The organism is Streptomyces sp. NPDC039609 (assembly GCF_055596705.1).
On sequence record NZ_JBVIUJ010000004.1, the window covers coordinates 344,095 to 401,765 of the forward strand.

At 71.7% G+C, this 57,671-nt stretch carries 44 protein-coding genes and 2 pseudogenes (1 of these 46 running past the window's edge); 23 read left to right on the forward strand and 23 right to left on the reverse strand.

Annotation, left to right across the window (positions count from 1 at the left end):
• Nucleotides 1-270: the end of an SMI1/KNR4 family protein gene (locus tag ACZ561_RS13775; RefSeq protein ID WP_470993716.1), read on the forward strand. Its footprint begins 306 nt before the window's first position; 270 of the gene's 576 nt are visible here — the last part of the coding sequence; the start codon falls outside the window, past its left edge; the stop codon is at nucleotides 268-270.
• Nucleotides 271-383: 113 nt separating this feature from the next.
• Here ACZ561_RS13775 and ACZ561_RS13780 read toward each other — a convergent pair whose 3' ends face one another.
• From ACZ561_RS13780 to ACZ561_RS13795, 4 genes are all read right to left on the reverse strand, one after another.
• Complete coding sequence (locus ACZ561_RS13780) at nucleotides 384-2,801, reverse strand: ATP-binding SpoIIE family protein phosphatase (protein WP_470993719.1); 2,418 nt, start codon at nucleotides 2,799-2,801, stop codon at nucleotides 384-386.
• Nucleotides 2,798-4,912 carry a SpoIIE family protein phosphatase gene (locus ACZ561_RS13785; RefSeq protein WP_470993722.1) on the reverse strand — a complete coding sequence of 705 codons (2,115 nt, stop codon included), beginning with the start codon at nucleotides 4,910-4,912 and terminating at the stop codon, nucleotides 2,798-2,800. Before ACZ561_RS13785 ends, ACZ561_RS13780 begins: the two co-directional genes overlap by 4 nt.
• Before the next feature lie 197 nt (nucleotides 4,913-5,109).
• Entirely contained in the window at nucleotides 5,110-6,018 is a 909-nt protein-coding gene (locus ACZ561_RS13790; RefSeq protein ID WP_470993724.1) for an oxidoreductase, read from the reverse strand.
• A gap of 237 nt (nucleotides 6,019-6,255) precedes the next feature.
• Entirely contained in the window at nucleotides 6,256-7,746 is a 1,491-nt protein-coding gene (locus ACZ561_RS13795; protein ID WP_470993727.1) for an MFS transporter, read from the reverse strand.
• A 156-nt stretch (nucleotides 7,747-7,902) separates the two neighbouring features.
• Between ACZ561_RS13795 and ACZ561_RS13800 the strand changes: the two genes are divergently transcribed.
• The 4 genes from ACZ561_RS13800 to ACZ561_RS13815 all read left to right on the forward strand — a co-directional run bounded on the left by ACZ561_RS13800 (nucleotide 7,903) and on the right by ACZ561_RS13815 (nucleotide 11,669).
• A complete protein-coding gene (locus tag ACZ561_RS13800) occupies nucleotides 7,903-8,343 on the forward strand; it encodes a MarR family winged helix-turn-helix transcriptional regulator (protein WP_470993729.1) in 441 nt (146 codons plus the stop codon).
• Between the two features lie 151 nt (nucleotides 8,344-8,494).
• On the forward strand, nucleotides 8,495-9,577 hold the full coding sequence (locus ACZ561_RS13805; RefSeq protein ID WP_470993733.1) for a substrate-binding domain-containing protein: 1,083 nt from the start codon (nucleotides 8,495-8,497) through the stop codon (nucleotides 9,575-9,577).
• Nucleotides 9,578-9,615: 38 nt separating this feature from the next.
• Entirely contained in the window at nucleotides 9,616-10,395 is a 780-nt protein-coding gene (locus ACZ561_RS13810; protein ID WP_470993736.1) for an ATP-binding cassette domain-containing protein, read from the forward strand.
• Nucleotides 10,392-11,669 (forward strand): sugar ABC transporter permease, encoded by a 1,278-nt coding sequence (locus tag ACZ561_RS13815; protein ID WP_470993739.1) that lies wholly within the window; start codon nucleotides 10,392-10,394, stop codon nucleotides 11,667-11,669. Before ACZ561_RS13810 ends, ACZ561_RS13815 begins: the two co-directional genes overlap by 4 nt.
• Nucleotides 11,670-11,911: 242 nt before the next feature.
• On the opposite strand, the gene ACZ561_RS13820 is transcribed toward ACZ561_RS13815, so the two are convergent.
• From ACZ561_RS13820 to ACZ561_RS13840, 5 genes are all read right to left on the reverse strand, one after another.
• Complete coding sequence (locus tag ACZ561_RS13820) at nucleotides 11,912-12,190, reverse strand: hypothetical protein (protein ID WP_470993741.1); 279 nt, start codon at nucleotides 12,188-12,190, stop codon at nucleotides 11,912-11,914.
• On the reverse strand, nucleotides 12,187-12,315 hold the full coding sequence (locus ACZ561_RS13825; protein WP_470993745.1) for a hypothetical protein: 129 nt from the start codon (nucleotides 12,313-12,315) through the stop codon (nucleotides 12,187-12,189). Before ACZ561_RS13825 ends, ACZ561_RS13820 begins: the two co-directional genes overlap by 4 nt.
• Complete coding sequence (locus tag ACZ561_RS13830) at nucleotides 12,312-15,920, reverse strand: WGR and DUF4132 domain-containing protein (protein ID WP_470993748.1); 3,609 nt, start codon at nucleotides 15,918-15,920, stop codon at nucleotides 12,312-12,314. Before ACZ561_RS13830 ends, ACZ561_RS13825 begins: the two co-directional genes overlap by 4 nt.
• A 77-nt stretch (nucleotides 15,921-15,997) precedes the next feature.
• Nucleotides 15,998-16,924, reverse strand: coding sequence for a ketopantoate reductase family protein (locus ACZ561_RS13835; RefSeq protein ID WP_470993751.1), 927 nt, complete (start codon nucleotides 16,922-16,924; stop codon nucleotides 15,998-16,000).
• Nucleotides 16,921-17,472, reverse strand: a complete 552-nt coding sequence (locus ACZ561_RS13840) for a winged helix-turn-helix transcriptional regulator (protein WP_470993755.1) — start codon at nucleotides 17,470-17,472, stop codon at nucleotides 16,921-16,923. The genes ACZ561_RS13835 and ACZ561_RS13840 overlap by 4 nt, the downstream gene beginning before the upstream one ends.
• Before the next feature lie 67 nt (nucleotides 17,473-17,539).
• Here ACZ561_RS13840 and ACZ561_RS13845 point away from each other — a divergent pair, with 67 nt between their 5' ends.
• The 4 genes from ACZ561_RS13845 (at nucleotide 17,540) to ACZ561_RS13860 (ending at nucleotide 21,969) form a co-directional block, all read left to right on the forward strand.
• Entirely contained in the window at nucleotides 17,540-18,787 is a 1,248-nt protein-coding gene (locus ACZ561_RS13845; protein WP_470993758.1) for an ROK family protein, read from the forward strand.
• A gap of 138 nt (nucleotides 18,788-18,925) precedes the next feature.
• A complete protein-coding gene (locus tag ACZ561_RS13850; RefSeq protein WP_470993761.1) occupies nucleotides 18,926-20,392 on the forward strand; it encodes an ABC transporter permease in 1,467 nt (488 codons plus the stop codon).
• Nucleotides 20,393-20,434: 42 nt separating this feature from the next.
• Nucleotides 20,435-21,133 carry an ABC transporter ATP-binding protein gene (locus ACZ561_RS13855; RefSeq protein ID WP_470993764.1) on the forward strand — a complete coding sequence of 233 codons (699 nt, stop codon included), beginning with the start codon at nucleotides 20,435-20,437 and terminating at the stop codon, nucleotides 21,131-21,133.
• Between the two features lie 113 nt (nucleotides 21,134-21,246).
• Nucleotides 21,247-21,969: a CDP-alcohol phosphatidyltransferase family protein gene (locus ACZ561_RS13860; protein WP_470993767.1), complete on the forward strand. Its 723-nt coding sequence runs from the start codon at nucleotides 21,247-21,249 to the stop codon at nucleotides 21,967-21,969.
• On the opposite strand, the gene ACZ561_RS13865 is transcribed toward ACZ561_RS13860, so the two are convergent.
• On the reverse strand, nucleotides 21,950-22,432 hold the full coding sequence (locus ACZ561_RS13865) for an FAD synthase family protein (protein ID WP_383555765.1): 483 nt from the start codon (nucleotides 22,430-22,432) through the stop codon (nucleotides 21,950-21,952). The two genes, ACZ561_RS13860 and ACZ561_RS13865, sit on opposite strands and share 20 nt — an antisense overlap.
• A 195-nt stretch (nucleotides 22,433-22,627) precedes the next feature.
• Here ACZ561_RS13865 and ACZ561_RS13870 point away from each other — a divergent pair, with 195 nt between their 5' ends.
• The 3 genes from ACZ561_RS13870 to ACZ561_RS13880 are packed head-to-tail and all read left to right on the forward strand — an operon-like array spanning nucleotide 22,628 to nucleotide 26,798.
• The gene (locus ACZ561_RS13870) at nucleotides 22,628-23,833 is read left to right on the forward strand and encodes a glycosyltransferase family 4 protein (RefSeq protein WP_470994441.1); all 1,206 of its coding nucleotides are present in this window, start codon (nucleotides 22,628-22,630) and stop codon (nucleotides 23,831-23,833) included.
• A complete protein-coding gene (locus ACZ561_RS13875; protein WP_470993769.1) occupies nucleotides 23,830-25,560 on the forward strand; it encodes a lipopolysaccharide biosynthesis protein in 1,731 nt (576 codons plus the stop codon). Before ACZ561_RS13870 ends, ACZ561_RS13875 begins: the two co-directional genes overlap by 4 nt.
• Nucleotides 25,557-26,798: an MATE family efflux transporter gene (locus tag ACZ561_RS13880; RefSeq protein ID WP_470993772.1), complete on the forward strand. Its 1,242-nt coding sequence runs from the start codon at nucleotides 25,557-25,559 to the stop codon at nucleotides 26,796-26,798. The genes ACZ561_RS13875 and ACZ561_RS13880 overlap by 4 nt, the downstream gene beginning before the upstream one ends.
• On the opposite strand, the gene ACZ561_RS13885 is transcribed toward ACZ561_RS13880, so the two are convergent.
• A complete protein-coding gene (locus ACZ561_RS13885) occupies nucleotides 26,771-28,276 on the reverse strand; it encodes a hypothetical protein (protein WP_470993775.1) in 1,506 nt (501 codons plus the stop codon). The genes ACZ561_RS13880 and ACZ561_RS13885 overlap by 28 nt on opposite strands.
• Nucleotides 28,277-28,436: 160 nt before the next feature.
• Between ACZ561_RS13885 and ACZ561_RS13890 the strand changes: the two genes are divergently transcribed.
• Both ACZ561_RS13890 and ACZ561_RS13895 read left to right on the forward strand, forming a co-directional pair.
• On the forward strand, nucleotides 28,437-28,973 hold the full coding sequence (locus ACZ561_RS13890; RefSeq protein WP_329113513.1) for a WcaF family extracellular polysaccharide biosynthesis acetyltransferase: 537 nt from the start codon (nucleotides 28,437-28,439) through the stop codon (nucleotides 28,971-28,973).
• A gap of 5 nt (nucleotides 28,974-28,978) precedes the next feature.
• Complete coding sequence (locus tag ACZ561_RS13895) at nucleotides 28,979-30,112, forward strand: glycosyltransferase (RefSeq protein ID WP_470994442.1); 1,134 nt, start codon at nucleotides 28,979-28,981, stop codon at nucleotides 30,110-30,112.
• Here ACZ561_RS13895 and ACZ561_RS13900 read toward each other — a convergent pair.
• From ACZ561_RS13900 to gmd, 3 genes are all read right to left on the reverse strand, one after another.
• Entirely contained in the window at nucleotides 30,091-30,771 is a 681-nt protein-coding gene (locus ACZ561_RS13900) for an RAD23 family protein (protein WP_470993778.1), read from the reverse strand. The two genes, ACZ561_RS13895 and ACZ561_RS13900, sit on opposite strands and share 22 nt — an antisense overlap.
• 81 nt (nucleotides 30,772-30,852) lie before the next feature.
• Nucleotides 30,853-33,573 (reverse strand): CBM96 family carbohydrate-binding protein, encoded by a 2,721-nt coding sequence (locus ACZ561_RS13905; RefSeq protein WP_470993781.1) that lies wholly within the window; start codon nucleotides 33,571-33,573, stop codon nucleotides 30,853-30,855.
• A gap of 198 nt (nucleotides 33,574-33,771) precedes the next feature.
• Nucleotides 33,772-34,785: a GDP-mannose 4,6-dehydratase gene (gene gmd / locus ACZ561_RS13910; protein WP_470993783.1), complete on the reverse strand. Its 1,014-nt coding sequence runs from the start codon at nucleotides 34,783-34,785 to the stop codon at nucleotides 33,772-33,774.
• A gap of 125 nt (nucleotides 34,786-34,910) precedes the next feature.
• Between gmd and ACZ561_RS13915 the strand changes: the two genes are divergently transcribed.
• The gene (locus ACZ561_RS13915; RefSeq protein ID WP_470993786.1) at nucleotides 34,911-35,876 is read left to right on the forward strand and encodes a GDP-L-fucose synthase family protein; all 966 of its coding nucleotides are present in this window, start codon (nucleotides 34,911-34,913) and stop codon (nucleotides 35,874-35,876) included.
• An 18-nt stretch (nucleotides 35,877-35,894) separates the two neighbouring features.
• Here the strand turns inward: ACZ561_RS13915 and ACZ561_RS13920 are convergent, their stop codons facing one another.
• On the reverse strand, nucleotides 35,895-37,373 hold the full coding sequence (locus ACZ561_RS13920; protein ID WP_470993789.1) for a sugar transferase: 1,479 nt from the start codon (nucleotides 37,371-37,373) through the stop codon (nucleotides 35,895-35,897).
• 616 nt (nucleotides 37,374-37,989) lie between these two features.
• Here ACZ561_RS13920 and ACZ561_RS13925 point away from each other — a divergent pair.
• Both ACZ561_RS13925 and ACZ561_RS13930 read left to right on the forward strand, forming a co-directional pair.
• A complete protein-coding gene (locus tag ACZ561_RS13925) occupies nucleotides 37,990-39,519 on the forward strand; it encodes a glycoside hydrolase family 71 protein (protein WP_470993792.1) in 1,530 nt (509 codons plus the stop codon).
• A 54-nt stretch (nucleotides 39,520-39,573) separates the two neighbouring features.
• The gene (locus ACZ561_RS13930; protein WP_470993795.1) at nucleotides 39,574-40,044 is read left to right on the forward strand and encodes a hypothetical protein; all 471 of its coding nucleotides are present in this window, start codon (nucleotides 39,574-39,576) and stop codon (nucleotides 40,042-40,044) included.
• A gap of 5 nt (nucleotides 40,045-40,049) precedes the next feature.
• Here ACZ561_RS13930 and ACZ561_RS13935 read toward each other — a convergent pair whose 3' ends face one another.
• The gene (locus tag ACZ561_RS13935) at nucleotides 40,050-40,472 is read right to left on the reverse strand and encodes a DUF350 domain-containing protein (RefSeq protein WP_470993798.1); all 423 of its coding nucleotides are present in this window, start codon (nucleotides 40,470-40,472) and stop codon (nucleotides 40,050-40,052) included.
• A gap of 187 nt (nucleotides 40,473-40,659) precedes the next feature.
• Between ACZ561_RS13935 and ACZ561_RS13940 the strand changes: the two genes are divergently transcribed.
• Nucleotides 40,660-41,187, forward strand: coding sequence for a DoxX family membrane protein (locus tag ACZ561_RS13940; protein ID WP_470993800.1), 528 nt, complete (start codon nucleotides 40,660-40,662; stop codon nucleotides 41,185-41,187).
• Nucleotides 41,188-41,213: 26 nt separating this feature from the next.
• Here ACZ561_RS13940 and ACZ561_RS13945 read toward each other — a convergent pair whose 3' ends face one another.
• Nucleotides 41,214-42,368 carry an N-acetylmuramoyl-L-alanine amidase gene (locus ACZ561_RS13945; RefSeq protein ID WP_470993802.1) on the reverse strand — a complete coding sequence of 385 codons (1,155 nt, stop codon included), beginning with the start codon at nucleotides 42,366-42,368 and terminating at the stop codon, nucleotides 41,214-41,216.
• A gap of 547 nt (nucleotides 42,369-42,915) precedes the next feature.
• On the opposite strand from ACZ561_RS13945, the gene ACZ561_RS13950 reads away from it, so the two are divergent.
• A complete protein-coding gene (locus tag ACZ561_RS13950; RefSeq protein ID WP_470993805.1) occupies nucleotides 42,916-47,184 on the forward strand; it encodes a molybdopterin-dependent oxidoreductase in 4,269 nt (1,422 codons plus the stop codon).
• Between the two features lie 24 nt (nucleotides 47,185-47,208).
• Here the strand turns inward: ACZ561_RS13950 and ACZ561_RS13955 are convergent, their stop codons facing one another.
• From ACZ561_RS13955 to ACZ561_RS13965, 3 genes are all read right to left on the reverse strand, one after another.
• A complete protein-coding gene (locus tag ACZ561_RS13955) occupies nucleotides 47,209-49,170 on the reverse strand; it encodes an ABC transporter permease (RefSeq protein ID WP_470993808.1) in 1,962 nt (653 codons plus the stop codon).
• Nucleotides 49,171-49,266: 96 nt separating this feature from the next.
• Nucleotides 49,267-50,058 (reverse strand): molybdate ABC transporter substrate-binding protein, encoded by a 792-nt coding sequence (gene modA, locus ACZ561_RS13960; RefSeq protein WP_470993810.1) that lies wholly within the window; start codon nucleotides 50,056-50,058, stop codon nucleotides 49,267-49,269.
• 97 nt (nucleotides 50,059-50,155) lie between these two features.
• Nucleotides 50,156-50,551 (reverse strand): TOBE domain-containing protein, encoded by a 396-nt coding sequence (locus tag ACZ561_RS13965; RefSeq protein ID WP_376434190.1) that lies wholly within the window; start codon nucleotides 50,549-50,551, stop codon nucleotides 50,156-50,158.
• Between the two features lie 180 nt (nucleotides 50,552-50,731).
• Between ACZ561_RS13965 and ACZ561_RS13970 the strand changes: the two genes are divergently transcribed.
• Nucleotides 50,732-51,151 carry a TOBE domain-containing protein gene (locus ACZ561_RS13970; protein WP_470993815.1) on the forward strand — a complete coding sequence of 140 codons (420 nt, stop codon included), beginning with the start codon at nucleotides 50,732-50,734 and terminating at the stop codon, nucleotides 51,149-51,151.
• A 47-nt stretch (nucleotides 51,152-51,198) separates the two neighbouring features.
• On the opposite strand, the pseudogene ACZ561_RS13975 reads toward ACZ561_RS13970, so the two are convergent.
• Both ACZ561_RS13975 and ACZ561_RS13980 read right to left on the reverse strand, forming a co-directional pair.
• Nucleotides 51,199-51,576 (reverse strand): annotated as a pseudogene (locus ACZ561_RS13975) (molybdopterin-dependent oxidoreductase); the annotation flags it as partial.
• A pseudogene (locus tag ACZ561_RS13980) lies at nucleotides 51,559-52,313 on the reverse strand (FAD binding domain-containing protein); the annotation flags it as partial. The pseudogenes ACZ561_RS13975 and ACZ561_RS13980, both read right to left, overlap by 18 nt.
• Nucleotides 52,314-52,543: 230 nt before the next feature.
• Here ACZ561_RS13980 and ACZ561_RS13985 point away from each other — a divergent pair.
• The gene (locus ACZ561_RS13985; protein ID WP_470993818.1) at nucleotides 52,544-54,073 is read left to right on the forward strand and encodes a PucR family transcriptional regulator; all 1,530 of its coding nucleotides are present in this window, start codon (nucleotides 52,544-52,546) and stop codon (nucleotides 54,071-54,073) included.
• A 42-nt stretch (nucleotides 54,074-54,115) separates the two neighbouring features.
• On the opposite strand, the gene ACZ561_RS13990 is transcribed toward ACZ561_RS13985, so the two are convergent.
• Entirely contained in the window at nucleotides 54,116-55,324 is a 1,209-nt protein-coding gene (locus ACZ561_RS13990) for an NAD(P)/FAD-dependent oxidoreductase (protein WP_470993820.1), read from the reverse strand.
• Nucleotides 55,325-55,686: 362 nt separating this feature from the next.
• Between ACZ561_RS13990 and gdhA the strand changes: the two genes are divergently transcribed.
• Together gdhA and ACZ561_RS14000 are read left to right on the forward strand one after the other, a co-directional pair.
• Nucleotides 55,687-57,033, forward strand: coding sequence for an NADP-specific glutamate dehydrogenase (gdhA, locus tag ACZ561_RS13995; RefSeq protein ID WP_470993823.1), 1,347 nt, complete (start codon nucleotides 55,687-55,689; stop codon nucleotides 57,031-57,033).
• A gap of 142 nt (nucleotides 57,034-57,175) precedes the next feature.
• Entirely contained in the window at nucleotides 57,176-57,451 is a 276-nt protein-coding gene (locus tag ACZ561_RS14000; protein ID WP_470994464.1) for a hypothetical protein, read from the forward strand.
• Nucleotides 57,452-57,671 lie beyond the last annotated feature (220 nt).

Genomic DNA, 57,671 nt, shown 5'->3' on the forward strand with positions numbered 1-57,671 from the left:
TTCGCGTACATCGAGGGAACCGGCGCCTACCTCTACTGGCTCACCGACGAGGACGGGCGGCCCGAGGACTGGACCGTCCTGGCGAACGCCGGCCGCGGACCGGAATGGGAGCACCACCCGGTGCGGAGCGCCCGGTTCATCCTGTCCGTCATCACCGGCGAGCTCCGCTCCGAGATCCTGGACAACCTTCCCGTCGAGGACCACACCTTCGACTCCAACGACGACATCCTGGAAGCCGGCCCCGGCCCGACCGCCTTCCCTGCGCCCTAGCGGCGGCTGAACGCCACCCGGAACAGCCGCGTGACGTGCCGGTGGCCGAACCGGGCACCGGCCGGCCGCTGCTCGAACCCGAACAGCGAGCGCCGCGCCCGACGGGCGCAGGCTCAGTCGGTGGCCGGGAACTCCTGTTCCGCCCAGATGGTCTTGCCGCGACGGCTGTAGCGGCTGCCCCAGCGGGTGGTGAGTTGGGCCACCAGGTAGAGGCCGCGGCCGCCCTCGTCGGTCAGCCGGGCCCGGCGCATCCGTGGGTGGGTGGCGCTGGGGTCGGAGACCTCGCAGATCAGTCGGCCCGCGCGGATCAGCCGTACGTCGATCGGGCCCCCGGCGTACCGGATGGCGTTGGTGACCAGTTCGCTCAGCACCAACTCCGTGGTGAAGACGAGCTCTTCGAGTCCCCATTCGCGCAGCCGCGTCGTCGCGGCCTCCCGCACCGTGCCGACCGCCGCCGGATCCGCTTCGATCTGCCACGACGTCGCGTCCTCTGGCGGCACGGCTCGTGTGCGGGCGAGCAGCAGGGTGACGTCGTCCCCGAGTCCGTCGGCGGGGCGGCCCGCGACGATCGCGCGGCCGAGCTCGCGCAGGGGACCCGCGAGGGCGCCCGGTCGGGTCAGATGGCCGGCGAGTTCGTTCATGCCCGCGTCCATGTCGCCGTCCCGCCCCTCGATCAGGCCGTCGCTGTACAGGGCGAGGACGCTTCCGGGGGCCACGTCGACCTCCGTCGACTCGAACGGGAGGCCGCCGACGCCCAGCGGGGGGCCAGGATCGACCGGGAGGTACGACACATGGCCCTCCGGGTCCGCAACGGCAGGCGGTGGATGGCCGGCGGACGCCACCGTGCACCGCAGCGAGACCGGGTCGTAGATCGCGTACACGCAGGTCGCGCCGGTGGGGGAGGAGGGATTGCCGATGTGCCAGCCGTCGTCGAGGTCGTCGTCGGCGTCCCCGCCGTCCGTCCTGTTCTCGCCCTCCTCGTCGAGGTCCGTCTCATCGGGCTCGGCGAGGAGTTGGGCGACCAGGTCGTCGAGATGGGTGAGCAGCTCGTCGGGTTCGAGGTCGAGATCCGCGAGGGTACGGACGGCCGTGCGCAGCCTGCCCATGGTGGCCGTGGCCGCGAGGCCGTGGCCGACGACGTCCCCGACGACCAGGGCGACGCGGGCGGAGGAGAGCGGGATCACGTCGAACCAGTCTCCGCCGACACCCCTCGTCGTGTCCGCGGGGAGGTACGCGCCCGATGTCGTCGCCGCGGTCGTTTCCATCTGGGTGGGCGGCAACATGCTGCGCTGGAGGCCGACGGCCGCGCGGCGCTCGCGGGTGAAGCGGCGGGCGTTGTCGAGAGCGAGGGCCGCACGGTCGGCGACCTCGCGCAGCAGGTCCCGGTCGGCCTTTTCGTACGTGCCACGATCGGCGTTCCGGCCTACGGACACCCGGCCGAGCACCACCCCCCGGGCGCGCAGCGAGGCCGCCATGGTCATCGGGTAGCCACCGACACCGGGGTCGTCGCCGTCGTCGACGGTGACGAGGCCGACGTCCGAGGCGGCCGGGCCGTCCCCGGCCGCGGACAGCCCCGCCACGGCGGTGACGCGGAGCAGCAGCCGTCCCTCCCGGTCCGGCACCGGCTCCTCGCCCAGGGAAGCCGCCTCCGCGATCTCCACGACGGCGAGGTCACCCAGGCCGGGCACCAGCGCGGCGGCCAGCTCTCGGCCCGTGTCCCTGACCGACAGCGAACCGCCGACGCCGGCCGTGGCACGGTGCAACAGCGCCAGGCGCTCGCTCGAACGGTGCATCTCGGTCACATCGGTGAAGAGGGCCGTGACCCCCAGGGCCCGCCCGTCGGGTGCCTGCAGGCGGAACGCCGAGATCGCGATGACCACCCCTCCGCCTGGATCCTGGATGGTCCGCAGGAACTCCTCGGCACGGATCAGCGGCCGACCCGTGGCCAGGACCTGGCGAAGCTTCTCCTCGACCACCTTCGCGTCTCCGGGCCAGAGGAAGTCGCCCAGGCGTCGGCCGCGCAGATCGGACGGCACACCGGTGTAGGGCAGGAGGTGGGTGTTGGTCCGCAGCAGCCGTAGTTCCGCGTCGAAGACGGCGAGCCCCACCCGGTCCTGGAGGAACAGCTCCCTGATGAACGCCTGGTCCTGATGCCAACTGACGGCCTCCTCCGCCGGGGCGACCAGGACGAGGCATCCCGCTCCCACGCCCGCCGTACCGTCGAGAGGGCCCACGTCCGCGAGGTCGAACGCCTGGAAGACGACCGGCGCGTGTTCGCCCTCGCCCGTGCGCAGCACCGTCTCGCCTCCCCGGACCCCCCGCGCGTAGGCCGCCACGATCGCCGGCCAGGCCGCGGGGTCCGCGAGGAGGGCCCGCGCCGAAAGGCCGACGACGTCGGCGGCGGACCGGCCGAGCAGTGCCCCGGCCTGCGGCGTCCAGCCGCTGATCCGCCCCCGGCCGTCGAGCAGGGCGCCGGCCGTGCCCTCGGGGAACGGCAGATAGCTGTCACGCGAGAAGGGCGTGTCGTTCACGGTGCCTCCTCCTCTCGGCCGTCCTCGGTGCCGGACAGGGGCTGGGCCCGGGCGATCAGAAGAGCGACGTCGTCGTGGTCGTCGGGGCCTCGCAGCGCGCCCAGAAGCAGGTCACAGGTCTCCTCCAAGGGCAGGGAGGACTGGCCGAGCAGGTCGGTGAGGGCAGCGAGCCGGACATCGATGTCCTGGTCACGGGTCTCCACAAGACCGTCGGTGTACAACACCAGTTCGTCACCCGCGACGAACGCGATCTCCACGGTCTCGAAGGGGACGCCGCCGACGCCAAGCGGCGCACCCGTGGGAAGGTCGAGAAGGCGGGGTGCCCGACCCAGGGGGACGTGCACGGGCGGAGGATGGCCCGCGTTGGAGATGCTGCAACTCCCCTGACGGGGGTCGTACACCGCGTACACGCAGGTGGCCATCGCGTCGTCCAGATCGGCGATGATGCGGTCCAGATGGGTCAGGATCACGGCAGGTGACAGACCGAGCCCGGCGAGCGTGCGGGCCGCTGTACGAACCTGCCCCATGGTCGCCGCCGCGGTGATGCCGCTCCCCATCACGTCGCCCACGACCAGGGCAGTCCTGCCGTCCGTCAGCGGGATCGCGTCGAACCAGTCCCCGCCGACCTCGACCGCCGCGGAGGCGGGCTGATAGCGATAGGCCACGTCGAGCCCGTTCAACCGTGCCGGACCGTGCGGCAGCAGATGGCTCTGAAGGGCGAGGGCGGCCTGGCTCTGCTGCCGGTACCAGCGGGCGTTGTCGATGGCCACCGCCGCACGAGCCGCCAGCTCCCCGGCGAGCAGGACGTCGTCCCGGTCGAACGGCTGCGAGTTGCGCATGCGCTTGAGGTCGAGCACGCCGAGGACGACACCGCGGGCGCGCAGCGGGACGGCGAGATAGGAGTGGATGCCGGCCTGTCGCAGGAGCTCCGCGGCGGAGCCGGCGCGGGCGATGCGGGGCAGGTCGCCGTCCGTGACGTGCTGGACGAGAACGGGTCGGCCGGTACGGGCGCACTGCGTGACCAGCCGCTCGGCGCCGTAGCGGGCCGGTTTGCCGACCGGGTCGGCGGCTTCCTCCGCCGGGGTGGGATACGCGGCCTTCACGGCGAGGGCGCGGAACACGGCCGGCCCCGAGGCCCGCGTCCCTCCGGGGTGCGGACCGGTCAGGATGTCCTCCAGGACGTCGACCGCCGCGATGTCGGCGAACTCCGGCACCACCAGATCCGCGAGCTCATGAGCGGTCAGGTCCAGGTCGAGCGTGGTGCCGACGCGCTCGGAGGCGTCCGCGATCACCGCCAGGCGACGCCTGGCCCGTGCGGCCGCCCTCGCGGCATGGTGCTGGTCGGTGATGTCCACGACCGAGGCGGCGACCCCGACCACGCGCTGCCCCGACGTCTCGAGCCGGTACAGCGACATCGACCAGACCTGCTCCTTCCCGTCGGAGCGGACGGAACCCCGTACGTTCCTTGAGAGGACGGGAACCCCGGTCTCCAGCACCTCGCGGAGCGCCGGCTCCAGTTCGTCGGCGTCCGGCGACGTCACGGCTTCGCGGAACGTCCGGCCCAGATAGCTGGCGGCGGTGCGTCCGTCGATACGCTCCAGTGCCGGATTGACCAGGACGAACCTGAGGTCGGAGTCCAGCACGGCGAGGCCGATCGGGGAGTGGGCGACCAGCCGGGAGGACAGGGCGAGGTCCTGCTCCACGCGCCTCGCGGTGGCCGCGTCCGTGGCGAGACCGAGTGCGTAGAGCCCCCCTTCGTCGTCCTGGAGCCGGGTGTTGCGGAACTCGACCTGGATCGTGCGGCCGTCCCTGTGGCGTGCCGAGATGACTCCGGCCCAGGGCCCGCCACCCGACATGACCCGCGCGAACAAGGACAGCACCTCGTCCCGCTGATGCTCCGAGATGAGCAGCGGGGCAGCCGGCCGGCCCAGCGCCTCGGCCGCCGGGTATCCGAAGATCGCTTCCGCCTGTGGGCTCCAGAGGACGATCCGCCCGGTCGCGTCCACGACGACGGCGGCCACCCCGAGTACGTCGAGGAGCCCGCCGGGCTCCACGGCGAGCTCACCGCTCGCCGGGTCCGGGCCGGCAGGGGGAAACGCCGCCGCGCTCATCCAGACCGCATCCCTCCTCCACCCCGCAGCCACTGCTGCACCTCTACGGAGCGGACGCACGGGTCCCCTCCATCATCCCGCCGCAGGAACGGACCGCCAGTCGTCAGCCGCCGACGTGCACCCGTCGGGTGACGCGGTAGGCGCCCTCGGTGACGCGTACGGGTACGGCTCCGGGGCGGCGCGGTGGGTCCGCCGGGTCACGCACCCCGCCGATGGAGTGCGTTCAGGACGTCCAGCTCGTCGTCGGTCAGCCGCAGCGCGCCGGCGGCCACGTTCGCGGCCAGGTGTTCCGGGCTGCCGGTTCCGGGGATGGCAAGGAGGTGCGGCCCCTGGTGGAGTGTCCAGGCCAGCCGCACCTGTACGGCGCTCGCCCCGTGCGCCCGTGCGACGGTGAGCAGCTCGGCGTGGTCGGAGCCGCCGCCGCCCGCTTCACGTCGGGTCCCGGCGATCGAGTAGAACGGCACGAACGCGACGCCCTGCTCGCCGCAGTCGCGCACGAACGCGTCGTACTCGGGCCGGACGCCGATGCCGTACTGGTTCTGGACGCAGACCACCGGCGCGATGGCCCGGGCCTCGGCGAGGTGCTCGGGGGTGACGTTGGAGATGCCCAGGTGGCGGATGAGGCCGGCGTCGCGCAGCTCGGCCAGGGCGCCGAAGCGCTCGGCGATCGAATCGGTTCCGACGATGCGCAGGTTCACCACGTCCAGGTGGTCCCGCCCGAGCTGGCGCAGGTTCTCCTCGACCTGGCCGCGCAACTGTTCGGGGGTGGCATGGTCCAGCCACTCGCCCGAGGGGCCTCGGCCCGGTCCGACCTTGGTGGCGATCACGAGGTCGTCCGGATAGGGCGCGAGCGCCCGGTTGATCAGCTCGTTGGCGGAGCGCAGCGAGGAGAAGTAGAAGGCGGCGGTGTCGATGTGGTTCACCCCGAGCTCGACGGCGCGGCGCAGCACGCCGATCGCCCGGTTCCGGTCGCTCGGTGCCGCGCCCGGCGCGAACGCCGCACCGTCCTGTGTCAGGCGCATCGCGCCGAACCCGATCCGGTTGATCTCCAGATCGCCGAGTTTCCAGGTGCCCGCCGCCGCGGCGTCGATCGTCTTTGGGGTCATGCGCGGAATGATCCGCCCGACGCGGGCGGCCGGCCATTGATTAAGGCATACCTGAATCGATGCGCCGTGCCCGTGCCGTGCCCGTGCCGTGCCGTGCCGTGCCCGTGCCGTGCCGTGCCGTGCCAGTGCGGTGCGGTGTCGGTGGAACGGTCGGGTGTCGGGTGTCGGGTCCCGCGCCGGGGACGCGGCGGCGGCCTTGCCCGGAGGGGCACGGCCGCCGCTCGAGTGGCCCGTCGGTCAGGCCGTGGCCGCCGCGGCCGTCTTCTCGGCGGCGGGCAGGCCCACCGCGGCGGTGCGGGGCTCCTGCCGGGCGCGCAGTCCCACCCGGCCGATGACCGCGACGAGGGCGAAGGCCGCCGCCCCGATCCAGAAGGTGAGGGTGAAGCCGGACTCGGCGGGCAGGGCCGGAGCGCCTGCCGGGAGGTGCTCGAGGGTCTGCGAGGCCAGGATCGTGGTGACCACGGCACTGCCGATCGCGCTGCCGGTGGAGCGGGAGATGGAGTTGATGCCGTTGGCGATGCCGCTCTGGTGGGGCGGGACGCTCGCCATGATGACGGCGGGCATCGCCGCGTAGCCGAAGCTGACGGCCGCACCGACCACGATGCCCGCGCCGATCACCGAGAAGGTGTGGGCGTGGTCGAGGGCGAGCCAGCCGAATCCCACGGCGCCGAGGCCGGCGGCCAGGATCAGCGCAGTGCGCGGGCCGCGGTGGCGGACCAGTCGGCCGCCTATCGGCGAGGCGAGCAGGGAGACGATCGCGCCGGGCAGCAGGAACTGTACGGAGGCGCGCAGGATGGACGCGCCGAAGCCGTAACCGGTCAGCGCCTCGGGCATCTGGACCAGGTAGGAGACGCCCAGGAAGTTGGCGAACATGCCGAATCCGACGAGGACCCCGGCCAGATTGGCCATGAGCACCGGGCGGTGGACGAACATCCGCATGTCGACCAGGGGTTCGCGGACCTTGAGCTCGGTGAGGACCCAGACGGCGGTCATGACGGCGGCGCCGGCGAAGCTGCCGAGCGTGCGACCGGAGGTCCAGCCCCACTCCTGGCCCTGGGAGATGGGTAGCAGAAGCAGCAGCAGGGTGAGGCCGAGGGTCAGCGCGCCGAGGAAGTCGGTGCGCCCGCCCGTCCTGTGTCGGGTCGCGGGGACGAGGAGGACCACGGCGAGCAGGGCGAGGGCGGCGAAGCCGGTCGCCATCCAGAAGGCGCTGCGGTAGTCGGCGTCGGAGCCGGAGGTCAGCAGGCCGGTGGCGACGAGCGCGAGGCCGCTGCCGAAGGCAAGGGTGCCGCTGACGAGCGCCATCGCGCCGGGCAGCTTCTGCGGGCGGACCTCTTCACGCAGGACGGAGAGCGCGAGCGGGAAGATCGCGGTGGCGGCACCCTGAAGCACACGGCCCAGGACGAGCAGCGGGAGCGAGGTCGCCAGGGCGGCGATGACGGAGCCGACCACCATGACGCCGAGGACGGCCACCAGCGTGGGCTTCTTGCCGTGCTGGTCGCCGAAGCGGCCGAGCAGCGGGGTGAAGACGGCGGCGGAGAGCAGTGTGGCGGTGGTCACCCAGCTCACATTGGCGGTCGAGGTGCCCAGATCATCGCGGATGAGACCGAGGATCGGGACCGGCAGGGTCTGCATCATCGACACGACCATGGCCGCGAGGCTCAGCGCGAAGATGACGACCGTCTCGCGCCTGGGCCCTGTGGTGGGCGGGGGAGTGGTGGGGCTCATGTCGGGGAGGACCTTCTCAGTGCTTCGGAGTGCTCGGGGTGCTTCAAGGCGTGGATGATTGATGTCATCAAGTAACTCCGTCGACGGTAGACGCAGATAGTTCAGGTGGTCAAGTAAACAATTGATAATGTCAAGGATCTTGAGTACGCTCGAAGGGTGAGCACGACGACCCCTGAGACCCCCACCAAGCTGCAGCTCCTTGAGCTCCTGGCCGCCATCGGTTCGGCCCAGTGGCGTGACTTCGCCGCCGCCGCGGCCCACCATGGCCTGACCTCGATGCAGGGTAAGGTCCTCGCCCAGCTCGACACCCCGAAGCCGATGCGCGCGCTCGCGACCCTGCTGGTGTGCGACGCGTCGAACGTCACCGGGATCGTGGACCGCCTGGAAGCCCGCGGCCTGGTGCGCCGCGAGCCCGACGCCACCGACCGTCGCGTCAAGAACGTCGTGGTGACGGACGAGGGCAGGGAGGTCATCCTGCGCGTCCGCGAGGAGATGCAGGCGACCCATGGCGCGCTCGACACCCTCGGTGCGGAGGACAGCGCGACCCTGTACGCCCTGCTGGAGCGCCTGCGCCCGGGCATGGAGAAGCGCGCCTGAGGTGAAGTGGCGGTTCTGAAGGCAGTGCGTGGGGTGACATCACCCGCTTGCCGGTGCCTGGGTTGCGGCTAATGTCGTATTAAGGCCATATCTGCACCCCCGTTTCCGTGCCTTTCGGGCGAAGGGAAGGGGGCGTACGGAAGGAGCCCCCATGTCCCGCACATTGCGCGGCGCGATAGCCCTGGTCGGGGCCGCCGCTCTCTCCCTCGGCGCTGTGGCGACCAGCGGCGCCGCCCAGCCGGGTGAGGCGAAACAGGACGTCAAGATCGGTCTGCTGCTGCCCGAGAGCAAGACCACGCGGTACGAGAAGTTCGACCGGCCGTACATCGAGCAGAAGATCAAGGAACTGGCGCCCGACGCGCAGATCGACTATTACAACGCCGCCGAGAGCGCCACCACCCAGCAACAGCAGGTCAACACCGCCCTCGCCAAGGGCAACAAGGTGCTGATCCTGGACGCGGTCGACGCCAAGTCCATCCAGTCCTCGGTGCAGAAGGCCCAAGACGCCGGTGTGAAGGTCGTGGCCTACGACCGCCTCGCGCAGGGACCCGTCGACGCCTATGTCTCGTACGACAACCGCAAGGTCGGCGAGCTGCAGGGTCAGGCACTGCTCGACGCACTCGGCGACAAGGCCGACACCGGCCAGATCGTGATGCACAACGGCTCGCCGACCGACCCGAACGCGGCCGAGTTCAAGGCCGGTGCGCACTCGGTCCTCGACGGCAAGGTGAAGATCGGCAAGGAGTACGACACTCCCAACTGGGACCCGAACAACGCCAACCAGCAGATGTCCGGCGCCATCAGCGCCCTGGGCAAGGAGAACATCGTCGGCGTCTACTCGGCCAACGACGGTCTGGCCGCCGGCATCGCCACCGCCCTCAAGGCAGCCGGTATCAACGTGCCGTTGACCGGTCAGGACGCCCAGCTCGACGCGATCCAGCGGATCCTGCTCGGCACCCAGACCATCACGATCATGAAGCCGTACAAGCCGGAGGCCGACATCGCCGCCACCATGGCCGTCGATCTCGCCGAGGGCAAGGAGCTTCCCGCGTCCCTGACGCCCACGACCGTCACCAGCGGCAGTGGCGAGAAGGTCCCGGCCAATCTGCTGACCCCGATCGTGGTCGACAAGAACAACATCGGCGACACGGTCGTCAAGGACGGTCTGTACACGGTCGCCGAGATCTGCACTCCCACCTACGCCGCAGCCTGCAAGGAGGCCGGACTCCAGTAGCCGTAGCCCACCGGGGGTGTGCGGAGGAGGCGGTTGGTTTGCCGGAAGGACCTGTGCTCACGCTGCGGGGGATATCCAAGCGGTTCGGCGCCGTCCAGGCGCTGTCGGGCTTCGACCTGGAGGTCCACGCCGGCGAGGTCGTCGCGCTCGTCGGTGACAACGGCGCCGGGAAGTCCACCGCGGTCAAGGCGATCGCCGGGGTGAACCCGCCCGACGAGGGCGTCATCGAATGGCAGGGCCGGAAAGTCACCATCAACCGGCCCCACGACGCCCAGAACCTCGGCATCGCCACCGTCTACCAGGACCTCGCGCTCTGCGACAACCTGGACGTCGTCGGCAATCTCTTCCTCGGCCGCGAGCTGAAACGCTTCGGCGTGCTCGACGAGGTCGGGATGGAACGGCGTTCGCGCGAGCTGCTCAGCACGCTGTCGATCCGTATCCCCAGCGTCCGTATCCCCGTCGCCTCCCTCTCCGGCGGCCAGCGGCAGACCGTCGCGATCGCCCGATCCCTGATCGGCGAACCGCAGGTCGTCATCCTGGACGAGCCCACCGCCGCCCTCGGTGTCGAGCAGACCGCCCAGGTCCTCGACCTGGTCGAACGACTCCGCGACCACGGTCTCGGAACCATCCTGATCAGCCACAACATGGTGGATGTGATGGCGGTCGCCGACCGGATCGCCGTCCTTCGCCTCGGCAGGAACAACGGGTTCTTCGACAGGCGATCCACCACCACCGAGGAGATCATCTCCGCCATCACGGGCGCCTCCGACAGCGCCGTCACCCGCCGACAGGCCCGTAAGCGGGAGGAGGAGCGATGAACCGGGACCGACGCCCCGACGACACCTCCGCCCAGGAACCGGCGCCCGAGGCGATGCCCGCCGTCGACAGCCGGCTGCTCGTACGCGAGGAAGGGCTCCGCGGGTATCTCGGGGAGTTCAAACGCAAGCTGCGCAGCGGCGAGTTGGGGTCCCTGCCCGTCGTCGTCGCCGTCGTCATCATCTGGACGGTGTTCGGCAGCCTCGACAGCGCCTTCCTCTCGGCCCAGAACCTCTCCGACCTCAGCCAGCAGATCGTCGGCACCGGCATGATCGCCGTCGGCATCGTGTTCGTCCTGCTCCTGGGCGAGATCGACCTCTCCGTCGGCTCCGTCAGCGGCCTGTGCGCGGCCATCTTCGCCGTGCTCAACGTCCTGAACGGCATGAACGAGTGGTTGGCACTCCTCGTCGCCATCGCGGGCGGAGCGGCCGTCGGGCTCATACAAGGCTTCTTCTTCGCCAAGGTCGGCGTGCCCGCGTTCGTCGTCACCCTCGCGGGCAACCTCGCCTGGAACGGCCTGATGCTCCAGGTGCTCGGCACCAGCGGCACGGTCAACATCCCCAGCGACAGCATCGTCTCCGAGCTCTACTCGACCATTTTCCACAGCCCCGCCGCCGCCTATGTGACCGCGGCGGTCGGCGTCGGACTCTTCCTCGCGGCCTCGCTCCTCGACGCCAGGCGCCGCCGGGCCGCCCGAGTACCGTTCCGCCCGATCGCGGAGATCGTGCTGCGTACGGTCGTCATCGCCGCGATCGCGTTCGTCGCGGCCTACATCCTCAACCAGTACCAGGGCCTGCCGCTCGCGCTCCTGATCTTCCTGATCCTGCTGGTGGTCGTGGACTTCGTGCTGCGCCGCACGTCGTACGGGCGGCAGATCTTCGCTGTCGGCGGCAACATCGAGGGCGCGCGTCGCGCCGGTATCAGCGTGCCGTTCATCCGTATGTCCGTCTTCTCGATCGCGGGCACCATGGCCGCAGTCGGCGGCCTCTTCCTGGCCGGACAGATCCAGTCCGCGAGCCAGACCTCCGGTGGCGGCAACCTGCTGATGAACGTCATCGCTGCGGCCGTCATCGGCGGCACGAGTCTGTTCGGCGGGCGCGGCTCGGTCTGGTCCGCCCTGCTCGGCGCCCTGGTGATCGGATCCATCCAGTCCGGGATGAACATCATGGGCGTCAGCAACGCCGTCCAGTTCATGATCACCGGATCGGTGCTGCTCGCCGCCGTGGTCGTCGACTCCCTGTCCCGCAGGAGCCAGAAGGCCGCGGGCCGCGCCTGAGCCTTCCCGGCCCCCGTGTCCCCCGTCCGTCACAGGGCGCGGGAACGCAGCTCCGACGCCGTCACGAGATGGACCTGCGCCTCCACCCAGGCCCCGACGGCCGCCGCGGGACCCTCCCGGCGCGGCGTGGCCGGGGCGGCGCAGCGTGGCCGGGGCGGCGCGGACCAGTTCCGCGGCCGTGGTCGGACCGACGCGTGACAGCAGGGTCGCTGCATCCTCGGCACCTGCCCGTGCGCCCTCGGTCAGATGCCGCAGGCCTCGGGTGGCCGCGGCAGCCAGGCAGGACAGCGCGGACTCCAGGGCTTCGGCGATCGCGTCATCCGGGCGCCACGCCACAGTCGGTGCCAGGCGCCCGCCGGCGGCGGAGCCAGATCGAGGGGGCCCTTGGACACCAGCAGGCCACGGTTGGTGGCCAGAGTCACCAGCGCGCGCTCGACCAGGGCGGTGTCGCCGACGAACTTCCGGCTGACGCCCTGCTCGTCGTCACCGACGATGAACCGTCGCGCGGCCCGCAGGATCAACTGCCGGCCCGGGGGCCGGTGATCGGAGAGGCCGCCCGGAGGGCAGCGAGCTCCTCGGTGCAGCGGACCTCGGCCGGCGGCCGCTGCAGCCGCTCCTCGGGCGACTGTGCGATGCGGGCGCTCACGAGGTCAGCTCCGTCAGGTCGGTCAGCAGCTCGGACACGGTCACCGGGTCGAGGTCCGCGAACTTCAGCGGGTACGTCCGGCTGCCCCGGTGGTCACCAGGCTGCTTGTCCAGCCAGATGGTCTCCAGCGTCTGGTCCGGGAACATGTCGATCACGCCCACAGCGATGCCCTCCTTCAGGGCGATCACCAGATGGCACTCGGGCCCGATCCGTCGGGAGAACCACCGCTCCACGCCCGCGTCCTGCGGCACGCCGCGCTCCCAGCCGCGCTTCTGCAACCCGAGCAGCTTGCCCACCGGCACGGTGATGCCCTCGAAGCGCGTCAGTCGCGCGCCGCCGGCCTCCTCCTCCGTCACCGCGAGGACCGGTCGCCCGAGCTGCGGGAACGGCTGCACGATCTCGTAGTCGGCGAACAGCTCCGACCACGTCTCGACCAGGGTGTCACCCAGGTGCAGCGGGTGGGCGAGCGTGACGGTCGCGTCGTCGACGACGGACACCGTCTCGTCCTCGGCATCCGAGTACGTACGGTCCTCGGCCACCCGGAACGCGGTGACCGTCCCCGCATCCTCGGCGAGCCACACCAGCCGCCGCACCAGGTGCCACACCAGCGGATGGTCCACGAACAGCTGCCGGAACTCCGCCCCCGTCCAGGAGCGCCGGGTCACCATCGCCTCCTCCAGGCGCCGCACCTGGTCCGAGGCGATCGTCCGGGCGTCCTTCTTCAGAGCGGCGAACCGCTTGCGCTCGGCGGGGGCGAGCTCGGCGTCGTCCCGTACGCCCGGCTTCGGCAGGTCCTTGAGGCGCCGGCCGCTCTCGTCCCGTACGAAGGGCCTGAGCTGCTCGTCGAAGCCGACCGTGAAGCGACGGGTGCCGTAGTCGACGACCGTGCTCCCATCGGTGTCCAGGCCGAGGTCCGGCACCAGCCGGTCCCCCAGCTGCTCACCGGTCAGGCCCAGCTCCGCCGCCACGGCGGAGATCTTCTCCTGCGCGCGGAGCTTCAGCGCCTTGAACTTCACCCGCTGGGCGATGCCGTGCAGATGCAACAGGGCCACGTCGGTACCGACGGCCGCCAGCACGTCGAGCCCGTCGACCGCCCGGTGGTGCGCACCCTCGCCCGGCCAGGCACGGATGATCGGGGTGAGCGCGCGGACCGTGTCGTCGTCCCCGAACCAACCGAGGGCGTGCAGAGCCCAGGCGTCCTTCGGAGGCATCCCGGCGAGTCGCCACTCCTCGAACACCGCCCAGGCGAACGACGAAAGGGAGTCCTTCGTGCAGAGCTCCCGTACGACGGCGACCCCCTGATACAGCGCGCCCGGCTTGGAGAGCGCCAGCATGGTGAGGACATGACCGACGGCCGTCGGCGGCAGGGCGCCGCCCGCGGACGTCACGAGCTGCGGAAGGGTGAGCGGATCGGCCCAGCCGCCCAGCTCCGGCATCCGGGCGGGCAGCCCGGTCACCAGCGGATCGGATGCCAGCAGGACCTCGATCGCCTCGGACGCCGCCTGGCCGTACTCCGCCGCGGCCTTCCGTACGACATCGGCACCGTGCGCCGACGCGATCAGTTCCAGCGCCCGCTCGGCGGCGGTCCGCGCCGCACCGGGCTTGCCGAGCGCGTCCGGGACGAGCAGCCGCGCGGCGTCGATGCCGTGCCTGACGAACCAGGCCGTGGCCGTCTTCCCGGCCGTCTTGAGCCGCACCAGCCAGTCGGCCATCAGCCGGGCGACGGCGGGATCGACGAAGGGCATGAGGATCGGCGCCAGCGCCGTCGGCTGGCTCGCGGCGCTCCGCAGGACCGCGGGGAGCGCGGCGAGTTCGTGCCGGGCCACCAGCGGCTTGAACGTGTTCTCGCCGTCGTAGATGCCACCGCCCTGCCAGTCGGCCAGCAGCGGCCGGATCAGCTCGACGGGGCCGTGGGTGAACACCGCGATGTCGTGCCAGGAGTTCTGGCGCCCCTGGCGCATCTGCTCGACCAGCTCCTCCAGCGGCCGGTACGGCTCCCAGCCGGTGACCCAGGACTCGGCGACCGACCAGAGCCGCTGCTCTCCCGGCTGCCACGCGATGCTGGACCCGGCCGGAGCGACGAGCCCGGTCACCACCCGCGGCCTGACGACCTCGCGGGGCCGGGTCCACGGAGGCGAGGCAAGCAGCTCCGGCAGGGAGTCGAGGGCGACCTCCTCGGCGAGGCCTTCCTGCCGCGCGAGCGGCCCCACGATCTCGGCGACCTCCTCGGGAAGGTCCGGCAGGACGGCAAGGGCCGTATCCCGGTGCGCCGCGACATGCGCCTTGAGCAGTCGTCGGGCCGTGGTGGCGCTCTCGTCCGCCCCCCGCGCGGCCTCCGCCAGCAGACGCAGCGCGCGCACCGGGAAGCGACGTGCGGCGGTGATCAGGGCGCCACGCACATGCTTGTCGTCGAGACGGACCACCAGATGACGGAACGCCACGTCGGAGGGGAGTTCGGCGAGCGCGGCGGCCATGGCCTTGGTGGTGTCCGTGTCGGTGTACTCCCGGTTCAGCTCACGCGCGAGCAGCGGTGCCATGGCCGCGCCCACGCCCTCGGCGACGGTCGCGACGACGGCCGGGCTCCAGCCGCGCCGGCCGAGCTCGTAGCCGTCGCCGAGCAGGGCGACCTGCTCGGCGGTGCCGAGCGCGCACAGCAACATCGTGCGGACGCCGAGTTCCCCGTGCGCCGGCTCCGTGAGCCGTGCGCAGCACTCGTCCACCCACTCCTTCTCCGAGGGAACGAGGTACGACACCTGGACCGCGCTGCGGACGCTGTGGCGGCGCTTGGCCAGGGCCTCGACCACCGCCCGGTAGGTGGCGTCGTCGGCCACCGCGAGCAGAGCCCTGACCCGGTCGAGGGTCGCGCCCGCGGGACCCCATCCCCAGCTGCTGGTGCCCTCGGGGTTCGCCCTGATCCCGACGACGACACTGCGGTGGTTTCGTAGCTCCCGCTCGGTCCGTGTCTCCTGCAGCTCCACGGCCGCGCAGGCGGCGAACGGCAGCCCGAACTCCGCCGCCCAGGCGTCCGCGACCAGCACGTAGCCCTCACGCTCGGCGTTGAGCATCCGGGCGAGCGCGGCGGCGCCGATCACGTTCGGCTTCCCCTCCTGGTGCGCGCGGGCCGCCTCGACGATCCGGTCATCGCTCCGCGCGGAGCCGAGCGCCTCTTCGATCACCTGGGCTTCCCCCGCGAGCAACGCCCGGAGCCGCGCCGGCGCTCCGGCGTCCACCGCGGGCACCGTGGGGCGGTGGCCTCCCCGCCGCGGATGCAGATTCCGCTTCCAGGCGGCGGGCAGGACGAAGGTGTCCTCGTCGGGCCGCACGGCGGGCGCGGGTTCGGAAGTCCCTGGTGCCTCCGGAGCGGAGTCCCCCGGCGCGGGCGGGGCGGTGACCGCCGCCCCGCCGAGCTCCGCGTAGCCCTTCCGCTCCTTCTCCGCGACGGCCTTGACCAGATACGACTGCGCGGCCTCCGCGGAGTCGAACTCCTTGACCCGTGTCTGGCCGTCGGTGCCGGCCCGTCCGAAACGGACCGTCACCGACGCTCCGGACGCCTCGGCTTCCCAGAACTTGGCCGAACCGTCACCGACGTGCTCCCAGCGCCGCACGGGCCCTCCCCTTTTCCCCGGTCGATCAGGTGTCCGCACACTAACGCGGGCCTCCGACAACGGGATCGGAGAGGGGATCAGAGGGCGGCCGCGACCCGTTCCTGGTGGACGCGCAGGTGCAGCGTCGCCAGGTCGAGGAGGGGAGTGGGAACCGACAGGGCCCTGGCCCTGGCCACCAGATCCCCGAAGAGGTGCTCGACCTCCGTCGGGCGCCCGGCCACCAGATCGCGGTAGAGGGACGGCACCATCGAGGACCCGGGCGCGGTCACGAAGCCCAGCGTCGCGGCCCGTTCGGACTCCGGTACGGAATGGCCCGCCGCGGCCGAGACGGCGGCCGCCTCCGCCAGGACCGCCGGGCCCAGTTCGGCGCCGCCCGGGACGGCGTTGACCTCACCGACGGTTCCGCGCATCAGACTCGTCACCGCGCCGAAGGTGGTGATGAAGACCCACTTGTGCCACATGGAGGCCATCACGTCCTCGGGCACCAGGGCGTCGATGCCCGCCTCGCTCAGCACCGCCCGGATCTTCTCCACGCGCGGGGAGGGGGACCCGTCCTGCTCACCGATCGTCAGATGGGCGATCGGCGCGAGGCGGACGATGTCGCCTTCGTCGCCGAGGGTGGTGACCACCTTGGCGACACCGCCGAGGACCGGTGCGGTGCCGAAGCGTGCGTTGAGGGTCTCGATGTGGGCGAGCCCGTTGAGCAGCGGCACGATCGCCGTCTCGGGGCCCACGGCCGGGGCGATGTCCTCGATCGCCTGCTCCAGGGCGGTGGACTTCACCGAGAGGAGGACGAGGTCGTACGGGGTGGTCAGCTCGTCGGCCGTGAGGAGCCGGGGCTCCACGGACCATTCGTCCTCCCGGCCGATGATGCGCAGCCCGCGCTCGCGGAGCACGGCGGCGCGGCGCGGACGGACCAGGAAGGTGACGTCCTGTCCGGAGCGGGCCAGCAGGGCTCCGAAGTAGCCTCCGGTGGCTCCGGCGCCGACGACCAGGATCTTCATGAGTGCGAACCTCTCTTGGGGCGTTGGGTGAGCAGCGGGCTGAGCAGACGGTGCGGGCGGGCGAGGGCCGCCGTCACCGGGTCGTCGTCCTCGGACGCGGGCGCGAGCCCGGGGCCGGGGGTCACAAGGGTGTCGCGGGCCTCGACCGGCGCTCCGCAGCCCGTACAGCGGCCGTCCGCCGCGAGGGGGGCGTCGTCGTCGGCGTGGCGGAAGACGCGGCGTGGGCCGCCGTCCGATGCGTAGAACTCGTCGCCCCAGGAGGTGAGCGCGCGCACGGCGGGCCAGAGCGCCACGCCCTTGGGCGTCAGGCCGTAGACCTCGCGGCGCCCGGTGTCCGGCAGGCGCTCGAGGACGCCGGCTTCGGTGAGGGTGGTGAGCCGGTCGGTGAGGACGCCGCGGGGGAGGCGCAGATGGGCGGCGAACTCCCCGAAGCGGCGGACCCCGTAGAAGGCGTCGCGCAGGACCAGCAGGGTCCAGCGCTCTCCGATGATCTCCATCGAACGGGCGAGGGCGCAGGTCTGACCGCTGTAGTCGCGCGGAAGTGGCATGACCCGGACAGTAGCGTAAAGAGTTCGGTGGTTGAACTGTTTTCGTCGGGGTTAGGCTCGGCCCACGATGAAGAAGACTCCGGGGACCGGGGACACGCACCCGGCCGAACCCAAGGCCGACAAGGCGAGCGTGCGACGGCACAACCTCAGCCTCGTCCTGCGGACCGTGCACGAGGCGGGCGAGACGACCCGCGCGGCGGTCGCCGCGCGCGTGGGGCTGACCCGCGCCGCCGTCTCCTCCCTGGTCGAGCACCTCCTCGACCAGGGGTTCCTGATGGAGTCGGGCAAGACGTTCAGCGGGCAGGCAGGGAGGCCGGGCACCGTACTGAAGGCGGCCGACACGGGCCCGGCCGGGCTCGGCGTCGAGATCAACGTCGACTACGTGTCCGTGTGCGTCGTCGACCTGGCGGGCGCCGACCGGCTCCGGATCACCGAGCCCCTCGACAACCGCGCGGCCGGCGCGACCGAGGTCCTGGGGCGTGCAGCCCGGATCACGGCGCGGGTCCTCGCACAGGCGGCGGAACGCGAACTCCACCCGACGGGCGTACGGCTGGCCCTGCCCGGCCTCGTCTCGTCCGGGACCGTCCACCAGGCCCCGAACCTCGGCTGGAACCGCGTCGACGCCGACCGGATCTTCGCCGCCGCCCTGACCGCCCTGCGCCCCGGCCGCCCGGAACTGCGGGTCGCCTCGGACAACGAGGCGAACGTCGCGGCGCTCGCGGAGCTGTGGTTCGGCGCGCTGGGCGACGTACGGAGCTTCGTCCACCTCACCGGCGAGATCGGCGTCGGCGGTGCGATCGTCGTCAACGGAGAGCTGCTGCGCGGCGCGCACGGCTTCGCCGGCGAGATCGGCCACATGGCCGTCGACGCGGAGGGCCCGCTGTGCCGCTGCGGCTCGCGCGGCTGCCTGGAGCAGTACGCCGGCCAGTCGGCGCTCCTGCGGGCCTCGGGGCTCGCGGACGAGGGGGAGACCGGCGCCTCGGGTGTCGAGGAGTTGGCGCGTCGCGCGGAGGCGGGCGAGCCGCGCGCGGTGGCCGCCGTCGAGGAGGCCGGCCGGACGCTCGGACTCGCGCTCTCCGGCGCGGTGAACCTGCTCGACCCCGAAGTCGTCGTCCTCGGCGGGATCTACCCCCGCCTGATGCCCCGACTCGGGCCCGCCGTCGACGCCGAACTCGCCCGCCGCGTCGTCTCCGGCCTCTGGACCCCCACCGCCGGCCGCCTCCGTCCGGCCTCCGCCTCGACGGACGCGGCGCGCGGCGCGGCCGCCGTGGTCATCCGCGAAGTCCTGGCGGACCCCTTGGCGTACGGCCGCTGACCGGCCCCGCGGACGAACGGCGCCCCGGGCGCGCGTCCGATGGTCGCCCGGGGGCGCCCTGAGCGGCGCCCCCGACTCTCATCCCGCTCTCACGCAGGCCTTATCCGGCCATCACCACGCGCACCTAGCTTCGCGCCCATGTTCTTCACCTACCTCCGGCGCGAGCTGCGCCGTCGCAGAAAGGCGGCGCTCGTCGTCGCCTCCGGGCTCGCGCTCGGGATCGCGCTCGTCATCGTCGTCAACTCCGTGGCCTCCGGGATGAAGCAGGCACAGACCCAGGTTCTCGAGTCCCTCTACGGCCTCGGCACCGACCTGACCGTCACCAAGGCCCGTGAGCAGCCCACGGAGGGCGGGCAGGCGCAGCGGCCGCGGTTCGAGTTCGACGCCGGGGAGGACGGCGAGGAGCAGAGCAGCGACCGGCTGATGGTCCAGGGGTTCCAGACCCTGCCCGCCTCCACCGTCGCCACCGTCGCGAAGCAGAACGGCGTCGCCGACGCCGTCGGCGGACTCAGCCTCACCAACCTGAAGATCGACGGTCAGTTCAGGCGCGGCGAGGTCAGGCAGGACACCCGCCAGGCCCGGCCCGGCGGTACGGGCGGCGGCAGCGGTGGCGGAGGCACCGTCGAGGGCGGTGGCGCCGCCTTCGACGTCAACTCCTTCACCCTCTACGGCACCGACGTCACCGCCCCCGACCTCGGCCCGCTCACGACCTCCACCATCTCCAAGGGCCGTACCTTCAAGGCCTCCGAGACCGATGCCAAGGTCGTCGTCGTCGACAGCGCCTACGCCAAGCAGGAGGGCCTCGACGTCGGCAAGACCCTCACGGTCAAGGCGGTGAAGTTCGAGATCGTCGGCATCGCCACCGCCGACAGCGGACAGTCCGCCGCCCAGGTCTATCTGCCGCTGAAGCAGGCGCAGACCCTGTCGGACTCCAAGGACAAGATCACCACCGTCTATGTGAAGGCGACCGACTCGACGAAGATCGACGCCGTCAAGTCCGCCATCCAGAAGAACGTCACCGGCACCACCGTCACCACCTCCGCCGATCTCGCCGAGACCGTCTCCGGATCCCTCGACACCGCCGCCAACCTCGCCACCAACGTGGGCAAGTGGCTCTCGTACGCCGTTCTCGTCGCCGCCGTCCTCGTGGCCGGTCTGCTCACCTCCTCCGCCGTCAGCCGCCGGGTGCGCGAGTTCGGAACGCTCAAGGCGCTCGGCTGGAAGAGCGGCCGGGTCACCCGTCAGGTCATGGGCGAGGCGCTCGTCAACGGCCTCATCGGCGGCGCGCTCGGCATCGCCGTGGGCCTCGGCGGTGCCTACCTCGTGACCGCCATCAGCCCCACCCTCACCGCCGAACTCGGCGCCGGCGCACTGAACAGCGGCGGCCCCGGCGGCGGCCGCATGATGGGCGGCCCCGGCATGACCGCGGCCCGCGAAGGCGCCGCCGGCAACACCCTCGACATCGCCCTCACCGCCCCCGTGAGTGTCACCACCGTCGGTCTCGCCGTGGTCCTCGCCCTCGGCGGCGGGCTCATCGCCGGTGGCTTCGGCGCCTGGCGCGCCTCGCGACTGCGCCCGGCGGACGCCCTGCGCCGCGTCGAGTAGCCGGAAGCCCGAACCCCCTTCACGTATCGCAGGAGTTGCACCATGTACGAACTCGCAGGCGTCACCAAGCAGTACCGCAGAGGCCAGGAGAGGGTCGACGCGCTCGCCGGGATCGACCTCACCATCAGCGAGGGCGACCGGCTCGTCATCCAGGGCCCCACCGGCGGCGGCAAGTCCACGCTGCTCCAGATGCTGGGCGGCCTGGACCGCCCCACGGCGGGCAGCGTGATGCTCGACGGAGTCGACCTGGCGAAGCTGCCCGAGAGCCGACTGACCCGCGTACGCAGTCAGAACATCGGCTTCGTCTTCCAGTCCTTCAACCTCATCCCCACGCTCACCGCGCAGGAGAACGTGGAGACCGCGCTCGTCCCGATGGGCCTCAAGGCGTCCCAGCGGCGCGGGATGGCCGCCGAGGCCCTGGAGTCCGTCGGTCTCGGCGAACGTCTCGGCCACCTTCCGTCCGAGCTCTCCGGAGGCCAGCAGCAGCGTGTCGCGATCGCCCGGGCCCTGGTGAAGCGGCCCAAGGTGCTCCTCGCCGACGAGCCGACCGGCAACCTCGACGAGTCGATGCGCGACGAGATCGTGGAGCTGCTCGAAGGCCTCTGGAAGGAGCACGGACTGACCTTCGTCATGGTCACCCACGACAGCGCCATCGCCCGCCGCGCCCCGCGCCTGGCGACCATCCGCAAGGGCCGGATCACCCTCAGGGAGAACCGCCACGCGGAGGCCGTGGAGGCGTGACGGTTCGAGCCACCCGACCCCTCGCCCCCTCCCGGGTCCTGCGATGATGTGCGCCATCATCACGTACGGATGTACGGGTATCGACCGTACGCAACAACGACCCGGGGGGGTTCGTGGGAACGATCGGGACCGCGCTGACCGAACTGAGATCCGCGCAGAAGTCCGCGAAGGGGGTCTCGCTCTACTCGCGGTTCGTCAACCGACCCGTGGGGCGCTACCTCGCGGCCGGCTCGTACGCCGCCGGACTGACACCCAATCAAGTCACCTTGATCAGCGCGGGATTCAGCTTCGCGGCCGTCGCGGGGGTCGCCCTCTCCACGCCGTCCTGGACGCTCGGCCTGCTGATCTGGCTCGGTCTCGCCGTCGGCTTCGCCTTCGACTCCGCCGACGGACAGCTCGCCCGCCTGCGGGGCGGCGGCAGCCCGGCGGGGGAGTGGCTCGACCACGTGGTGGACTGCGCGAAGATCACCGCCCTGCACCTCGCCGTGCTGATCGCCTTCTACCGGCACCCCGAGCACTTCGGCACGACCGCCGACGGCTGGCTCCTCGTCCCGCTCGGATTCCAGCTCGCCGCGGTCGTCACCTTCTTCGGCGGACTCCTGACCGAGAAGCTCAAGCCGCGACCGGCCCCCGGCACACCAGCGCCCCAGCCCTCCACGCTGCGGGCCGTGGCGCTGCTCCCCGTCGACCACGGGGTCTTCTGCCTGGTCTTCCTGCTGCTCGGCGGCGGGTCCGCGTTCCGCTGGACCTACACCGCGCTCGGCATCGCGAGCGCGGTGTTCCTCCTCGCCTTCCTCGCCAAGTGGTTCCGCGAGCTCAGCGCAGCCCCTCGCTGACCCCGCCCACTCCCGTGCCCGGCTCGGCCTCCTGCGTCAGGAGGTCGAGCGCACGGCGGAGCTGGGTACTGGAGGTGTGCATCGTGTACGGGAAGTAGACGATCTCCACCCCGACGCCGGCGAAGTCCCGTTCCAGCCGGTCTCCCTTGGGCGTTCCGCGCCAGTCGTCGCCCTTGAACAGCACGTCGAACCGGACCTGTTTCCACGTCTCCAGCTTGTCCGGCACGGTCTCCACGAAGGCGGCGTCGACATACTTCACGTTGCGCACGATCTCGAGACGCTCGACCAGCGGGATCATCGGGCGCCGTCCCTTGGCGAGCTCGGCCATCTCGTCCGAGACCACGCCGGCCACCAGATAGTCGCACTGACTACGGGCGTGCCGAAGGATGTTGAGATGGCCTATGTGAAAGAGGTCGTAGGCGCCCGGCGCGTAGCCGACCCGGTACGGCCGTCCATCGGTCATGTATGAAACCCCCCAGGTGCGTTCGCGCTCCCCAGCGCGAAGGAGTTCCGACGATAGCGTGCACGTTCCGTTGAGAGTGGGTGAACGACTAGGGTGAGGGCCGGTTCACGTACGGGGGAGAGGGACGTTCGCGTGGGGGAAGTGGCAGCGGGGAACAACGGCGGGGGTACGCCGGTCATACGTCGGCGCCTGCTGATGGTGTCCACCAACTACGCGCCGGAACACGCCGGAATAGGTCCCTACGCCACTCAGATAGCCGAGCACTGGGCGGCGCGCGGCCACGAGACCCACGTCCTCGCCGGGATGCCGCACTACCCCGCCTGGTCGCTCGACCCGGCCTACGCGGGCGCCTGGCGGCGCACCGAACAGCGCGCCGGAGTCGTCGTGCACCGCAGACGCCATACCGTCCCGCCTCGCCAGACCGCACTGAAGCGGGCCGCGTTCGAGGCGACCGTGCTGGCCCACGGACTGCTCGCACCGCCCTCGATGGCCCGGCCGGACGCCGTTCTCGCCCAGATGCCCAGCCTCGCCGGCGGCATCATCGGCGCCCGCCTCGCGGCCCGTTGGCGGATTCCGTACGTGCCCGTCGTCCAGGACCTGATGGGCGCCGCCGCCGCGCAGAGCGGCATCCGCGGCGGCGACCGGGCCGCCGCGCTGGCCGCCCGGGCCGAGACGTACGCCCTGCGCAGAGCCGCGCTCGTGGGCGTCATCCACGAGACCTTCGTGGACAAGGTCGCCGCCATGGGAGTCGACCGCGGACGCATCCGGCTCGTCCCCAACTGGTCGCACGTGCCGAGCCCTTCGGCGCCCCGCGCCGAGACCCGACGGCGGCTCGGCTGGGCCGAGGGCGAGACCGTCGTCCTGCACTCCGGGAACATGGGCCTCAAGCAGGGACTCGAGGTGCTCGTCGAGGCGGCCAGGCGCGACCCGAAGATCCGGATCGTGCTCCTCGGCGACGGGAACCAGCGTGCCCACCTGGCGGAGTTGGGCGCCGGCATACCCAACCTGGACTTCATGGCACCCGTCGGCGACGACGAGTTCCCCGACACCCTCGCCGCGGCGGACGTCCTCGCCGTCACCCAGCGGGCCTCCGTCCTCGACATGAGCGTCCCGTCCAAGCTGACCTCGTACTTCGCGGCCGGACGCCCCGTCGTGGCCTCCGTGGCCGCCGAGGGCGGCACCGCACTCGAAGTACTGCGTTCCGGCGCCGGCGTACTCGTACCGCCCGAGGACCCCGACGCGCTCCTCGCCGAGATCCGTAGACTCGGCGACGATCCGTCGGCCGCGGACGCGCTCGGCGCCCAGGGGCCTCGCCACGTCGAGGCCCATCTGACCCGGGCGGCCGGACTGGCCCGGATCGACGCACTGATCGACGAGGCTCTGGGGGGTCCGAGCACGTGAGCCACACGCACGTCACCGCGGTCGAGGACGATGAACCGGAACTGCTGCGCGACCAGTTCCGCCAACTCCTGCGCTACCGCGCCATCATCGGGGCGGGCATCGGGATCGGCCTCCTCGGCGGTGTCTGGTTCGGCCTCTCCAACGCCGACACCTACGTCGCCACCAGCCAGGTCGTCCTCCGCGCACCGGTCAACGACCCGTTCAACCCCAGCGTCTCGCAGGACAAGACACTCAACATGGGGTCCGAGCGGCAGACCGCGCTCAGCAGCAGCGTCGCCGAGCAGGCCGCCAAGAAGCTCGGCTGGACCGGCACCCTCGGGAAGCTCCAGAAGGACCTCCAGGTCACCAACCCGCCGCAGAGCCAGGTCCTCCAGTTCACCTACACCGCCGACTCGCCCCAGGCCGCAGCCGACCGGGCCAACGCGGTCACCCAGGCCTATCTCGAGCTGCGCAAGAAGCAGTGGACGGACCTGCGGGCCACCATGCTGGCGGGCCAGCAGAAGCAGCTCGACGAGGTCGCCAAGAAGCACGACCAGAAGACCAAGGAAGTCGACCGGATGTCCGACGGGGCGGCCCGGGACAACGAGTACGCGGTCAAGACCAACCTGCTCAACCGGATCAACGAGCTCGACGCGCGGATCAGCCAGCTCAAGTCCCTCGACATGTCGGCCGGCACCGTGATCCGTACCGCCACCGCCCCCGGCTTCTCCGACGGGCCCGGGCTCACCATGAGCCTCGGCCTCGGCGCCCTCGTCGGCGTGGCGCTCGGCCTGCTCGCCGCCTGGGTCCGGCTCGTCTTCGACCCCGCGCCCCGGTCCCCCGGCGACGTCGCCCGCGCCGTCCGCGCCCCCGTCCTCGGGACCCTGCCGCGCGGGGCCACCGACGTCCTGCTCGCCGACGACCACACGGACGCCCGAGTCGCCGAGGAGTACCGCTCCGTCGCCTTCCGGCTCGCCTACGACCAGCGCTTCGCCGACCGCCGACGGCTCCTCGTCGTCGCCCCACGCGGCTCCAACGACGCCGCCGTGGCGGTCGCCTCGCACCTCGCCGCCTCCTTCGCGGAGACCGGCAAGGACGTCCTCCTCATCGAGGCCGACCTGCGCACCCCCACGCTCGCCGGACGCCTGCGCGCCCACGCGGCGGCCGCGCCCCGGTGGAGCCATGCGGCGGAGAGCGACGAGAACGGCTGGCCCGGACGGCGCCAACTCTCCGTCGACGCGGGCGAGTCCGGCTCGTTCGGCCTGGTGCCGGGCGAGCGGGTACGGAACGTGGCCCGGGCGCTCACCGCCCCCACGGTCACCCGGCTGATCGCCGAGGCCGACTCGCCGAACTCGACCGTCGTCGTCCTCGCCCCGCCCGTCCTCAACTACGCGGACGCGCTCGCCCTCGTCGACCGTGTCGACGGCGTCCTCATCGTCTGTGACCCGCGCGGCGTCCACCGCACGGACCTCCAGCGCATCCGCGAACTCATCGCGGGCGCCGGCGGTACGGTCCTCGGCGCCGTGGTGCACGCCCCGAGCGGGCGACGCCGCGCCGCCAAGCAGGCGGGCGACCGGCGAGGCGGAGGCGGGCGGAACCGGCGGCCGGCGCCCGCGCCCACGGCCGGCGAGGAGTTCACCGCCGAGCCCGAGCAGGTGATCCCGGGCGACGGCTCCGACACCGTCACCCTGCGCTCGCTGCGCGCCGAGGACCTCCGGACCGGTGACATCCGCGCGGGCGACCGTTGAGACGAGCCGTCACCGTCGCCGCCTCGGTCCTGGACCAGGCGGCGTCCAGCCTCACCAACATCGCCGTCCTGGTGATCGCGGCGCGGGCGTCCACCGCGGACGGCTTCGCCGCCTTCTCGATGGTCTACATCGTCTTCACCGTGCTCCTCGGCCTGGGCGCGGCGTACGTCGGACAGAGCGTCGTCCTGGAGAAGGGCGAGGAGCACCAGGTCGGTGCCGCCGCCCGGTCCGCCGTCACGTTCACGGCCGCCGCCTCCGCGACCGCCGCGCTCCCGCTGCTCGCCGCCGGTGCCGTCGTCGGCGGCACCACCGGCACCGCGCTGCTCGCCCTGGGCGCCGTCCTGCCGGTCGTCCTCGTCCAGGACGGGCTGCGGTACGCCTTCTCCGCGCTGCGGCAGCCGCACCGTGCCCTCGCCGCCGACACCCTCCGGCTCGCCTGCGCCGTACCCGCGTTGCTGCTTCAGCCGCACGGATCCTCACCGGCCCGCCTCGTCCTCGTCTGGGGCCTGTCGGCGCTGCCCGCCACCCTTCTCGGACTCGCCCTGCTCCGGCCCTTCGTACGGAACCGGCCCGGCGATCCGCGCCGCTATCTGCGCAAGGACCACCTCGGCCGGCGCTTCGTCGTCGAGTTCGCCGTCGGCAACGGCTCCAGCCAGATCGCCGTCCTCGGCCTCGGACTCCTCGCGAGCCCCCTCGCCGTCGGCGCGCTGCGCGGTGCCTCGACCCTCTTCGGGCCGCTCAACACGCTCTTCACCTCGGTCAACGCCTTCGGCCCGCCGCTGCTCGGCAGGGCGGGCTCCCGCCGCGCCACCGTGCGCGCCGCCGTCGGACTCGCCGCCGTCCTCGCGCTCGTCGCGCTCGGCTGGGCGGCCGCCCTGTACGCGCTCCCGGAGCGCATGGGACGGATGCTCCTGGGCGACACCTGGCAGTCCGCGGCGGAGCTCCTGCCCGCCACCGGCAGCCAGTACGCCGTGATGGCGGCGGGCACCTGCGCCCTGGTGACCCTGCGGGTCCTCAGCCCGCGCGCCACGCTCTCCGTCCAGGTCGTCTTCTCGCTGCTCTCGGTCGCCCTGATGCTCGGCGGATACGTCCTCGGCGGTGCGATCGGCGCGGCCTGGGGCCTGGCCGTCGGCTCCGCGCTGAAGGCCCTCGCCGCCTGGACCCGGGTGGCGCGCACCCGCCCCGAACCCGTCCCGGAACAGCGGGACGGTCAGCGCAGCGCGGCGCCCTTGTCCTGACGCCAGGTGGTCACCAGGGCGATGCAGATCAGCGCGATCGCCACCCGGCCCGAGGCCTGGAGCAGCGGGCCGCGCAGCAGGATGAAGGAGTACCCCGCCACGAGCGGCACCACCAGGGAGATCAGACTGCCCGGAGGCGCCCTGCGGGTGCCTCTCCGGGCGAACCGCCCGTCCACGCGCGCGGCGGCGTACCCCATCCCCATCATCCCGGCGCCCATGCCCACGGCCCCGAAGTCGATCCAGAGCTCGGCCCAGACGGGGGAGGAGAGATTGGTGTTCACCGTCCCCATCCACTGGCCGACCATCACGCCCGTGTCGCGCGGCTTGCCCGGCCACACCGAACGGGGCACCGCGAAGAGCACTGACCCGGCCAGCTGACGGCCATAGCGGTGCCGGCTGCCCGAGTTCACCAGCGTGATGGTGTTGGCGAACATCCCGACCTGGTCGTAGTCCTTGAGCGCCAGCGGCTCCAGGACCGACGTCGTCTCCACGGGGCGGTAGTTCTTCTCGTCGTACCGGAAGCGGTCCGAGAACGGGAAGACGATCAGCGCCATCACCACCCCGAGGCTCAACGCCGACCGGTACATCGCCGCGCTCACCGGGAAGACGGTGAACAGCAGCGAGAACATCACCGTGAGGAACCAGTACCGGGGGTTCGAGATCGGGTTGTTCACCACGCAGTTGAGCACCACCAGGGCCAGGAAGACGGCGATCACCATGGGGCGGCGCCTGGCCCGACGCGAGGTGACCAGCCAACGGCAGTACACGAGGAGCGCGAAGAGCGCGGGGACCGTGCCGAAGCCGCGCAGGAACGCCTGCCCGGCCTGCGAGTCGGCCTGCGAGACGCCCGCCTCCTCGATCCCGGCGATGATCTCCTGGCGGCTGGAGAAGAACACCGCGGGCCCGCCGAGCTTGACGACGAACAGCCCGCTGCACAGGAACGCGAGCAGCACCAGCAGGTACAGCCTCCGCCGGTGCACCAGCGCCGGACGCTCCTCGCCGCGACCCGAACCCCCGGGCCGGCCGCGGGCCAGCAGCGACCCCAGGTCGAACGCGGCGCAGCCGACCAGGACCAGGGCCACCGCCGTCGTCAGATCGGAGCGCGGGCCCACCACCGGCGTCGGCACCCGGCCGAGCACGGCCTGCGCGAGCGGGGCCACGCCCATCGCCATGTAGACGAAGAGCCAGAACGAGCCCTGGAGCAGCTTGCGGCGACGAGTGAGGATCATCGCCGAGAGCCGGGCCCCGGCGTACATGGTCAGCGCGATCTGCAGGTAGTACGCGGCGTCGTGCACCCCCGCGCCCGGCTGGATCGCCACCAGCAGCGGCAGGAACACCGTGAAGCCCAGCACCAGCGGGATCGACAGGGCCCGCGAGAGCAGCGTGCGCGGGGAGACCGGAGGGGCGAGGAGCAGGGGCGCGGGCGCCGTCGGCCCAGGGCGCGGCTCCGCCGCCGTATCACGTACATCGGTGCTCATGCCGCCCCCTGGAATCCCCGGACTTCCGGCCCCCCGGCACATCAATGCGCCACCCCGGAACGTCACTTCGCGGCAGTCTACCGACGCCCCCCTGTCACCTCGTGTCAACCGTTAGTCTGAACGCCTCGGCGCCTGGGGAGGCGCTGTTGGGGGTGGACTCATGCGGAATCTCCCGGCCTTCACGCTGGCCGGATACGACAAGGGCCGCGGCAAGCTCGTGCAGGCCCTCTGGTTCGCGGTGATGAACACGGTCTTCATGGCCTGGTTCTGCCCGGCCAGGCTGCGGGTCGCATTGCTGCGGGCCTTCGGCGCGACCATAGGCGACGGTGTGCTCATACGGCACCGGGTCAGGATCCTGTGGCCGTGGAAGCTGACCGTCGGCGACCACACATGGATCGGCGAGGGCGCCTGGCTGCTGAACCTGGAGCCCGTCACGCTCGGCGCGCACGTCTGTGTCTCCCAGGAGGCGCTGCTGTGCACCGGAAGCCATGACCACCGGGCCGCCGACTTCCGCTACCGCAACGCCCCGATCACCGTCGAGGACGGCGCCTGGGTCGCGACCCGAGCCACCGTCCTCGCCGGGGTCACCGTCGGCCGCCACGCGGTCGTCGCGGCCGGTACGACCCTGCACAAGGACCTGCCCGAGCTCACGCTGCACACGGCCGACGGCCGCCGTCCGGTCCCGGTGCCCGCGTGAGCGGCCTGCGCGTCCTGCACGCGGTCACCCTGCACAGTCCCACCCACGCCTTCGGCGGCCCGGTCAGAGTGGCGGTCAACCTCTGCCGCGGACTGACCGAACGCGGCCATCAGGCACGCCTGGTGGCCCTCGGCGACGGCTTCGGCGAGCGGCTTCCGACCGAAGTCGACGGAGTGCCCGCCCTGCTCTACCGGGCCCGATCGATCCTCCCGCTGGGCTTCAGCGGCATCACCTCGCCCGCGCTGCTCGCCGGGGCGGGGAAGTTGGTCAGGGACGCCGACGTGGTCCATGTCCACCTCGCCCGCGACCTGGTGACCCTGCCCGTGGCGCTGGCCGCGCTGAGGGCCGGCCGGCCGCTCGTGCTCCAGACGCACGGCATGGTCGATCCGAGCGAGAAGATCCTGGCCAGGATCCTGGACGCGGTGGCGGTCCGGCGCGTGCTGCGCGGCGCCTCCGCCGTCCTCCATCTGACGGGCCGTGAGCGCAGGGATCTCGACGCCGTCGTCGGAGGTCCGCTCGACCGGGCGGTGCGACTGGTCAACGGCGTACCCGCCCAGGAGCCGCGCCCGGCACCCGCCGGCCCGCCCCGCATCCTGTACGCGGCCCGGTTGCAGTCCCGCAAGCGCCCCACGGACTTCGTCGCGGCGGTCCCGGAGATCCTGCGCCACCATCCCGACGCCACGTTCGTCCTCGCGGGGCCCGACGAGGGGGAGCGGGCGGCCGTCGACGCGCTCGTCGCCGAGCTGGGAGTCGGCGACCGGGTGGACCGGCCGGGACCGCTGTCGGCCGAGCGGATGCTGGAGGAGCTGCGCAGGGCGCACGTCTACGTCCTGCCCTCGGTCGACGAGCCGTTCCCGATGTCCGTCCTGGAGGCGCTGTCGGTCGGTACACCGGCCGTCGTCACGGACTCCAACGGCCTCGCCCGCGACATCGAGGAGGCCGGGGCGGGACGCGTGGTCACGGACCCCGCGGGCATCGCCCCGGCCGTCACCGCGCTGCTGGACCGCCACGCGAACGACAGCGCCTCCGTGGCGGCCCGGAAGCTGGCCACGGAGGCGTTCTCGATGGAGGCCGTCCTCGACACCCTGCTCGGGGTGTACGAGTCCGTCCGTGTGGATCAGGCCGGCAGCCAGGCGTAGCAGGAAGAGGAGACGAACTCCGCCGTCCCCGCGGGGACGGCGGCCTTCACCGGGCCCTTCGCGCCGAGCGCCGGACCCGAGGCGAGCACCTTCCCGTCCTTGCCCAGGGCCCGCCAAGTGCACGACGGGTCGGTGGTCAGCGCACGGTAGGTGCCGGCCTTCGGCTGCGTCGCCGTGCCGTCGGGGAACCCGGTCCTCGCCGTCGCGAGCAGCGGCTTCTGCGCCGGGCACAGATGGTTCACGGCGGCCTCGGCGTCCGGGATGTCCCCGGCGACCAGGGCGCCCACCGCCGCGTCCTTGTCGCGCTTGGCGGTGCGCTCCAGACGCTGACAGGACTCCTGGCCGGTCTGGAGCACGGCGGCCGGATCCGTGTTCTTGGGCACCCGCCCGCTCAGGTACTCCTTCTGTTCCGTGGTGAACGAGCCCGTGACGGGCTTGAGTTCGGCATCCGGAACGACCGGCCCCTTGGTCGGGGACGGGGTGGGGCCGGTGGGCTCCACCTCGGCCTGCCGGTCGGGCACGGTCGCCGAGCGTGTGGGCGTGGCGGCCTTCGCCGCGCCGTCGGAGCCGTCACCGCCCGAGGAGCAGGCGGTGAGGGCGAGCAGTGCGGTCAGCAGGGCCGCCGCAGCTGCCGGGCCCCGGTGAAGAGGACGACGCATGGGGGAACTCCCGTGGTACGTCGGATGCGGGGCCCGGTGGACCGGGCCCCGCATCCTGGGATGGACGGTTCAGCGCACCGGCTACGGGGCGCCGAAGGTCAGCACCAGCTGCGGAGTGCCCTCCGCGGCCGCCGCCTCGGACGACCAGAGCCACAGCGGGTCGGTCCCGGTGCTGGTCAGCGCGACGCTGTACGAGCCGCCGAGCGCCGCCGAGATCGCCGGGGTGTCCAGCGCCGCCGAGTAGACGGCCGAGCCGTCCGTGGCACCGCTGAGCGTCCCGATCGGAGTGCCGGCGAGCGCCGGGCGGTTGGTGTACGTCAGGGCGGCCTCGGTCCAGGCACCCGTGACCGGCACGACGGACTGGCTGTCCGCCGAACCCGCGCCCGCCATCGTGGTGGTCTTCACCGCGAGCCGGGCGCTCTTGAGGACGGTGCCCGCCGGAGCGGCCGGCAGCGTGAACCGCAGGTACGACTCGTACGCCGCCGTACCGCGCACGGCCATGGAGCTGGACGTGCCGTAATTGGTGCCGGGGGCCCCGGCGTTGGCGTACGTGTCCTCCGACGCGGTGACCGAGGTGACCGTGTCGGCCGGGGCGGAGGCCAGGCTGTGGTGCTTGGCGACCTGCGCCGCGGTGAGCGCCGTCGGGTAGACCGCCGCCTCGTCGAGCTGGCCGGCGAAGAAGGTGCTCGTCGGACGCAGCGGCCAGCCGGAGAGGTTGTCCGCGCCGACGTGCCAGTAGCCCGGGTACTGCTGGTTGGTGGTGACGTTGTTGGACGCCAGCAGCTTGCCGTCGACGTACAGCTTCATGCCGTCCGGCCCCTGCGTGCCCACCGCGTGGTGCCAGGCACCGTTGTTGTACGAGCCCAGTGTCGTCAGCGTCCGTGCCGTCCCGGTGTAGACGCCGAACACCACGTTGCCGGTGTTCGTCATGTAGAGGTGCTTGTCGTAGCTACCGCTGTTCCGCGTCGTGTTGTTGCCGAAGCCGATCAGCTTGCCACCACGGTTCGTGGTCGTCTTGAACCACGTCTCGACGGTGAACGAGCCGGTCACCTCCTGACGCCGGTCGCTGTGGATCTGCTCGTCCGTGCCGTTGAGCGCGACCGCGGTGGACGCGCCGCTGACCGCGGCCGGGGTCTGGCGCAGGACGGGCGCGTTGACGTACAGGCCGCTGTTGTTCCCGTTGGAGGAGTCGGCGGCGTACGGCGTGGTGGACTCGTCGAAGCGCCAGTAGAGACCGGCGCCGTCGGCGATCACCTGGGAGGCGTACGGCTCCGGTGAGGTCGGGACCGTCACCGTCGATGTCGCGGACAGGGCGCTGGTGTTGCCGTCCGCGTCATCGGCCGTCACCCGGTAGGTGTAGGTCTGGCCCGGGGTCACGGTGGTGTCCTTGAACGAGACCTGGGGGCGGGACCAGTGCAGCGAGTCGCCCTGGACGGTCGCGATCGGGGTCGCGGCGCCGTTGCGGTAGACCTTGTACGTCAGCGTCGAGTCGTCCAGGTCGAGGCTGGAGCGCCAGCGGATCTGGACCGCGTTCGGGGTCACCGCGGCGGCGCTCACCACCGGGACGGTCGGCGCGCCGGTGTCGGGGCCGGAGGCGAAGCGGGTGAGACCCTGCGCCGGGGCACCGTTGGTGGTGGTGAACTCTCCGCCCACCCAGAGGTACTTGGTCGTCCCGGTGCCCGAGATGGTGAAGGCGCGCGGTCCGATGCCCTCGCCGAGGCCGTCGTTGGTGTCCGGGAACCAGCCGAGCTTGCCCGTCGACGTCGTCGGCTGGGCGAGCAGGTGGTAGCGGCGCCCGTCCGGGAACTCGCCGACGCTGGAGCAGTCGTGGGCGTGCGAGGCGCTGTAGAGCACACCCTGGTAGGAGCGGACCGCCTGGGTGGCGCCGAGGCAGGTGTCGCGCCACCGCTGCTCGAAGTCGGAGAGGTTCAGGGCGATGCGGCCGTCGAAGACGCCGCCGCCCGTGCCCTCGTTGCCGGTGTAGAAGCCCGTCGCGTCCGTCTCGATGTCCTTGACGACGGAGTTCTGTGGGATCCAGCCGTTGGGGTACGCCTTGGTCACCACGCCGGTCGTGGAGTTGACCACGGCGAGCGCGTGCGAGTTGGCCCCGTTGACGGTGAAGAAGTCGCCGCCGAGCAGGACGTGCTGTCCGTCCGGGGTGACCTCGATGGCCCGGCCCGGCTCGTCGGCGTTCGCGGTGAACGGCAGCAGGGCGCCGGCGGTGGTGACGGCGGCGAACCGCTGCCGGGTCTGCCCCTCCACGGTGCCGAAGTCGCCGGCCGCGTAGACGGTGGTGTCGGTGACGGCGAGGGCCCGCACGGTGGCGGGGAAGCTCGGGGTGAAGGCCGCCTTCGGTGTGCAGGTGGCGATGTCGATCGCGGCGAGGCTGGAGACCGGGGTGCCGTTGACGGCACCGAAGTAACCACCCGCGTACAGCGTCTGCTTGTCCGGCGAGACCACCAGGGTCCGCACGGTCGCGGTGCCGCTGCCGACGGTGAATGAGAGAGTGCAGTCGGTGGGCGCGCCCGTCGCCGCGTCCAGCGCCGCGAAGTTGACGGCCCCCTTCGGAGTGCCGGTGCCGCCTTCGGGCGGGCGCACCTGGGAGAAGGTGCCGCCCACGAAGACGGTGTCGTTCGCCTCGGCGAGTGCCCAGACGATGCCGTTGGTCTGCCAGGTCGGCAGATCGTCCGCGGTGAAGGCCACCGGCGGCGTCAGGGCCGCGGCCGTCGGGGCCAGAGAGCCTCCGGCTCCGGCCGCGACGGTCAGGACGAGGGCAGCGGTGAGCCCCCAGGATCTACGCATGTTCCCCCCAGGCGTGATAGCCCAGTCATTGTGGCGAGAAGTGGTGCAACTGCCATCTGATGAATGCGAACTGTACGACGAAGTGGCAAGCGGATGAGTCAATTTGGCCAATCCGCTACCTTGCGTACCTCCGCACATCGCGTGAAACGGCCGCCCCGGCTGTCGCTCCGGAGCGGCCGTGTCAAAGAAAGGTGCAGGTCAGCGGTCGATGCGAACCGTCGCGCCGGCCAACTGGTCCTCGACGAGACGGACATCGGCATCGACCATGATCCGGGCCAACTCGTCCACCTGAACCGAGGGCTTCCAGCCAAGCAGCTCCTGCGCCTTGCTCGCGTCGCCGATCAGGGCGTCCACCTCGCTGGGGCGCTCGTACTTGGGGTCGTAGCGGACGTGCTCCGCCCAGTCGAGCCCCGCATGGGAGAAGGACGTCTCCACGAACTGCCGTACGGTCGCCGGGACTCCGGTCGCCACCACGTAGTCGGTCGGCTCGTCGCGCTGAAGCATCCGCCACATCGCGTCGACGTACTCGGGGGCGTACCCCCAGTCGCGTACGGCATCGAGGTTGCCCAGATAGAGCCGGTCCTGCAACCCGGCCTTGATGCGGGCCACGGCGCGCGTCACCTTGCGCGTCACGAAGGTCTCGCCCCGCCGCGGCGACTCGTGGTTGAACAGGATCCCGTTCACCGCGAACATGTCGTAGGCCTCACGGTAGTTGACCGTGGTCCAGTACGCGAACACCTTGGCGGCACCGTACGGGCTGCGCGGGTGGAACGGCGTCTGCTCGTTCTGCGGCGGCGGTGTGGCGCCGAACATCTCGGAGGAGGACGCCTGGTAGATCCGGGTGTCGACCCCGCTCGCCCGGATGGCCTCCAGGAGCCGCAGGGCGCCCAGGCCCGTCACGTCGCCCGTGTACAGCGGTGCGTCGAAGGAGACCCGCACATGGGACTGCGCGCCGAGGTTGTAGACCTCGTCGGGGCGGATGTCACGGAGCAGGTTCACCAGCGCCACCCCGTCCGAGAGGTCGGCGTGGTGCAGCACGAACGAGCGGTTCGCCTGCTGCGGGTCCTGGTACACGTGGTCGATGCGCTCGGTGTTGAAGCTGGACGAGCGACGGACGAGGCCGTGCACCGTGTAGCCCTTGGACAGCAGCAGTTCGGCCAGGTACGAGCCGTCCTGCCCGGTGACTCCGGTGATGAGTGCGGTCTTGCTCATGCGTGGTGCCCCTCCCGAACGGACCGGCCCCCAGCCGGTCCGTAACTTGCGGATATGATGTGATCCGAGGCTTGAATCCGGATCTGCTGTACTGCGGTCCCTGTCGGCCTGGCATGATCCGGGCCATGACTGAATCGACGACCGCCCCGACGGAAGCCCCGTCGTATCTGCCCGAGCGGGCCCGGATATTCGTCGCGGGCCACCGCGGCCTCGTCGGCTCCGCGATCGCCCGCAGGCTGACCGCGGACGGGCACGAAGTGATCACCCGGACCCGCGCCGAGCTGGATCTGCGCGACGCGGCCCGGACCGCGGCCTTCCTCGCCGAGACCCGCCCCGACGCCGTCGTGCTCGCCGCCGCGAAGGTGGGCGGCATCATGGCGAACAGCACCTACCCCGTGCAGTTCCTGGAGGAGAACCTCCAGATCCAGCTCGCGGTCGTCGCAGGCGCGCACGCCGCCGGGGTCGAGCGGCTGCTCTTCCTCGGCTCGTCCTGCATCTACCCGAGGCTCGCGCCCCAGCCGATCCCCGAGGACGCGCTCCTCACCGGCCCGCTCGAGCCCACCAACGAGGCCTACGCACTGGCCAAGATCGCCGGCATCGTGCAGGTCCAGTCGTACCGGAAGCAGTACGGAGCCGCCTACGTCTCCGCGATGCCCACGAACCTCTACGGGCCCGGCGACAACTTCGACCTGGAGACCTCGCACGTCCTGCCGGCGCTGATCCGCCGCTTCCACGAGGCCCGTGAGGAGGGCCGCGAGGAGATCGTGCTCTGGGGCTCCGGGACCCCGCGCCGGGAGTTCCTGCACGTCGACGACCTGGCGGCCGCCTGCGCCGTGGTGCTGCGCAGCTACGACGGCGACGAGCCGGTCAACATCGGCTGCGGCGAGGACCTCACCATCCGCGAACTCGCCGAGACCGTCGCCGAGGTGACGGGGTACGAGGGCCGTATCGCCTGGGACACGAGCAAGCCCGACGGCACACCGCGCAAGCTCCTCGACGTGTCCCGGCTGACCGGACTCGGCTGGAAGCCGGCCGTCGCACTGCCCGACGGCATCGCCGCCACGTACACCTGGTGGCGGGAACAGAACTGACGTCATGCGGCCGGCCCGTCAGTACGCTCCGCGACCGTCGACGACGGCGCGGAACGTACGGGCCATGACATCGACATCGCTGGTGAACGACCAGTTGTCCACGTAGTGGAGATCCAGCTCCACCGTCTCGTCCCACGACAGGTCCGAACGGCCGCTGATCTGCCACAGTCCGGTCATCCCGGGCCGCACCGCGAGCCGGCGCACCTCCACGTCCCCGTACCGCGCCACCTCGTCCGGCAGCGGCGGACGAGGTCCGACCAGGGACATCGAACCGAGGAACACATTGATCAGCTGGGGCAGTTCGTCGAGCGAGGTGCGACGCAGCAGTCTGCCCACCCGGGTCACCCGGGGGTCGCGCCGCATCTTGAACATCAGTCCGTCGTGCTCGTTGGCCTGCGACAGCTCCGCCTTGCGGGCATCGGCGTCGAGATACATGGTGCGGAACTTCCACATCACGAACGGCGTCCGTCCCTGACCGACCCGCACCTGCTTGTAGAACACCGGCCCGGGCGAGGTGAGCCGCACCGCGGCGCCGATCGCGAGGAAGAACGGCGACAGGGCGAGCAGCCCGAGGGCCGCTCCGGCGCGGTCCATGACGGACTTCAGAACCTGCTGCACACCGCTGCGCACCGGCGGCGCGACCCGGAGCAGCGCCATTCCGGCCGCCGACGTGGTCTCCAGCCGCTTCACGGCGAACTCCACCAGGCCGGGTGCCAGGGCGAGTTCGGTACCGGCGTCGTGCAGCCCCCAGGAGAGCCGCCGCAGCCGTTCGCCCGCCATCAGGGGGCCGGCCGCGACGAGGACGACATCGGCCTCCAGCTCGCGGGCGGCGGCCAGGACATGAGTGGTGTCCCCGTCCGCGGCCTCCGGCATCGGGACGCCGAGCCGGGTCGCCACGGGGGCGCCCGTGCGGACCGGGCCGTCCCCGATCGCCACGACGCCGACCACCACGTACGGGTGCTCGGTGCGTCCGGCGAGGTGCTCCGCGACATCACCGGCCGCCGTGGGTTCGCCCAGGACGAGCACCCGGGTGACCACCTGCGCCTCGCGGCGGGCGGCGACCAGGTGATGCCAGGTCAGTTTCGAGCAGGTCAGGGTGAGTACGGGTGCGGGGATCAGCGCCGCGAGACAGAGCAGCGCCGGATGGTGCAGATCGGCGGCCGCGCGCAGCACCGCGAGCACCCCGAGGAGGATCAACCAGTCGTGCAGTACGGGCAGACTGCCCCGCGACTCGCCGAGTTCCCGCCGCGCGTACCGCCTTCGGAGCGCACGGACCGCGACCCAGCACAGGGCGGCGACCAGGGCACTGAGGTAGGCGTACGGCTGGCGCTCGACGCCCATGATCAACGCCGTGGGCAGCCCCACGCCGAGGATGTCGACCGTCAGCGCGACGGCCGGGTACCAGCGCGCCTTGGCGCGCGGGTGCGGAGGTGTCGCCACGGAACCGGCCTCGGTCCCGGCGGAGTTGTCGGTCTCAGTTGTGCGGGCATGCCACATGTACCCCCCAGGCACGTTTAGACGTGCGTCACCCCGCCCTTCGACCCCCTGATCGATGAACAAGTGTCGCAACGCCCGGAACAGTACGACAAAGACGCGCACGTCCGCTGCTGTTCACACGAACGACCTCAGAAGGTGACGGCTCATTCATCCCGTGACATCGGGGCCGGTGTGGACACGGCCGCTCGCATGATACGGCTGTGCGACGGGAGTTGACGCACGTGAGGCCATGCGGCGCACGGGCGGGAACGCGTCGGAGGTCGCGGAAGGGGCACGAGGCAACGGCGGGGGAGGAGGCCCCGGTTGTGTCCGAAACCACACCGCCGGGAAGCCCCCCGGGAGGGCGCGAAATGCGTCCGGTGTCGATTGCCGGTCCGTCGATCATCCCTCTCGAACACGAGCAATCCGACGCGGTGCGGCGCGAGATGCGGAACGAGTCGATGACGCCCCGAGTCGCCGGTCACTCCGGCCGACCACGCCGGAAGCGGTACGCGACGGACTCGCGCGGCCCGTTCGGCACGCACCCGACGGTGGTTGTTCCGCCGCCCGCGATCGGTTGTACTACAGCCAGCCCGCAGGCCCGCGGCAGCAGCTCCGACCGACCCTAAGGACGCCCATGGCGGACAAGCCCTCAGTCCGGACCCATCGGGCGCCGGGCCGCCGACGGCTGCTCCCGGGACTCGCCCTGGGCGTTCTGCTCCTCGGCGTCTGGGCCGGCATCGGAACGGCCGGAGTGCTCCGCGACGACGCCCCCGCCGAGCCGGCCTCGGCGCCCCCGGCGGCGTACAGCACCGCCCTCCCCTTCGACCTGCCGCCGCCCCGCGAACTGCGCCGCTCGGGCAAGCTCGTCTTCGCCCACTACTTCACCCCGTACCCGCTCTCCTTGGACAACGAGCCCGCGGACCGCGACTACTACAGCCGCAACTACCTGACCCCGGGCGGCGAGAAGGGCAAGCACCGGGCGTACGGAGGGCTGCTGCGCGACCGCCCGCTGCCCACCGCACCCGAGAGCGGGAACTGGGAACTGGCCCATCTGCGCCAGGAGATCCGTACCGCACGCGATGCCGGGCTCGACGGCTTCACCCTCGACCTGCTCTCCGAGAGCGGACGCAACCGAGACCGCGCCGAGCTGCTCTTGCGGGCCGCCCGCGAGGAGGACCCCGGCTTCCGGATCCAGCTCATGCCCGACATGACCTCGCTGAGCACCACCCCCGCCTCCCTCGCCGACACGCTCGCCCGGCTGGCCCGCCACCCCTCGGCGCACCGCCTGCCCGACGGCCGGCTCGTCGTCTCCCCCTTCAAGGCCGAGGAGAAGGACCCCGGTTGGTGGCGGTCGATGATGCGGGAGCTGGAGTCCCGGCACGGCATCCGCACCGCACTCGTCCCGCTCTTCCTGGACTTCACCCCGGAACACGAGCGGTACGCGGCCATCAGCCACGGCTTCTCCGAGTGGGGCGCCCGCAGCGCCAACCGGCAGGGCGGAGCGGGCGCCGCCGCCGACCGTGCGCGCCGGCTGGGCAAGATCTGGATGCAGCCGGTCTCCGTGCAGGACGCCCGCCCCAACCAGGGCGTGTACGACGAGGCGGGCAACACCGAGACGCTGCGCGCGAGTTGGGGAGCCGCCATCGACTCCGGCGCCGACTGGGTGCAGCTCACGACCTGGAACGACTACTCCGAGGGCACCCACTTCGCGCCCTCACTGCACAACGGCTACGCCTACCTGGACCTCACGTCCTACTACCTGACCCGCTTCAAGACCGGCGCCTGGCCGGAGATCGTCCGCGACACCCTCTATCTGACCTCTCGCGTCCAGTTCGTCGACGCCGCCCCCTCCACCGCACGCCAGCCCCGGCTGATAGAGCCCCGCAGGGGCACGGCAACGCCTCGGGACACCGTGGAGGTCCTCTCCTTCCTCACGGCATCCGCCCAGGTGCGCACGACGACCGGCACCACCGGCAGCACCTACCGGGCGCCCTCCGGCGTCCACGCCCGTCTCCTGCCCCTGCGCACCGGCCACAGCTCGGCGACCGCCGTGCGCGCAGGAAAGACCACGACGACGGTCACGACCCGCTACCCGGTACGCCGCCCGATCGACAAGCAGGACCTCCAGTACTACGCGGTCACGAGCGGCCGCAGCCAGCGTTGACACCTGGACGGCGGCACCCGCGTGGTTGTCGGTGGCGGGTCCTACCGTGGGGGCATGACGACGAACCGGGGGACGTTCGAGGCGGCCACGGGGGACGGGCCGCCCCTGGACGAGGGAGAAAGGGAGCAGCGGTCACGGGAGGTGCGGGCCGCTTTCGACGGGCTGCTTCAGATCAGGCGGCTGACCGACCGGCAGGGCGGTGACCCGCTGGGTGTGCCCGCGGAGTGGGAGCTGAGGCAGCCGGTCCGGGCCGTGGCCCTCGCCCTGGAGGTGGCGAGGACGGCGGCCTCGGCGGTGGACGACACGGGCGCCCGGGTGGCGACCGGTTACCGGGTCACGGCCGGTGAACGGCCCGGAACCGCCGTCGTCGAATGGGTGGGCCCGCCCGGCGGCGGGGCCGCGCAGGAGGAGGAGGCCGCGCTCACCGCCTGCGTGCCCGTCCTGGAGCGGCTCGGCTGGGAGGCGCTGCTGTACCGGGGGCCACGCCGCAGGCGGTTCCTGGAGGTCGAGCCGATGGGGCGTTGAAGGGCTCAGGCGATGGACGCGGACACGATCGCGGAGACGGCGATGTTGCAGGAGGCCGTCACCCAGACCGCCGGATGCGGCTGGGGGTCGACGAGGGTGGCGCCCAGCTTCCCCGGCGTGACCAGATCCACGACCAGGAAGGCCACGGCCATCATCACCAGGCCCAGCAGACCGAACGCGGCCGTGGACGCGAGGCCCTTGCCGAAGTCGTCGTACGTCGTCCAGATCGAGGTGAAGACGATCCCGCCTATGCCGAGCAGGGCGGAGCTGAGCAGCATCGCGGCGTTGCGGTTCCGCTCCTCCCAGATCTGCCGGCCGAGCTTCCCCGGCGTCAGCAGGTCCACCAGGACGATGCCGAGGATCAGCAGCACCACGCCGAGTGCGCCGTAGGCGGTGGCCCGGCCGAGGCCGTTGACGATGTCGCTCATGGGTTGCCGGCTCCGAGAAGGAAGGATCGTGAATGATCGCGGTCAAGGACCGGCAAAATGTAGCGCATACGCCGAGGCCCCCAGCCGGGCGGGACATGACCCGAGTGGAGCAACAACACAGAGGGCCCGGCGCGTGTGGCGGCGAGAGTGGAAGGTGACCGACCTTCGGCTGCCCCGGGAGACTCCGATGACCACCCTGAACCGACGCGACCTCGGGCTTCTCGTACTGCGGGTGGGGACCGGCGCCGTCCTCGCCGCGCACGGAACCCAGAAGCTCTTCGGCTGGTTCGGCGGCGGTGGCATCGAGGGCACCGCACAGGGGATGGCGGCCATGGGCTTCTCGCCGCCCCGTGAGAGCGCGATCGCCGCGGGCCTCGGCGAGGCAGGCGGCGGTGCGCTGCTCGCCCTGGGCCTGGCCACCCCGGCAGCCGGCGCCGCCGCGGCCGGAGCCATGGCGGGCGCGGTCGCCGTGCATCTGCCCGCCGGCTTCTTCGCCCAGTCCGGCGGCTTCGAGTACCCGGCCTTCCTCGGTTACACCGCGGCCGGCATCGGCATCGCGGGCGCCGGGCGCTACTCTCTCGACCACGCCACCGGTCACGTCCTCGACCGGCCCTGGGTGGTCGCCACCGCCTTCCTCGCCAGCGCCCTGGCGGCGGCCGCCGTGGTCGGCCGTCGCGCCCAGGCCAAGGATGACGCGCCCGAACCGGACGCGTAGCCCAGGGGTTTTCGACGGCCTGGTCCTCAGTCCGCCTGCGCCGCCGTGGCGAGCGCGCGGACCGCTGTCAGGTCGGCGTACAGATTGTTGCCGGGGCACTCGGTCGGGTACCCGTCGCGGTGGCCCGAGATGCGGTTCACGACGGCCTTCTGCCCCTTGACGAACCTGCCGTTGTCGTTGGCCGCGGTGAGTTCGCCCGTGCCGGCGGCGTCGTACCCGTAGAGGCCGAGCTTCCAGGCCGCGACCCCGGCGACCGCTGCGAGGACGGGCTGCGGGGTGGTCGCGGTGTTGTAGTTGCCGAGGACGGCGACGCCGGCCGTGTCCGTGTTGAGGCCATAGGTATGTGCTCCGACGACCGGCTCGTCGATGCCGCCCGCGCGGCCCTCGAAGACCGTGCCGCACTTGTCGACGAGGAAGTGGTAGCCGATGTCGTTCCAGCCCTGACCCTGCACGTGGTACAGGAAGATGGCGCGGATGATGTCGGCGGACTGCGCACAGGTGTAGTCGTTGGTGCCCGCCGTGTGATGCATGAACACCACCTTCGTGTCCGTCGTGTACTTCGCCCGGCTCAGGACCAGCGACTCGTCGGCACCCCAGCCCGCGCGCGGGACGACGACCGGCTCCGGAGCCGTACTGTCGGTGGCGTCGGACGTGGCGGCGTCGGCCGCGGGGCCGTCCGACGTGGCCTCGGCCGCAGCGCTCTCCGGGTCCACCAGCTCCACCCGCAGTCCGGCCGGCAGCCTCGACGCACCGCTGTGCCCCGTCACCCTGACCTGCACACCGTCGGACGACCCCGCCCACAGCGGCTGCGTTCCCGCACGCATCCCGTCGACCCACGCCCCGGCGCCCGCCTCGATCTCGGGCGTACGCACGTCGAGTTCGAGGTCACGCCAGCCCGACCACACGCCGGTGACACTGTCGCGGGTACGGACCTGCGCCGTGCCGCCGAGCTCCGCACGCGAGTCCGCCCAGGTGACGCCGACCATGCTGAACGGCTCCGTGCGCCGAGCCGGCAGTGCGCGCCGGCCGGGATCGGAGCCGTACAGCGCGATGCTCCGCACGCCGTCCGGAAGCTGCGTCGCCGTGGGTGCCGTCGGGGAGGTGGCACCGAGGGTGGCGAGGGTGACGGCGGTCGCCGCCGCGACCCGGGCGGTGCGGCGGAAGAGGTGCGGGTTGTTCACTGGGCTCCTTCAGGGGCTGTGGACGCTTCGGGGGAGTGCCACTGATGCACGTGGTCCGCCGCTCGCCGGGTACGTCGTCACGCTTGCTGCCGAGGTGAATGCGCCAGGGTTGTACGCCCTTGGATTCGACGCGTGCCAGGCTACGAAAAGGTAGGACATGGCGACCTCGATCGCCTCGATCGGGGCAGCAGAATGCCCTGAATGCCTGAGCGGTTGACGAGGTATCAACTCCGCGGTGAAGAATCCCTCCGGCACGAGCGGCACACCTTTGACGAGGTCGCTCTCCCGTATGCGGAAGGAAGCCCGACGGGTTCCGCCCGGAGGTGTTCCGTTCGAGGTCAGCCCTATCGCGACCGGCCGCGGTGCGCCCGCGCCGACGCGTCGGTTCGCCGTTCCGGGGCTCGTGCCGTGGGCCGGAGGGCCGGCTCACAGTCCCGGGGCGCTTCCGGTGCGGGCGGCGTAACGCCTGGTGGCGCAGCCGGTCACGGTCGGGCAACAGGGGCTTCATAGGGTGGGCGGCGACGGGCACGACCCGCGCGGGTGGCCGATGAGCTCCCCGCCGGGGCCGTCGAACGACGATCTGAGGGGCGTTCCTGTGGCGGAGACGACGGCTGTGAACGAGCGGGTGCGGACGGTCTGCTCGTACTGCGGGGTCGGCTGCGGGATCGTGCTGGACATCGCCGAGGGCCCCGACGGCCGACGTACGGTCGCCAAGGCATCCGGCGACAAGGAGCATCCGGCCAACGGCGGACGGCTGTGCACCAAGGGCGCCACCCACGCCGACATGCTGGCCGCCCCGGGCCGGCTGACCACCGCGCGGATCCGCGGCGACCGGGGCGCCGAGCCCGAGGCCGTGGACGTCGACACGGCCGTCATCAGGACCGCCAGGGGCCTTCGCGCGATCCTCGAGGAACACGGCCCCGACGCACTCGCGCTCTACGTCTCCGGTCAGATGTCGCTGGAGGCGCAGTACCTGGCCAACAAGCTGGCCAAGGGGTTCATCCGCACCAACCGGATCGAGTCCAACTCCCGGCTCTGCATGGCGAGCGCCGGAACCGGCTACAAGCTGTCGCTCGGCGCCGACGGGCCGCCCGGCTCGTACGAGGACTTCGACCGGGCGGACGTCTACCTCGTCATCGGCGCCAACATGGCCGACTGCCATCCGATCCTCTTCCTGAGGATGATGGACCGGGTCAAAGCCGGTGGCGCCAAGCTGATCGTGGTCGATCCCCGGCGCAACGCCACCGCGGACAAGGCCGACCTGTTCCTGCAGATCCGTCCGGGCACCGACCTGGCCCTGCTCAACGGCCTGCTGCACCTGCTGGTCGAAGGCGGCTGGATCGACCCGGACTTCATCGCCGAGTACACCGAGGGCTGGGAGGCGATGCCCGACTTCCTCGCGGACCACCCGCCCGCGAAGGTCGCCGAGATCACCGGCATACCGGAAGCCGACATCCGGCGGGCCGCCCGGTTGATCGGCGAAGCCGGCGAGTGGATGAGCTGCTGGACCATGGGCCTCAACCAGTCCACCCACGGAACCTGGAACACGAACGCCCTGGTCAACCTCCACCTGGCCACCGGCGCGATCTGCCGACCCGGCAGTGGCCCGTTCTCCCTCACGGGCCAGCCGAACGCCATGGGCGGCCGCGAGATGGGATACATGGGGCCGGGCCTGCCAGGGCAGCGCTCGGTGCTGGTCGAGGAGGAACGCCGCTTCGTCGAGGACCTCTGGGGAGTGCCGGAGGGCACCCTGCGCACCGACGTCGGCCGCGGCACGGTCGAGATGTTCGAGAAGATGGCGGCCGGCGAGATCAAGGCGTGCTGGATCATCTGCACGAACCCGGTCGCCTCTGTCGCCAACCGGCGCACCGTGATCGAGGCGCTGGAGACGGCCGAACTGGTCATCACCCAGGACGTGTTCGCCGAGACGGAGACCAACGCCTACGCCGACATCTCGCTCCCCGCCACGCTCTGGGCGGAGTCCGACGGGGTGATGATCAACTCCGAGCGGAACCTCACCCTCGTCCAGGGCGCCGTCGACCCACCCGGGCAGGCGCTGCCGGACTGGCAGCTCATCGCCCGTGTCGCCTGTGAGATGGGCTTCGCCGACGCGTTCACGTACGCGTCCGCAGAGGAGGTGTTCGAGGAGCTCCGGCGGGCATGGAACCCGAAGACAGGATGGGATCTGCGGGGCGTCACCTACGCGCGGCTGCGTGGCGCTCCGGTGCAGTGGCCCGCGGCGGCCGTGGACGGTCCTGAGCGCAACCCGATCCGCTACGTGAACGACGGCGTCAGCATGCCCCTGGTCGAGCGCTTGGACGGCAGCCGGCCCCGCCTGGTCTTCCCGACCGCGTCCGGGCGGGCGTCGTTCTTCGCCCGCCCGTATCTGCCCGCCGCCGAACTCCCGGACGACGACTACCCCTTCGTCCTCAACACCGGTCGGCTGCAGCACCAGTGGCACACCCTGACCAGGACCGGAAAGGTCGAAAAACTCAACAAGCTCAACCCCGGCCCCTTCGTCGAACTCCATCCGCAGGACGCCACCGCGCTCGGCATCGTGGACGGCGACGGCGTCGAGGTGGCCTCGCGGCGTGGCCGGGCGGTGCTGCCCGCGGTCGTCACCGACAGGGTCCGTCCCGGCGACTGCTTCGCGCCGTTCCACTGGAACGACCTGTTCGGGGAGTACCTCAGCGTCAACGCCGTCACCAACGACGCCGTCGACCCGCTCTCCTTCCAGCCCGAGTTCAAGGTCTGCGCGGTGACCCTCACCAAGACGACGGCACCGCGCCCCGTAACGGGTCCGGCAGCCGCCCAGCCGGTCACCGGCAGTCTGCGGGGCGCCGCGCTCGAAGGCCACGCGCCAGGGACCCTGCTGACCTCGGCACACACGGAGCAGGCTTCGACTGCTTCGCCGGTGGCCGCCATCGCCGGCCTGCTCGGTCTGACCGACCTGACTCCTCCGGACCTCACGGACCACGAGCGCCGCTACCTGGCCGGATTCCTCGCCGGGGTCGCCGCCGCCCCGCCCGGGACGGCCGTGCCGACGCTCCCCGCCGACGCCCCGTTCGAGGCGCCGAACGCGCTCTGGGTCGAGGGCCTGCTGGCAGGTACGTTCTCCCGGTCTCCGGGGCCGTCGACGATGCTGCCGGCGGCGCGGCCGGGCGATCCGGTGCCGAGCACCGCAGCGAGCGAGCACACGCGGCAGATCGTCGTCCTCTGGGCGTCCCAGACGGGCAACGCGGAGGCGTACGCCTCCACCATCGGCGCCCGCCTGGCCGACGCCGGCCGTCCGGTGGCCGTACACAGCATGGCGGACCGGACTCCCGCGGCCCTGTCGTCCGGCACGGACGTGCTGGTGGTCACCAGCACGTTCGGAGACGGTGACGCCCCGGACAACGGTTCGGGCTTCTGGCAGACCCTGAGCGCCACCGACGCGACCCCCTTGCAGGACGTCCGGTACGCGGTGCTCGCCTTCGGCGACTCCGCCTATGACGACTTCTGCGGCCACGGCCGCCGTCTCGACGAGCGCCTCGCCGAACTCGGAGCCGTACGACTCCTGCCACGCGTCGACTGCGAGCCGGACTACGACGAGCCCGCGGGACAGTGGCTGGACCGCGTGATCCCCGCCCTCGCGAGCCCCGCAGCGCCGACGGTCACGTCGATCGCCGTCGGGGAGCGGGTGGTTCCCTCGCCGCAGCCGAGCAAGGCCGACCCGTACCTCGCCCGGCTGTCCGGCAATCAGCTGCTCAGCCTGCCCGGAGCGGGCAAGGAGATCCGCCGGTTCACCTTCGACCTCGGCGAGAGCGGGGTGGTGTACGAGGCGGGTGACGCCCTCGGCATATGGCCGGTCAACTGCCCGGAGCTGGTGGCGGAGTGGCTTGCCGTCACCGGTCTCTCCCCGGACGCCGAGGTCGTTCTGCCGGGTTCGGAGCCGATGCCGTTCGCGCAGGCGCTCCACCGCCACCTGGACATCACCCGCATCACGGCCGACCTGCTGCGTCTGGCAACCGAGCGCACCGGCGCCCGCCTGCTCAGGCAGCTGACGCGGCCGGACAACAAGGACGGCCTCGCGCGGTGGACCTGGGGCCGGCAGGCCGTCGACGTCGTCGCCGAGTTCCCGGTCCGCCTCAGCGCCCAGGAGTGGACGGAGCGGCTCAAGCGGCTGCAACCGCGGCTCTACTCGATCTCCTCGAGCCCCCTCGCCACCCCGCGCGAGGTCGGCCTGACCGTTTCCGTGCTCCGCTACGAGGGCCCGTCGGGCCGGCGGCGCAAGGGAGTCGCGTCGACCTTCCTCGCGGATGCCGAACCTGGCGGCGAGGTGCCGCTGTTCGTCCAGCGCTCGGCGCAGTTCCGCCCTCCGGCGGACCCGGGCACCCCCGCGATCATGGTCGGCCCGGGCACCGGCATAGCCCCCTTCATGGGATTCCTGGAGCAGCGCCGAGCCCTCGGACACCACGGCGGCAACTGGCTGTTCTTCGGTGAACAGCACCAGGCCACCGACTTCTACTACAGGCAGGAGCTGGAGGAGTTCCACCGGCAGGGCACGTTGAGCCGCCTCGATCTGGCCTTCTCCCGCGACCAGCGGGCCAAGATCTACGTCCAGGACAGGATGCGCGAGCACGGTGCTCAGCTGTGGTCCTGGCTTCAGGACGGCGCTCACTTCTACGTCTGCGGCGACGCGAGCCGGATGGCCAAGGACGTCGACCGCGCGCTGCGCGAGATCGCCATGGCCCAGGGCGGGCTCAGCGAGGACGCGGCCGCCGTGTATGTGAAGCAGCTCGCCGCCGACCAGCGCTACTGCCGTGACGTGTACTGACACCGGCCGGTGGGCGCCCGCCCGTCAGAGGGTCACGGCGGTCACTTCGGTCGCCTTGACGCTGGTCCACACGGCCGTGCCGTCGGCGAGGCCGAGTTCGGCCGCCGCCTGGGGGGTGATCTCGGCGACGAGGTCGGGGGCCTCGCCGGAGGTGATCAGTACCCGGAGGCGGCTGCCGGACGAGGTGATCTCCCGTACCGTGCCGGGCCAGACGTTGCGCGGGCTTCCGCCGGGCCTGTCGCGGTGCACGGACACGGCCTCGGGCGCGATGATCGCCAGCACGTCGGTGCCCGCGGGCAGCGCCTCCGCGATCACCAGCCGCCCACCGCCCGCGAGTTCGAGGCCGTCCGCGGTGACCGACCCCGGCCAGGCGTTCCTCCCCAGCATCCGGGCCACCCACGGTGAGCGGGGGTGGCGGGTGACCTCGGCGGGCGAGGCGTCCTGGAGGGTGCGTCCGTCGTCGAGCACGAGGACCCGGTCGGCGAGGGAGACGGCCTCGACGGGGTCGTGGGTGACGATCAGACAGACGCCGCCGAAGCCGTCGAGGTGCCGGCGCAGGGTGTGTCGGACATGGGCGCGGGTGGTCTGGTCGAGGGCCGCGAGCGGTTCGTCGAGGAGCAGCAGCCGGGGGCGGGCGGCGAGCGCCCGGGCCAGGGCGACGCGCTGGGCCTGGCCGCCGGAGAGCTGAGCCGGCCGGCGGCGCGCGAGATGGCCGACGCCCAGCCGGTCGAGCCACTGCTGTGCCTCGCGGCGCGCCTCGGCGCGGGAGACGCCGTGGGCGCGCAGGCCGTACGCGGTGTTGGCGAGAGCCGTCAGGTGGGGGAAGAGGGCGCCGTCCTGGGGGACCCAGGCGACTCCCCGGCGGTGCGGCGGTCGCGCGGTGACGTCGGTGTCGCCGAGGCGGACGGTGGCGTGGGCGCGGGGGGTGAGGCCGAGGAGGGCGCGCAGGAGCGTGGTCTTGCCCGCGCCGTTGGCGCCGACGACGGCGATCGTGGTGCCCGGCTCGGCGTCCAGGGTCAGTTCGGTGAAGCCGGTGACCCGGGCGCGAAGGCGCCAGTGGTCCTGCGCAGCCGGCGGTTCGGGCTCGGCGGGCGGCGTCGCGGTGGCCGGGTCCGGCTCGTCCGCCGCGGGGGTGGCACGGTGGCCGCGGTCGCTCGGCGTTCCGGTCCAGCGGCCGCGGAGCGCGATCAGGACGAGCATGGCGATGACGAGCAGCAGGAGCGAGACGGACGTCGCGGCCTCCGGCTCCTCCTGCAGCAGCAGATAGACCTGGAGGGGCAGGGTCTGGGTGGTGCCGGGGAGATTGCCGGCGAAGGTGATCGTGGCGCCGAACTCGCCCAGTGCCCGCGCCCAGGTGAGGGCGGCGCCCGCGATCAGCCCCGGTGCCACCATGGGCATCGTCACGGTGAAGAACACGCGCAGCGGCGACGCACCCAGCGAGGCGGCTGTCTCCTCGTAACGGGGACGGAGTCCGCCGAGCGCTCCTTCGAGGCTGATGACGAGGAAGGGCATGGCCACGAAGGTCGCGGCGAGCACCGCGCCCGAGGTGTGGAACGGCAGGGTGATGCCGAACGTGTTCTCCAGCCAGGGGCCGAGCAGGCCGCGCCTGCCGAACGCCAGCAGCAGGGCGACACCGCCGACGGTGGGCGGCAGGACCATCGGCAGCAGGACGAGGGAACGGACGAAGGCCTTGCCCGTGAAGTCCACCCGGGCCAGCAGCCAGGCCAACGGCACACCGAGGACCAGGGACAGACCGAGGGCCCAGAGCGAGACCACGAGCGAAAGCCGCAGCGCCTGGGTGGTGCCCGGGCTGGTCAGATGCGAGCCGAGCTCGCCCCAGGAGGTCCGGGCGAGGATCCCGATCAGGGGGAGCAGCAGGAAAGCGACGGCCAGCAGCGCGGGGATCGCCAGGGCGAGGGGTGCGCGGGCCCGCGTGGCACGCGGCCTCTCCGCCGACGTCGGCGGGCGGGGGCGGAGGCGCTTCATCGAGGGTTCCCGTGCTCGGAGGAGGGGGCATGGAGCTGTACCGGGGCTGCCCGGCCCCCCGGCCCCGGGCAGCCCCAGTAGGCGGGCATGGTGCGGTTACGGCTGCTGGAAGCCGGCGTCCCGGAGGATCTTCTGCGCCTCGGGCGTGCTCAGCCAGGCGACGAACGCGGCGGCGGCCTCGGAGTTCTTCGACGCCTTGAGCGTGGCGGCGGGGTACTCGGCGATCGCGTTCTGGGCGTCGGGGATCTCGACGGCGTCGACCTTGTCGGCGGACTTCTCGGCGTCGGTCCTGTAGACGAGGCCGGCGTCGGCCTCGCCCAGTTCGACCTTGCTCAGGACGGCCCGGACGTTGGGCTCCTGGGAGACCGGCTTCACCGTGATCTTCTGGGCGTCCAGGATCTTCTTGCTGTAGCGGCCGGCCGGGACCTCGGGCGCGGCGAGCACGACCTTCAGCTGGGTGTCGCCGAGGTCCTTCAGCTCGTCGACCTTCTTCGGGTTGCCCTCGACGGTCGCGATCACCAGACGGTTCCTGGCGATGACGGTGGGCGTGCCGGTGTCGGCCTTCAGCCCGTCCATCGTCTTGGTGTCGGCGGTGACCAGCGCGTCGGCGGGGGCGCCCTGCTTGACCTGGGCGGCCAGCTCCTGCGAGCCGGCGAAGGAGAAGGTCACCTTGGTGCCGGGGTGCGCCTTCTCGTAGGCGGCGCCCGCGGTCTTGAAGACGTCCGTCAGGGAGGCGGCGGCCAGGACCGTCAGGTCGGCCTTCGGGGCGCCGGACCCCGTGGCCTTGGCGCCGGAGTCCTTGGTGTCGTTGCCGCAGGCGGCCAGCGGTACGAGCAGGGCGGCCGTCAGGACGGCAGCGGCGCGGCGTCTCGTGAACGTGAGAGACATGAGGGTGGTTCTCCTGGGGCTGTGGTCGGCAAAGCCGTCCGGGCGAATGGTGGTGAGCCGCGCCCGTGACGGTGGCGCCGCTTGTATGCGTGAGGGGTCAGGTGCGGTCGATGTGCACGCTGGTCGACTTCACGCGGGCGGTGGCCTGCATGCCGACTTCGAGTCCCAGCTCCTCGACGGCCTCCCTGGTCAGCAGGGACACCAGCCGGTGGGGACCCGCCTGGATCTCCACCTGCGCGGCGACGTCACCGAGCTTGACCGCGGTGACGATGCCGGGGAAGGCGTTGCGGGCGGAGGTGTACGAGGCGTCCTCGTCGCCGCTTCCGCCCTGGCCGACCTCGATGGAGAAGGCGGCCAGATCACGGCCGTCGATGAGGCGGCGCCCGCTCTCGTCGCGATGGGTCGCGACCCGGCCGGCGTCGGCCCAGCGGCGGGCGGTGTCGGGGCTGACGCCGAGCAGACGCGCCGCCTGTCCGATGGTGTAGGACTGCATAAGCGCCACCGTAGGAGCCCGAGCCTCTCAAATGCAACTGATTCGTGGATTCCTCACGGCAGATGCCAACCCAGTTGGAGAAAGGGCCAAGCCTGCGGAGAGATGAACGACGCGCGGGACTACAGTGCTGCGCAGAGTGGGATCAAATCGACATTTCAGAGCAAAGCGGGGCATCACTTCATGAGTCTCAGCATGCGCAATCAGCTGCCCGGCACCGTCACGTCGGTCACCACCGGCGAAGCCATGGCGACCGTCAAGGTCCGCCTCGACGGTGGTCAGAACATCACCGCCGCCATCACGGCCGACGCCGTCAGGGATCTCCGTCTCGGCGAGGGCGCGGCGGTGCGCATCCTGGTGAAGTCCACCGAGGTGGCTCTGGCCACCGGACCCGTGGAGGGGCTCAGCATCCGCAATCAGCTGCCCGGCACGGTGAGCGAGGTGTCGACCGGTGGCGCGATGGCCGGCGTCAAGGTGGACGTCGAAGGAGGCACTCTGACCGCGGCCATCACCAAGGACGCCGTCGCGGACCTCGGCCTCGTGGCCGGCACCTCGGTCGTGGCGCTCGTCAAGGCCACCGAGATCTCGCTCGCCGGCGCCTGACGGATCCTCAACAGATCCGCCCGCGTGTGCGGGGGCACTGCTGTCTCTCAGGGCGCGTCGTCCGGCACGCGGCACGTGCCGATCCAGACGCTGGTGACGGCGCTGATGTAACGGGCGCCGCAGTGGTCGGTGGGGACGACGAGCTGGCAGCCCGCCTCGTCGAGCTCGGTCCCGTCCATGCGGGTGGCGAGCAGGATCGGACCGTTCCCGAAATCGGTGTCGAACTCCGCCCACGAGAGCACCGCGTGGTGTCCGTCCCCGTCGGTGAACGCCACCAGGAACCGAGCGCGCTCCTTGCGCCGGCGGGGATCGAAGGACGGTGTCACCGCTTCCATCACCTCCCGCAGGAGCGGGCCACGGAACCGGTGCTCCTGCGGGCCGCTGGTCGCACAGTCGAACGTCACCGTCGCCTCGTGCTGACCCCAGTCGAACCACTCGTGATCGGCCACGGCCGAGTCGATCGAGCCCCGGAGGGCGTCCGCGGTCGGCGGGAGCGGGAACCAGAGGCGGAAGGGCCTGGTCGTGGCCGCGGTGACGGTGACGGTGACGGCCAGCGACCCGTCCCGCGGGTCGAGCGCGCCGATGACCAGGGCCCCTGAGCGTCCCAGACCGTAGAGCGACGCCTGGCGGAACGCCGTCCGACCGTTCAGGCCGGCGGCCGGAATCGTGATCGACCGCAGCAGTTCGCCCTCGGCGAGGTCCTTGCGCCCCGCGCCCGTGACGAAGTCCGCCACCTTCCTGCGGCGCAGCGAACCACCCTGGCCGAGCAGCAGGCATTCCCCGTCGAGGGCCGCCGTCAGCGAGATCATCGGTCCGGCGGGCAGTCCGTTGCACAGGTTCCCGCCGACGGTCGCCATGTTCCAGATCGTGAACGAGGCGAGGAACGCCCGGCACGACTGCTCGACGAGGAGCGCCGCGGCGGCCGGGAGCGTACGGCGTAGCGGTACAGCCGCGCGACCGTGCAGGTGGCCGCGATCTCCAGTGACCCGTCCGGATGCCGTACGAGCGGTTCCCGGCCCATACGGCTCAGATCGATCAGCCGACGGATGTGCGGCTGCGGCTCCGAGAAGAGATAGGTCCCACCGCCGAGCCAGGCGTCCCCCGGCCGCCAGGTCTCGCGACGGCGAGCGTCGCGTACGTCGAGCACCGTGTTCAGATCCATGTCGCCCCATGCCCTTTCGGCCACTTGCCTTCCGCCAGTGGAACCCGCGCGCCGGGGCGCAAACGACTGGTTGCGCACACGGAATGCACCACCGGGCCAAGGCAGGGATTGGTTGATCAACCAAGAGGCGTCTTCCTGAATCGCCTTAGCATTTACGATGCATGAACACATTCTTGCCTTGCTAATGTGAGGCACATGGATCGACCTGGGGTCGCGCAGGGAGGCAGCGCATGCACGTCGGACACCTCCTCCAACTGGACAGCCTTCGTCTCGCCCTGCTCTGGGGTGACGAAGGCCTTCTCGGTCACGAGATCAGCGGAGTGACAGCCACTGATCTGGAGGACCCCGCCCGCTTCCTCCAGCCGGGCGAGATCGTCCTGAGCGGGCTGGTGTGGTGGAACCAGGACGACAGCCGCGCCAGGACCGACCGGTTCGTCGCCGCGCTCCGCTCCTCCGGCGCCGCCGCGCTCCTGGCCGGCGAGGAGACGCACGGCACGGTCCCCGCCGATCTCGTCGCCGCCTGCGAGGCGCACCGCATACCGCTGCTCGCCGTGCCGTCGCAGACGACGTTCCGAGCGGTGACCGAGGCCGTGTACCTGCGGCAGTGGGGCGATCTCAGCCGCCGCCCCACCCTCCATCACGCCCTCCCGGAGAACGTGCGCAACGACCTGAGCCGAGTGCTCGAACGCGGGCCCACACCGGCAGAGCTCCTTGACCGCGCCTTCGCGCACCTCGGAACACCTCCCTGCCATCTGCTGACCAGCAGCGGCCGGACCGTCGCGCGAACCGCGTCCGCCCCCGAACTGACGGCCCACCAGGCCGCGAGCAGCCTCCACGACACAACGGGCACGACCCTGAGGGCCGGGACGGGCGGCACACCGTTCGACGCCTGGCACCTCTACCTCCCCGCCGAGGCCACGACACCGCCGCGCGTCCTGCACGAGATCGCCGAGGTCATGGCCCAGTACCGGGACCACCACGACCGCCGGCGGAGGGCGGAACGAGAGGCCGCCGACACGCTCGTCGGCCTGATCGACACCCCCGCGCCCGACGCCACCGCCGTGGACGGTGCGCTCCGCGCCTGCGGCCTATCGTCTCGGGACACGCGGTACCGCGTACTCGTCGCCTCGATGGACGACGCCGACGGCGACGCGACCGCGGCCGACGCGCTCACCGAGGCACTGAGCCACCTCGCGCCCGCCTTCGCGGTCGGCACCGGGCCCGGTGGCGAAGCCATCGGCGTACTCGAAGCCACCGCGGACGACGGGACGAGCAGCCGACTGGCGGACCTCTGGCCCCTCCTGGCCGGCTGCCGTCCACAAGGGGCGACCGCTCTGCGCGCCGGCGTCAGCGCATCCGTACCGCACGCCGACGGCCTACGACGAGCCCTTGAACAGGCGCGCTACGCGGCGGCCGCCGCCAGGTCGGGAGGAGCGGGGGAGGCGCGGGTGAGGGGGGTGGAGGAACTGGACACCGTCGAGGCACTGTTGGCCGGGGTCCCCGCAGACGTCAAGGCCGTGTACAGCACCAAGACCCTGGGCCCGCTCCTGGACGGTGCCGGCGCCTCCCACCGCGTCCTCCTGGAGACCCTGGAGGTGTTCCTCGGCCTCAACTGCTCCTGGGCGCGGACCGCCGAGACCCTCAACCTGCACGTGAACACGGTCCACTACCGGATCCAGCGCATCGAGGCCCTCACCGGACGCGACCTCTCCCGACTCGACCACAAACTCGATCTGCGCGCCGCGCTCCTGTGCCGCTGACCGCCGGTGGCGGGCGAGGTCCGGCGCGCGCGGTGAGGCGGCTCAGCCCGCCGCGGGTGTCAGGGCCGGGTCGGAGAAGAACTCCGAGGGAGTGGTCACCCCGGCGACCACCCGGGCGAAGCCGTCCATCGTCTCCTGCTGTTGCGCGATGGCACCGAACACCTGCTGCATCTCAGGAGTCGGCGGATCGAGACGGGCGAAGTCGGCGGTGAACTCGTACATCTCCCGTACGCGCCCGTCGCGGGCCTCCTGGTAGTCCCGCATGGCCTCCTCGAAGGGGCGCTGTCCGGTGAGGGTCTCGTCGACGGCCCGGGCGCACAGTTCCGCGTCCTGGAAGGCGTCCTGGATGCCCTGAGCGGTGATGAAGTCCTTGAGGTAGCCGGCGTCCCCCACCAGGGCCCAGCCCGGTCCGTACGGTGTGCGGAAGTAGTTCGGGACCGCGGTCCCGACGAAGCGTTCGACTCGGGTGGCCGACGCGATCCGTTCGGCCAGGGCGGGAGCCAGGGCGACGGTGGCCAGGTACTCGCCCTCGGCGTCGGTCCGGTTCGCCTCGAACTCGCGCATGGGCCAGCCGCAGATGAGCAGGGTCAGGCCGTCGTTGGTGGGCCAGCCCGCGAACCCCCGGTCGGGCCGCAGGAACGCCTCGAACGTGTCGAAGCCGAGCCCCGACCAGTAGGTGTAGTAGCTGGCCTGCAGCTTCGGTTTCTCGGCGTAGGAGGCGGCTCCGACGGTCCGCGCGACGAGCGAGTGGGCGCCGTCCGCGCCGATCACCACCCGGGCGTGCTCCGTCACCCGGGGGCTGTCGTGCTCGCGTCCCCGGATCCCCGTCACGGTACTGCCCGCGCTTTCACCCCCGTTCACCAGCTCCTCGACGGAGAACCCCTCGCGCACCTCGGCGCCCGCCGCCACGGCGGCATCCACGAGGATCTTGTCCAGGATCGTGCGGCGCGGCGCGTACGAGCCGGCGAAACCGCACCCGGCCGGGGAACCGGCCAGGGTGACCGGCCCGAGGTCGAAGGAGTACGTGGTGATCATCGGCAGATCGCCGGCGGTCACCCGGCTCAGGAGGCCCCAGCGGTCCAGCGCCGCCAGGCCCGGCGGATGGATCAGGTGCGTGGAGACGGTGTCGCTCGGGAAATGGGCCCGGTCCAGCAGGAGGACCCGGTGGCCCTGTCGTGCCAGCAGCATCGCGGTCGGCGCACCGGCGCAGCGCGCTCCGACCACAATGGCGTCGTAGGTCTTGTTGGGCATGGCGTCACCTGATGGTTGCTGTACTTCCACGCTATCCCCGGGCCCGGGCCGGCGCGTCCGGAAGGTGACCGAGCCGGCAAGGTCCCAGGTCAGCCACCGGACGTCACCGGCATCAGCCGCGCAGTGCGGAGGGGAGGATCCCTGTGCAGGACGAGCGGGGCGCGGGGTGGAACGCCCCGTCCGACGGTGCGTTCCGGCCCGTCCGGGAGGACGGCTTCCTGCGGCCGCCGCGACACCGCGCGCTGTCCGGGCGGTCGACCGGATCGCGGATCGTCCCAACACCCGCGCGGGCTAAGGTCCGACGAGAACTGTGTGACGTCGCCCCCGGGCAACGGAACTTTCGGAGAAAGCGAGACACAGGCATGAACGTCAGCGCACATATGGAAGCCGTCTATACGGAAGTCTGCCGGCGCAATCCCGGCGAGGCGGAGTTCCACCAGGCGGCGGCCGAGGTCCTCGAGTCCCTCGCACCCGCGATCGAGCGACACCCCGAGTACGTCGACACCGGCCTCCTGGAGAGGCTCTGCGAGCCCGAGCGGCAGCTGATGTTCCGGGTGCCCTGGGTCGACGACCAGGGATCCGTGCGGGTGAACCGGGGCTTCCGGGTGGAGTTCAACAGCGCCCTCGGCCCGTACAAGGGAGGCCTGCGCTTCCATCCGAGCGTCAACCTCGGCATCGTGAAGTTCCTCGGCTTCGAGCAGATCTTCAAGAACGCGCTGACGGGCATGGGCATCGGTGGCGGCAAGGGTGGCGCGGACTTCGACCCCAAGGGCCGTTCGGACGGCGAGATCATGCGGTTCTGCCAGTCCTTCATGACCGAGCTGTACCGCCACTTGGGCGAGCACACCGACGTACCCGCCGGGGACATCGGCGTCGGCGGGCGGGAGATCGGCTACCTGTTCGGCCAGTACAAGCGGATCACCAACCGTTACGAGTCCGGTGTCCTCACCGGGAAGCCGGTCGGCTGGGGCGGCTCCCATGTCCGTACCGAGGCCACCGGCTACGGCGCGGTGTACTTCGCCCAGGAGATGCTCGCCACTCGCGGCCACGGCTTCGACGGGCGCAGGGTGGTGGTCTCCGGATCGGGGAACGTGGCCGTGTACGCGGCGGAGAAGGTGCAGGCTCTGGGGGGCCGGGTGGTGGCCTGCAGTGACTCCTCCGGGTACCTCGTCGACGAGGACGGCATCGACCTGCAGCTGCTGAAGGACGTCAAGGAGGTGCGCCGCGCCCGGATCTCCGCCTACGCGGAGGCGAAGCCGACCGCGCGCTTCACGGCCCGTGGCACCGTCTACGACGTCCCGTGCGACATCGCCCTGCCGTGCGCCACCCAGAACGAGCTGGGTCGCGACGACGCCGTGGCCCTGGCCAAGAACGGGGTGCTCGCGGTCGCCGAGGGTGCGAACATGCCCTGCACCCCCGAGGCGGTGAAGGTGTTCCGGGAGGCCGGGGTCCTCTTCGGGCCGGGGAAGGCCGCGAACGCGGGCGGCGTGGCCACCTCCGCGCTGGAGATGCAGCAGAACGCATCCCGCGACAGCTGGACCTTCGAGCAGACCGAGAGCCGGCTCGCCACGGTCATGCGCGACGTCCACACCCAGTGCCGCGCCACCGCCGAGGCGTACGGCGGAAACCCCGAGGACTACGTGCTCGGCGCCAACGTGGCCGGTTTCCTGAGGGTGGCTCAGGCCATGACGGCCCAGGGCATCATCTGACGGCAGCGCTCCGTTGGACGGGTCCGTACGTGGACGGTCCGCTCGTGGACAGCCCGCTTTTCGCGCCGCCTCGGCGCGCGAGGCGGGCTGTCAGGCGTGGCTCCCGGCGCCCACTGCGGCCGGGAGGGCCTGTTCCGCCCAGATGACCTTTCCCTCGCGGCTGTGCCGCGCGCCCCATGCGCTCCGCGAGCCGGGCGACCAGGAGCAGGCCGCGCCCGCCCTCGTCGCGGAGAACGGAGTCGAGCAGGTCCACGGTGACGAGGTCGGCGAAGGCCTTGGCTCCGACGTCCGCCAGTTCCTGGCATGTTCGGGAGCGATGGAGGAGAAGTCCTCGTACTCCCACAGCTCGGGAAGCTCGCTGCGCATACGGCGCACCAGCACGTCGGCCGACTGGTGCACCCGTGGCCTGAGCTCTTGAGCCAGACGACGAAGAAATACATCGACATCTGTGGCCATACCGGACACGTACCGAACGACCCGGTCACGCGCCCCTCAGGGGATCTTGGCAGTTCCGCATCCATCGACGGCACGTGAAATCGAATGCCATTCGAGATCGAGTCCCGTGGTGTCGCGGCGGGGCGTCGCGGAGGGGTGTCGAATAGGAGTGTCGAGGAGGGGCGATGCCGGAGGTGACGTCG

Coding starts and splice junctions, on each gene's coding strand:
- ACZ561_RS13785 (WP_470993722.1), bottom strand. CDS start 4,912: ATGAGCGCGGCGGCGTTTCCCCCTGCCGGCCCGGACCCGGCGAGCGGT.
- ACZ561_RS13790 (WP_470993724.1), bottom strand. CDS start 6,018: ATGACCCCAAAGACGATCGACGCCGCGGCGGCGGGCACCTGGAAACTC.
- ACZ561_RS13795 (WP_470993727.1), bottom strand. CDS start 7,746: ATGAGCCCCACCACTCCCCCGCCCACCACAGGGCCCAGGCGCGAGACG.
- ACZ561_RS13805 (WP_470993733.1), top strand. CDS start 8,495: ATGTCCCGCACATTGCGCGGCGCGATAGCCCTGGTCGGGGCCGCCGCT.
- ACZ561_RS13815 (WP_470993739.1), top strand. CDS start 10,392: ATGAACCGGGACCGACGCCCCGACGACACCTCCGCCCAGGAACCGGCG.
- ACZ561_RS13835 (WP_470993751.1), bottom strand. CDS start 16,924: ATGAAGATCCTGGTCGTCGGCGCCGGAGCCACCGGAGGCTACTTCGGA.
- ACZ561_RS13840 (WP_470993755.1), bottom strand. CDS start 17,472: ATGCCACTTCCGCGCGACTACAGCGGTCAGACCTGCGCCCTCGCCCGT.
- ACZ561_RS13845 (WP_470993758.1), top strand. CDS start 17,540: ATGAAGAAGACTCCGGGGACCGGGGACACGCACCCGGCCGAACCCAAG.
- ACZ561_RS13850 (WP_470993761.1), top strand. CDS start 18,926: ATGTTCTTCACCTACCTCCGGCGCGAGCTGCGCCGTCGCAGAAAGGCG.
- ACZ561_RS13855 (WP_470993764.1), top strand. CDS start 20,435: ATGTACGAACTCGCAGGCGTCACCAAGCAGTACCGCAGAGGCCAGGAG.
- ACZ561_RS13865 (WP_383555765.1), bottom strand. CDS start 22,432: ATGACCGATGGACGGCCGTACCGGGTCGGCTACGCGCCGGGCGCCTAC.
- ACZ561_RS13870 (WP_470994441.1), top strand. CDS start 22,628: ATGGTGTCCACCAACTACGCGCCGGAACACGCCGGAATAGGTCCCTAC.
- ACZ561_RS13885 (WP_470993775.1), bottom strand. CDS start 28,276: ATGAGCACCGATGTACGTGATACGGCGGCGGAGCCGCGCCCTGGGCCG.
- ACZ561_RS13890 (WP_329113513.1), top strand. CDS start 28,437: ATGCGGAATCTCCCGGCCTTCACGCTGGCCGGATACGACAAGGGCCGC.
- ACZ561_RS13900 (WP_470993778.1), bottom strand. CDS start 30,771: ATGCGTCGTCCTCTTCACCGGGGCCCGGCAGCTGCGGCGGCCCTGCTG.
- ACZ561_RS13905 (WP_470993781.1), bottom strand. CDS start 33,573: ATGCGTAGATCCTGGGGGCTCACCGCTGCCCTCGTCCTGACCGTCGCG.
- gmd (WP_470993783.1), bottom strand. CDS start 34,785: ATGAGCAAGACCGCACTCATCACCGGAGTCACCGGGCAGGACGGCTCG.
- ACZ561_RS13915 (WP_470993786.1), top strand. CDS start 34,911: ATGACTGAATCGACGACCGCCCCGACGGAAGCCCCGTCGTATCTGCCC.
- ACZ561_RS13920 (WP_470993789.1), bottom strand. CDS start 37,373: ATGTGGCATGCCCGCACAACTGAGACCGACAACTCCGCCGGGACCGAG.
- ACZ561_RS13925 (WP_470993792.1), top strand. CDS start 37,990: ATGGCGGACAAGCCCTCAGTCCGGACCCATCGGGCGCCGGGCCGCCGA.
- ACZ561_RS13930 (WP_470993795.1), top strand. CDS start 39,574: ATGACGACGAACCGGGGGACGTTCGAGGCGGCCACGGGGGACGGGCCG.
- ACZ561_RS13935 (WP_470993798.1), bottom strand. CDS start 40,472: ATGAGCGACATCGTCAACGGCCTCGGCCGGGCCACCGCCTACGGCGCA.
- ACZ561_RS13940 (WP_470993800.1), top strand. CDS start 40,660: ATGACCACCCTGAACCGACGCGACCTCGGGCTTCTCGTACTGCGGGTG.
- ACZ561_RS13950 (WP_470993805.1), top strand. CDS start 42,916: ATGAGCTCCCCGCCGGGGCCGTCGAACGACGATCTGAGGGGCGTTCCT.
- ACZ561_RS13955 (WP_470993808.1), bottom strand. CDS start 49,170: ATGAAGCGCCTCCGCCCCCGCCCGCCGACGTCGGCGGAGAGGCCGCGT.
- modA (WP_470993810.1), bottom strand. CDS start 50,058: ATGTCTCTCACGTTCACGAGACGCCGCGCCGCTGCCGTCCTGACGGCC.
- ACZ561_RS13965 (WP_376434190.1), bottom strand. CDS start 50,551: ATGCAGTCCTACACCATCGGACAGGCGGCGCGTCTGCTCGGCGTCAGC.
- ACZ561_RS13970 (WP_470993815.1), top strand. CDS start 50,732: ATGAGTCTCAGCATGCGCAATCAGCTGCCCGGCACCGTCACGTCGGTC.
- ACZ561_RS13985 (WP_470993818.1), top strand. CDS start 52,544: ATGCACGTCGGACACCTCCTCCAACTGGACAGCCTTCGTCTCGCCCTG.
- ACZ561_RS13990 (WP_470993820.1), bottom strand. CDS start 55,324: ATGCCCAACAAGACCTACGACGCCATTGTGGTCGGAGCGCGCTGCGCC.
- gdhA (WP_470993823.1), top strand. CDS start 55,687: ATGAACGTCAGCGCACATATGGAAGCCGTCTATACGGAAGTCTGCCGG.
- ACZ561_RS14000 (WP_470994464.1), top strand. CDS start 57,176: ATGACCTTTCCCTCGCGGCTGTGCCGCGCGCCCCATGCGCTCCGCGAG.